Below are 57,671 nucleotides of genomic sequence, written 5' to 3'. Positions count from 1 at the left end.
GGAGCAGTTCGGCCCGCTGGTGCTGGGCCCTGACCACGGCGGGATCAGCGGTCCCTCCCGCCATATTCGCCAGCAGCAGGTCCAAGGACCTGCGCGACACCGCCGCCACGGTCAGGAACGAGGCGTACGAACTCGGCGCGAACGACGACCCGGGACTGGGACTGCTGCTTGCCATGGCCAGCGACGACGCTCACGGCACTGCGCGGTCTGCGAGGCCCGGCTGAGGCCCGGGGGCGAGTCTCAGAGCCCAGTACTGCTCGGCGGCGTGCCGGTACCAGGAGTGGCGTCAGGCCCGTCGGACCGACATCGCCCAGCCCGGCGGAGCCGCACCGACTCCAGGGAAGTCTCAGGGGGCTGGGGGCAACCCTTGAGGCGCCACCCTGAGGCAACCCTGACCACGTCCCGGTGCCTTCCCTGATTTCCGTCTCGCGCGGTTGTGACCCCGGTTGGCTCACTGCCATGTTCGGCTGGAGGCCAAGCCCGTGATCCATTTCGTATGACCCTCAGAAGGGACTTCATGCAACCGCTCTTCAAGGTGCTCACCGGAGTGCTCGCCGCCGGACTACTCGCCGGAGCGTCGACACCGGGCGTGGCGGCGGTGGATGCCGATCCTCCCGGCAGAAGCCCGACGACGCAGGATGCCATCGACTGGAAACCGTGCCCCCAGGACGCCGCTGCGGAATGCGGGACCCTGCGCCTGCCCGTCAACTGGGCACGCCCGTCGGATGAACAGTTTGATCTCGCGGTGGCCCGTCGCAAAGCGACCGATCCAGCTCGCCGGGTCGGCGTGCTGCTGGTCAACCCGGGTGGACCGGGCGCTTCGGGTGTGGACTTCGCCTTGCGCGATGCCCCGGCTCAGTTCAGCGCGGAGGTCCAGGAGAAGTTCGACATCGTCGGGTTCGACCCGCGGGGTGTCGGTGGCAGCGAGCCAGTGAAGTGCTCGAAGGAGCTGCTGGACCAATGGCCGTCCGCATACCCCCGCAACCAGGCCGAGTTCGATCAACTCGCCGAGTTCAACCGCACATTACGCCAGGACTGCCGACGGCACAGCGGTCCCGTCTTCGACCACGCCGACACCTTGAGCGTCGTCCGGGACATGGACGCGCTCCGCGGGGCGCTGGGCGAGAAGAAGATCAATTACTTCGGTCACTCCTACGGCACGCTGATCGGCCAGCAGTACGCGGAGCAGTACGGTGACCGGATCCGGACCATGGCCCTCACCGCGAACATCGACCACAGCCTGGGCGCCCGGGAGTTCCTCGTCTCCTCGGCGGCCACCGCGGAGGACTCGTTCCACCAGTTCGTGAAGTGGTGTGAACGCACCAACTCGTGCGCATTGCACGGCCGGGACGTCACCGCCGTATGGGATGGCCTGCTCGCCAGGGCGGACCGGGGGGAGATACGCGATCCGGAGAGCCCGGACCAAGTTCTCACCGCGCACGCGATCACACTCTTCGCCTTCCTCAAGTTCTACGGCCCGGACTGGGACGAGCTGGCCACCTATGTGGCCGGGCTCGACGCGCAGGAACAGGAACCGAAGGAACGGTGGCAAACTCCGCAACCTCAACCGCGGACGCCGCAGGGAGCGGAACAGCAGACGCGCGCGGAACCGTTCTACGCGGTGTTCTGCCAGGACTGGCGGTTCCGGCCGAAGGACTACCGGGAGTACGCCAGTCTGACCGAAGCCGAACTCCAAGCCGCACCGCACATGCGCGGCACACCACGCGTGCACGCCGCGGTGGCCGGCTGCGTCGGCTGGCCGAACGAGGTGAACAACCCGCAGCACCGGCTGCGCATCACCGAGGCACCCAAGATCCTCATGCTGCATTCGCTGCACGACCCGGCGAACAACTACGCGTGGGCGACCAATGTGCACCGGCAGACCCGCAGGACGACCGTTCTGCTGCCGTACGAGGGCTCGGGACACAGCGTCTACGGCCGCAGCGGCTGCACACGCGGCGCCGTCGACGATTACCTCACGGAGCTGAAGATCCCGAGCGCCGGGAGCCGCTGTACCGCCGCCGCAGACAACTGATCACAATGGGATAACAACACCGGTCGACGACGACCGAAGGCACGCGTCCGTGCGCCAGGTCCCCACGCGCCGGTTCGGTCATTCGTGCGCCCAGCGCGGCAAGAACCGTCCAGATCCCCGGCCTGAATCGGCCCAGCTCCCACATCCAGCTGATTCAGTCGGAAGCTCAGCGGCGAACTCACAGCCATTCGCTGACACCTGTCCATCCACCCAGCAGGCCGCCCCGGTAGCACAACGCCAGGGCGGCCTCTCTATGTCATCGGCCGTCGCCGGAACCAGCGGTCCTCCGCCATCTCCGCTCCTGGAAGCGGAGCGGGTTGCCACGTCTCATGAGACGTGCGGACCGCGAAGAACACCTGCACGTCCACCTTTCCGACGTCGATCCCCGCACAGCGTTCGTGGATCACGTCCATGGCTCGGGGCACGCAGCCCGGAGACCGCACGCCGCCGAGCACCTCCGGGGAGCGCCGCCGACCGACGCGACAGCAGGGACGTTCCGCTCAAGGGATGCACGTCCCCACTCACCATGCCCCAACAGCCGGTAGTGTCCGATGTCCGCGTACCCAGCCGGACAGGACATAGCCGGCGGTGCGGCCGCGGATCTCGGCTCTCACCGGACGCGTGGCGAGCGCGTACGCGAGCGCCGCCGCGGTCGCGACCCCGGTGGTGAGCGTGCCTTCGCCGTGGCCCGGCGCAACATTTCGCTGCGCCGGGCCACGGCGACGCGAAGGCCCTCGCCGAGGCGGTCGTCTTCCTCGCCTCGGACCGGGCCGGGTTCATCACCGGGCAGGCGTTGCGAGTCGACCGCGGCATGCAGCGTCCCCCGCGTCGGTCAGGCTGTCTGGCGGACGGGTGTGGTGTCGGCCGGTTTGCGGGCGGAGGCGCGCAGGGCTTGGCCGCGGCGGGTGAGTCCCCAGGGCTTGAGGATCGAGATCACCGTCATGAAGATGTAGGCGGACAGGGAGACGACCGGTCCGAACAGGACATCGCCGGCGTCGGGCAGTGGTTCGCCCGCGGTGACGGCGGTGACCGCTGAGTTCACCCCGGGGCGCAGTGCGAAGAGGGTGGCGGTGGTCGTGGCCAGGGTCAGCCAGAACTTCGTGTAGACCCATCGGTGCCTGGCCAGTCCCCACGGGGTGCCCAGGGACAGCACCAGACCGGTGAGGAGGGTGAGGAACGCGACAGGCAGCAGGAGCCAGTCGGCGAAGAGCTTCATGGCCCGGACCGAGGCCTCCACGGTCACCGCGGAGGCGGTCGTGGCCGCGGTGGCCCCAAGGGCGAGCAGGCCGAGCGTGAGCCCGAGCCAGCTCGCGGAGGCGGATACATGGACAACGAGAAAGGCCCGGCGTGAACGGCGGCTCAGCTTCATGTTCATGTACAACACCGTGCCGGGCAGGGCGGCGCGGGGCGTCTGACAGCGGGAGTAACCCCGTGTACGAGCCTCGGCGTAGCTGATCGGGGGCACGCTGCTGCTCACCCTTGACCCCGCGTCCGCCGTAAGCCCATCCGCAACGCGAACCTGCGTACGCCTTACTGCCCATAACGGCGCCTCTCGTTATCCTGGAGTGTCACAGCGCACTCACTGTGCGTGCTTGCGGGGGAAACGCGGTGTATGACGTATTCATCTCTTACGCGGCTGATGACGGCGACTGGACCGGTATGCTCGCGGAGCGTCTCAGGGCACATGGTGTGCGCGTCTTCTTCGACAGATGCAGCCTGCGGCCGGGCGACATCGTGGTGCACGAGCTCGAAGAGGCGATCCGCGCGTCCAAGCACGGAATTCAGGTCGTCGGCCCGCGCACCATGACCGAACCGTGGGCGCGGCAGGAATACGCGGCGCTTGTGCAGGCGTCGGCCAGGCGGGGGCTGAGGCTGATCCCGGTGCTCTGCGGCGGTGCCGACATTCCCGACTTCGCCGCGACGCGGGTCTGGGTGGATTTCCGCCAGCTGAGCGGGCCCGCGTTCGATGTCAAGGCCGCCGAGCTGGCCGGCGTCCTGCGCGGCGAGCAACAGGTCCGCAAAGACCGCCCGGACACAGAATTACTCGATCTCATACGCCCGCGGACGCGGCGGCCGCCCACCGAGTCCGCGCAGCCCGCATTCGTCGTCTGCTACGCCCGCGCCGACGCCGACTACGGGGAGCGGCTGGTGGGCCAACTCTCCGGTTCGGGCCTGCCCGTATGGTCTCTGGGACACCTCAAGTGGGGCGACGACTACATCTGGACGATCAGACAGCGGCTCCGGCACGCCCTTGCGGTCGTCGTCCTGATGTCGCCCGAGGCCGAGGAGTCCGAGGACGTCACGCGGGAGATCCTCGAAGGGCAGCGCCACAGCCGCGAGTTCTTCCCCATCCTGTTACGTGGAGAACGCAACTACCTGCTCGCCAGCAGTTGGTACCTCGACGCCAGGAACGGTGATCTGCCCGGACCCGACGCGTTGCGCCTGCTGCGCCGCCTCCACGACTCCCCCCGCTCCCATGGCTCCCACCGCTCCCACCGCTCCGACCGGCAGCCCGCCGCACCGCGAACTCCTGCGGTCCTGCCGCTCCCGGCGGCTCGGCCGCTGGTACCCGCCGTCCGCTCTCCCGCCCGCAGGTCACTGATCACGCTCGAAGCCCTGCTCGCCGAGCACGAAACCGAGCACGCCGATCTGCTGACTACGACACTGCTCCTGGAAGCGGTCGACAGACTCGAAACCGGGTGGCTGCGCCGATCCGACGGGAAGCGCCTGCCCGAAGCCCTGCTCTCCGGGATCGACTCCCTCTGGTCGCGATTCTCGGGCGGGGCCTACGGCTTCGGTGCGCAGGTGCGCCGCGCCCGTGTGAGAGGCGGCCGGCATTCGGACTTCATGGCCCTCTCCGTGGGATACGGCTGGCGTTCCTCGCCGTACGAGACCGTGCCCAAGTACCGGCACTTCACCGGCGGGGCAGGGAACCACGCTTTCTTCCCGACACTGCGCAACCCCCAGAGCGAGCAGTATCGGGACTGGTACGACCAGTGGACCGAGACGGTGCTCGCCGTACATCTGCGGCTTCGCGAGAGGGGATGACTCTCCGTTGATCCTGTTACTGGTGCTGTTGTTGGTTGTGGGGATCGTGGCCTTGAGCAGTCTCATCGGCTACGGGGCGGGCAGATCGAAGCATGAGCGACCATCGCGTTCAGCACGGCAGTCCGGCGCTCTGGCCGGATTCGGAGCAGGCGTGCTGGTCTCCTGGGCGGGTCTCTGCGTGGTGCCCGCGGGCCATGTCGGCATCGTCCACAAAAGGTTCGGGAAGGCCCATCCGGACCAGCGCTTCAAGCGGATCACACCCCACGACGCGCGCGGTGTCCAGGCACGCGCCCTCCTGCCGGGCCGACCGTACTGGCTCACCCCCTTCGTCCACAGCGTCGAGTTCGTACCGCGGATCCATGTTCCGGCGGGACAGATCGGACTCGTCGTCGCCACTGAGGGCGCCAAGCGCGACCCCGGCCGAGTCCTCGGCCGGTACGTGGAGTGCGACAACTTCCAGGACGGACCGGCGTTCCTGCTCGGCGGCGGCGAACAGGGCAGACAACTCGCGTTCCTCCGCGGCGACAGCTCGTACTACATCAACACCGCCCTCTTCCAGGTCGAAGTCGTACCCCGGACCTACGTGGAACCGGGCACGGTCGGACTGGTCATCGCCAAGGACGGCGCCATCCGGCCCCCGGACCGTCCTTTCGGCCGGTACGTGGAGTGCGACAACTTCCAGGACGGACCGGCGTTCCTGCTCGGCGGCGGCGAACAGGGCAGACAACTGGCGATCCTCACCGGTGGCACGCACTACGACATCAATCCCTACCTCTTCGAGGTGATCACCAGCAGCAGCGTGGGGCGTTCGGGTCGGGGCGGCTCGGACGGTCTCGGTACCGGGCAACTGAAGGAGATCGCGATCCCTGTCGGGCATGCCGGAGTAGTGATCACCCTGGACGGCGCCGAGCCCGACCGGGCAGAGCGCAGGGTCGGCCCGATCGTCAAAGGCCACAGCAGCTTCCGTCTGCCCTGGGTGTTCCTGGGGAGCGGAGGGTGGCGGGGCGTACAGGAGGAGACCCTCGGCGAGGGCTCTGTCTACGCGCTCAACCCCTGGTTCGTACGCGTCGTACTCATACCGACCCGCCTGCTCATCCTGGACTGGAGCAACAAGGGCAGTTCCCAGTCGGACAACAACTACGACGCCGCGCTCGACCGGATCAGCGTCAACGTCCAGGGGCACCGGCTCCAGGTGGAGCTCCGGCAGACGCTGAACATCCCCGAGGCCGCCGCTCCCCGGTTGGTCAGCGAGTTCGGCGACTCCTCGACGTCCGGGGTGGGCGGCTTGGTCAACAACCCCGCCCCAGTACAGCGGTTCGTCGAACGGGTGCTCGGCGGCGCCGTGGACACATACTTCAACGGCATCGCCGCCGAGTCCACGGTGGAGGAGTTCCTTACCCAGTACGCCAGCATCCGCACAGACCTGGCGGCGCAGGTACGCAATGCTCTCGCCGGGTGGGGAGTCGAAGCGGCGAGCACCAACCTGGGTGAGTTCGAATCCCTGGACGGTGACCTCGACAAGGCCCGCAAGAGGGTGTTCGAAGCGCAGACACGCACCCAGGAACTGGAGGAGCAGAAGAAGAACGCCCACATCAAGGCGGAGATCCGGCACATAGAGCTCGCGGCCGAGCGGGAACACGTGCTGCTGGACGTCGTGCAGCTGGAGCGCAAGATCGAGCTTCTCGGCCGGGACACCGTCGCCATGCAAATCTTCCTGGCGGAACTCAAGCACATGAACGTGCCGCAGGTCGTCAGCGGGGACGCGGAGTCCTTGCTGAAGTACCTGCCCATGCAGCGTGCCTGGAGATCATTGACGGGGCGAAGCGGCATGCCGAACAGTCCGCCCTGCCGCAGAGCGCCCCGGCCGACGAGGACCTTGGGGTCGGCGACGACGGAACGGAATAGGGCTCACTCCACGTCGGACCGTCCCGTCTGCCCCTCTGCCCCCTCCACCCCGTCTGTTGCCCCCTCCACCCCGTCTGTTTCATCTGTTCGCCGATCCCTCTGTCGATCGATCGGGCCACGTCAGCGGTCACGCAGCGCCCGCGCGATCTCGTCGACCCGTCGCTCATACACACCGTCGTGCCCCGAACCGTCGCCCAGCCCGCGAAAGTCCGCGAAATACCGGGTGGCGGCGAACTCCGGCAACTCCACGTCCCCCACCACGACAGGGATGAACAGCCGGCCGGACTCGATCGACGGCTGCATCAGGGCGGCGTACTCCTGCCTGACCCAACCGCTGCTCATCGACGCCGGGCTGAACACCAGCAGCCCGTGCGCCGCCTCACGGATCGCGTTCTCGACCGTGTGCACGCGGATGCCTCCCGGCCTGCTCACGACCTCGTCGTACGCCACGTTCAGACCCTTCTCGCGGAGCCGTGCCGCGAACGAACGCACCCAGTCGGCATCTTCGCGGCCATACGAGACAAAGACGTCGTAGCGCGCGGAGCCTTGAGCAGACGGCGCCGGTGCGGGCAGTGGTACCGGCGGTACGGGGCGGTGCCGGCGCCTGGACAGCTGGTGGCGAACCGTCACGTAGGCGAAGTAGGCGCTGACGACACCGGCGACCGTGCCGACCGCGCTCAGGAGTAATCCTGTCGTATCCACAAACATCAGGCTAATGTCCTGCGCCGGTAGTCCGTCGTTGGATCTCGTACGGGTTCTTCTGCTGGTGTGCCGGTGCCGCGTCGTGGTCCGAAGGCGAACTCCGCCAGGTGTTGGCGTTACAGGCACGGATCGTGTTGGTGTGTCATCACCTGAGCCGAGCCTTCTGAATTCGCAAGCCGCCCGAGAGATTCATGGTCAGGGCTCAAGGGCCGAGATCGTGAGACGGAATGCCATGGGCCACGAATGAGACAAGGCGACAGAACCCTGCTCGGCGCGCCGGAACAGGACGTTCCGAATGGGAACCCACAAGCGGGCCGTACAAGCTGCGGCGGTGCTGAGGCCGGCCTCCCCACCGGATGCCTCTCTCACCGCAGATGCGGGCGGGTTCGCGGCGCCGGACGGCCAGGACATCCTGCTGGCGGGCGTGGGCGTCGCGCCGGCACAGGCAGGCATGCAGGGCACAGGTCTGCACGGTGCGGTTGGGGTGGTCGGAGCTGGCCAGAGTGAACTGCCCCGATCAAGGCGCACTTCGGGCCGTTGCTGTGGATCGGGGCACCGTCCGAGCGGGTGGACCGGATCGATTTCAACGCCACGAGGGTGTGGTCGGCGCCCTCGCGGCTCCGGTTGACGCCCCACACCCGGTCCCCGCCGACCGAGTAGCAGCCGTGGAGGTACCACGCCCTGGGCGCGATGGCAGGTCGCCGACGGTCGGTCCCTCTCGCCCCGTCGCGCCCAACGGGACCCGGCGACCGGCCCGATGCCCAGCGGCCCGAACGCGTCGAAGGCAAGAGTGCGGTCCGGACACTCGTACAGGACGTACTCGATCCGCTCCAGCCTGCCCCGTACTCGGGTCCGGGAATTCCTTCCAGGTCTTGGTGCCCCAGAAGCCGGAGCTTGCCCGACATGTGATGGCCGTCGCCACGACGAAGTGTCAAGCGGCAAGTTGGGCTGGGAAAGCAGTCTGTTCGTCGAACAGTTCGTGTTTCTGGAGGCAGTGGTAGAGCTGGCCGAGCATGCGGTTGAAGAGGTTGCGCTGGGCGGCCGCGTGCCCGTCTCCGTGTTCGTCACGCCGCCGCCGGTAGTGCGCCTTGGCGCCAGGTGAGGCGGTGATGGCGGAGAACGCCCAGAGGTAGCCGAGGTGGTGAGCCGGTCGTTCTTGGCCCACCGGCGGGTGACGCTCGACTTCTTGCGGGAGGCCCGGGTGATGGGCGAGGAGCCCGCATACGCTGTCAGACCGCGAGCGTCGGCGAACCGTGTGTGGTCGTCCCCCGATTTCGGCGAGGCCCCGGGCGCCGAGCTGGGTGCCGAGCCCGATACGTTGCAGGGCTGCGCCCTGCAACGTATCGAGGACAACACCGGACGGGCCCTCGGCGGGCCGGGAGTTCTTCTTCACACAAGGCCCCAACTTCCGCCGACGGCCTGTACGTTGCGCACCGAATCGGCCCCGCCGCGGCGGCCCCGCGCCTGCTCACCGCGGCAGGTACGGCCCGATCCGGTGCGGTCAGCCAGCCTCGTTCGGACAGCTTCCGCAGCTTTCCGCGCACCGGTTCCACCTCGCCCGGCGTGGTACCCCGGCCCAGGGCGAGGGCCACGTCCTTGGCCATCACCGGCCCGCTGCCACCCTCCACGATCTCCATGATCTTCTGCTAGTCCCGGGGCAGCGCCTCGACGCCCATGCCGTCGGCACGGTGCGGCACCAGGAACCTCCCTCCCGCCCCGGGCGTGACCTGGGCACCGCCGCTGTCCCCGCCGGTGGGCTCCTCCAGTGCCTCGGCCCAGGCCGTCTTGGTCGGGGTGTCCAGCCTGCCAGTCCTCCAGGTACTGGCGGAAGACGACCTCGGCCGCCTCCAGCCCGGCCACCTCCGCCTCCGTCTCGGCCAGCTCCTTGCGCAACTACTCGGCCGCTCGGCCAGCATCACGCGGCGCTCCATCACCCACGCCGGCACGTCCGGCACATGAAGCTCCCCTCCCTGCGCCGCCTCGGCGGTCCTTCCGGAGCGTAGGGGGCGGCTACCGGACCCGTCGGCGATTCCGGGGAATCCGGCAGCCGTCCTGACGGACGAGCACCCCGGCACGATCACGCCGACGAGCGGCACGAGCATCCCACCCACCACTCACGCCAGGCCCGTCGCCAGCGACTTCAGGGTGGAAATCCCCAGTGTTACAAGCGCAACTGCCTGGCGTCTTGGAGAAAAGTTCCCCTCGTGACCAGCGCCACCGGCCTCGCGCCGACCGGGTGCTGACTGCCGTGTCAAGCCTTGGACAGGTATGCGGGAGCGCGGCCCACGCGACGTCGTCCACCGCGAGCCACGGGGCGACCGCAACGGCCGTGGGCGTCACCCCGGCGAAGGCCATGACATCCCGATGGAGGTGGGACTGGTCGACGTAGCCGATCTCCGCCGCCACCAGTGCGGCGCTGTGCCCCATGGCGAGACGGTGGGCCGCGTGGTCGAAACGGACAAGCTGAGCCGCGCGCTTGGGGTTGAGGCCGAGCTGGGATCGGAACCGGGACCACAGACGCTTACGGCTCCATCCGACCTCGGTTGCCAGCCGCTCGACCCGTACCCCTCCCAGGTTCGCCACCATCTGTCCCCAGACGAAGGCGACCTCCGGATCGACCGCTCGGCCTGCCTCGTATCGTCGAGCGAGCATGGCCTCCGCGATCGCGAACCGGTCGTCCCATAACCCGGCAGCGCGCAGTTGCTCCTGGGTTCGCGCGGCGTCGCTGCCCCAGAGGTCATCGAGGGAGACCACCATCCCGCCCGACTCCGAAGAGGCGCCCAGCACCGCGTGCGCGACCACCGGCGACAGCCGCATCTGCAGGCACTCGATGTCACGGCCGCGCCCGCGAACGCCGCCGGGCACGAGTCCGACGACGACACTGCCGTTCTGCTGCCGGCCGCTGATGTCGTCGACGGCGAGCGGCCCCTCGCCAAGGTTGACGGCCACCGTGACAGCCGGGTACGGGACCACGCTCAGGTCGACGAAGTCCGTGGTACGAGCGCGGAATCCGGCCATGCTGACCCCCGGCAGCGGGCCGGGCCGCGACGGGGTGGCGATGTCCCACACCGCCGCAGCGTCATGAGCCGACTCGGCGGATCGCATGTCGTCAAGGTACGGAACATTCGTCCAAGACGCGATATCGCAGACGCGACGACACTGACGGCTTCTGTAAGCACCGCGGACCAGAAAGGACCGCTCGTGATGCGCTCGCCGATTGACCCGTTCACGCCGGCCGTCGAGCTCGCCGCAGCCATACGCCGAAAGGAGGTGAGCCCGGTCGAGGTGGCCGATTGCTGTCTTGAGAGGATGGACGAGTTCGACCCTCGGCTGAACGCCTTCTGCCACCGGGCCGACGACGACGTCCGCAAAGCCGCGTCTGCCGCAGCTGATGCAGTAGCGCGGGCCGCGTCGACCGAAGACCTCCCGCCGTTCCACGGCGTCCCGCTGCCGATCAAGGACCTCCTTGACGTGGCCGGATGGCCCACCACCCATGGGTCCACTGGCGCCGGGCAGGCGCCGGCCGCAGCATCGGACCCGGTCGTGCGACGGTTCGTGGACGCGGGGTTCGTCCTGCTCGGCAAGACCACCACCTCTGAGTTCGGCACCCTGCCCTTCACCGAGAACGAGGCCCTGGGCATCTCGCGCAACCCGTGGGAGCCGGACCGCACGCCAGGCGGGTCGTCGAGCGGAGCGGGCGCTGCCGTCGCCGCCGGGATGGCGCCCATCGCCCATGCCGAAGACGGCGGCGGGTCGATCCGCATCCCCGCGTCGTGCAACGGCCTCGTCGGGCTCAAACCCACCCGCGGCCTGGTCACCAACGCGACCGTCAACGTAGAAGGTTTCGCCACCAGCGGCGTGCTCACCCGCTCGGTGTCAGACACCGCGGCCGCCCTCGATGTGCTGGCACGCCATGATCCGGCCGCGTGGTGGTCACCCCCGACCCCGCACAGGTCCTTTGCCACCGCGATGAAGACGGACGCACCGACCGGGCTGCGGATCGGCGCGCTCACCGACTCTCCGATCGACGGGATAAGCGTGGCCCCGGCGTGCACGGCAGCCGTCGGCGTCGCTCTTCGGACGCTCGAATCCGCCGGTCACCACGTCGTCGACACTCGCCTTCCGCTGCCCCCTGCCGACGAGCTGGTCGCGGCGTTCACGACCATATGGAACATCGGCGGCGCCGGGATCGCGCTCGCGGACCCGGACCGTGTCGAGCCCCACAGTCGTGCCCTGCGTGACGCGGCACGATCGATCGACTCGTGGGCCTACGCGGAAGGGGTGCGGAAGACCCAACAGTTGTCGCGGCGCATCGTCGAAGGTTTCCTCGCCGGCTTCGACCTCCTCGTCACGCCCACGATGGCGTGCCTCCCGCCGCTCGTCGGTGCCTGGCGGGCAGGCACCGACGACGATCCCCTGATGGCACTGCTGAACAGCTACCCGATGGGGGTGTTCACGTCAGTGTTCAACGTGACCGGACAACCGGCGATCTCAGTCCCCATCCACCACGACGACGCCACCGGCCTGCCCGTCGGCATCCAGATCATCGCCGCACCATGGCGGGAAGACCTCCTCCTCCAGGTGTCTCGCACCCTCGAACTCGCACACCCCTGGACCGATCGCCGCCCGTTTGTCAGCTGAGGACGGAGGCTCCTCCCGATGGGGAGCCCGCTTCGCAGCTACTCGACTTCCCGCCCCTTCGTCGAATTCGCGATTCGGTCGACGCGGGAGCGGCTGTCAAAGCCGCAAGCCCTCCGCTTAGCACGGGGAGAAGCCTGGCGCGTCTGACCGGACACTACGGCAGGTGGACATCGAGTGCCCCGAGACGAATCCCCCGTTAAGTCCGGAAGTCTGGGACAGCGTGGGGCCGCCGAGGCGCGCCTCGGCCTCGACGAACCTCAGCAGGCGCTGCGGCAAACCCTTACGCCGAACGCCCGCGAGCGCACGGCGGACGGCGGGTGCGACCGGGGCGCCGGGGCAGGGGCCGCAAGGCGAGGCCCGTATGCCGCTCGGCCAACGCTTCGATACGCGCATCAGCGGGGCGACCCTTCTTCGGCCGCAGGCCCACTTCCCGCTCCTTGGGGCCGCGGCAACAGTGCGTGTTCTGGACGCTGTTGGTGCTCTGCAGCCGCCCGGATCAGTCCGGATCAGTATGAGCAGCACCGGGCGGGGTGTGATCGCCTCTCCGGTCGGTGTGCCGACTACCGGTTGCGGCCTTCGCACACGGACCAGACCTCTTCCAGGAGTGCCGGGTAGTCCTCGCCGTAGGCGGCCACGGCGGCGTAGACCGCGTCGAGGGCCGCTTGGAGCGGGTCGGCTTCGGCGGCGTCGGTCACTGCGGGAACGGCCATGTGAGGCTGCGACATCCGCAGGGACGGGTCCGGAGGACCGGTGGTGATCACCGCTGTGTAACGCGGGGATCCGGTGGGCTGCGGCGCCGAGGGGCCGGGCGGGTGCGGCGATGTCCCGGCGACGGCCGCGGGGCCCACCGTCGGTGGCTGCGGCGCCGGCTGCGGCTTGGGCATGGCCGTGGGTGTGCCGGGGGCGGCGGGCGGCCGGAAAGGCGGCCGCTCGGGTTCGACCGCACAGCCGACGGTCCGGTCGGGGACACGAGGGTCGCGGTCCAGAGTCCGCCACAGGTGTGCGGGATCGTCGAAGGGCGGGGGCAGCGGGCGTCCCTCGGCGAGGGCGGTGAGCGCGTCGGCGACCCAGTCGAGGCCGGCGATCCCTGCCGCGGTGCACGCACGGCGGGCCGCGAGCAGAGCCACCGTGCGCTGGGTCTCGGGGCCCGCGGCGTCGAGGGCGTGGACCAGGGCCGGGTCGAAGCGGAGCAAGCCGCGGACGTTGCCGCCGACCTGGCGCAGGGTCTCGCTCGGCAGCTGCCCGCCCCACTCCCATCTCTCCCGGGCCAACCGCCGCTCCCGGTCGGCCTGTTCCTGTGCGAGGCGGGCCAGACGTTCGGCTTCGGCGCGCTCGGCGGGTGTGGGAGGCGGTGGCTGGCTGCGGGCGTAGTCGTGCCGGTAGGCGGCGGTCTCCGAGGCCTGCCGCAGCACGCGGTCCGGCCCGGGCGGGGCGGGCCAGAACTGCAGGAGGTACCGGTCCACCTGCGGTTCCTCGTCCAGTCTGGTGTCCTGCTGCCTGGCCCGGTCCATGCCCTGGGCGCTGTAGCGCACGCGGTAATCGGTCTCTTCCAGGTCCAGCTCCCAGCTGTCCTCCCCCGCCCACTCCATGAGCACGCTGTGCGCCGACAGCGGGCGGAAGGACACCTCCACGACGTCCTCCCACACCGGGTCCAACGGCGGTGCCTGGTCGTGGACTTCGACAGTGAAACCGACGTTGCCCGTGTGCAGCCCGGTCGTCAGCCACAGCGCGCCGGGTATCGCGGCCCCGCACAGTCCACTTTCCTGGCCGGCGAAGGCCTCCTTGAGATCCGGGCCGAAGCTGTCCGGATCGCTTTCGACGTAGATCTGGCCGTAGTGGACGTGTACCTCGCCATCGATTGGCCTGCGCACCATCACTCCCTCCCCGACATGGGCGTCCGCCGGATGCGGCAACTCGACGACTGCGCCGGCCATGTCACTGACGGTGCCGGCGTCGCTGGTACGGCGCCGGGCCTCGGCCATGGCCTCCTCCAGCGTCGGTCGGGGGCGGATAGTACATGACAGCCGTGGCGTGTGTCCCCCGTCGCGCCCCGGGCTCGCTCGCGCATGCATGCCGCGCGGCCACCCGGCCGCCCCCGTCAGCGCAAGGCGTCAAGCGCCTCCTGAGTGATGACGTGATCGACGAGGTGCAGCGGGGCGGCGCGGATCCCTGCGGCCTCGGCCGCGTCCCAGTGGGCGAGGGCGCGCGGCAGATCGACGAGGCCGTGGATCAGGGGCAGTTGGGTCCCGTGGTGCGACTCGGCGCGGCCGGGGGCGGTGAGACGGGCGTGGAGCAGTGACTCCAGACGGCATGAGGCGAGGGTGCCGGGGAGCCCGGTCCGGGCGGTGGCGGCGCCCGCGCTCGCCGCGGCCGGAAGGTCCCCGGCCGGCCGGGTCCGGACGGGGTCGAGGGCGAGCAGGCCGCCGCCGACCACGAGAACGTCCTGGTGGTTCTTCATGCGGTCCAGGGCCCGTGCGGTGTCGAAGCAGTGCGGGAAGGAGTCGTCGACGACGATCGCGCCGGGCCTCAGTCGGTCGATGCCGAGGAGTGCGGTGGCACCACTGACCGCGGTGACGATCACGTCGGCCTCGTAGACCGCGTCCGGGAGGGCGCCTCCGGACCCGGCGGTCTCGATGACCTCGATGGGCACCGCTGGTCCGTGGGCGGACAGGTCGGCCGCGAGCCGCTGGAGCCGTGCGGTGCTGCCCTCGACGTCGCACAGCAGCAGCCGGGCCGGCGGGCGGTGCGCCGTGGCGAGGAGCAGCCGCAGCGACGACGTGCCGATGGAGCCGCATCCGACCACCGCGAGGGACAGGTCCTCAAGGTGGCGGCCGGTCGCCGCGAGCGCGGCGTGGACGGTCTTGGCGACGGCGACGGTCGTCGCGGCGTGGCCGGTGGTGAGCGCCGCGGTCGTCGTGGTCTCCCGCAGGACGTCGTAGCCGTAGCCGGTCAGGGAGGGGATCATGCCGGCGAGGGAGACGCAGCGCGCGCCGAGGGAGGCGGCGTGCTCGACGGCCCGGGCGGTGCGGGCGGCCAGGCCGCCGCCAGAGGCCAGTTCGTCGGCGAACAAGGGGAGGGCCACAAAACCGGAGCTGCCGAGCGGGGTGATGGCCGTCTCCAGCAGGCGGGCGCGGCCTTCCGGGAACAGCAGGGCGCGTATGTGGTCCCGGTCGAGGGCCTCCTGCGGCAGTCCGGCGAACGTGGCGAGGTCGCGGGGGGCGGGCAGGTATCCCACGAGAGCGGCGTCGAGGCCGTCCCGGCGGGTGCGTCGGGGCGAACGGCCACCCGTGCCGGGGCTTCGCCCTGCGCCCGGGCGGCTGGGATTCTCGTACGGCTGGGAGGGAGCCGTTTGCGCGTCCGCGGCGGCAGGGCCGCGCGGCGCCGGGATCGCCGCACGCCCATCCCCGTCAGCAGGCCCGCGCGGTGACTCCCTCTCAGGGAACCCGTCCCGGCCCTCTTCGCGCAGCGCCTCTCGCAGTTGCTGTCGTATCGTCTCGGCGAAACCGGTGAGCTCGTGGGGTGTGAATGCCGCCGCCGAGGCCCGCACGGTCACACGCAGCGCTTCGCCGGTCGCGGTCGGACCGGCGGCCAGGAACACGTCGGTGCCCGCGGGAGGAAGGGCGAGGGCGGTGCCGGAGTCGTCCGTGTGCAGCGTCAGGGAGCCGTCGGGCAGGGAGTCGTCGGGCAGGGGGCCCAGGGCCTGGAAGTCGAGGTAGGTGAAGAAGAACTGGGCCGTGCGCGGCAGTCCCGCGGGCGTGCGCAGGTCGGTGGGTCCTTCAGCCCTGGCCGCGACCGTCTCCGCGGCGATCCGTGCCAGGTCCTCGCCGAAGGCGGGCGTGCGGTGTTCGCCGGACGGGGCGGCCGGGCGCAGCGCCACCGCTTCGGCGAACGGGCCGAACACCCGGTGCGCGTCGGCCGTGGACTCCTCGCGCCCGCTGACGGCGAGCCCGAGCACCAGGTCGCGCCGGCCGGTGAGTTCGGCGAGGGCGCGGTAGTACGCGGTGAGCAGGGGCGCGTGCAGGGTGCAGCGCGCGGCCAGGGCGAGGCGGCGTAGATCCCGGGTCGTGGCGGTGTCGAGTGTGAAGGCCGTCGTGTGGAACGCCGGTGAGTAGTCGGCGCCCACGGTGGTCTTCGTGGTCTGTGCGTGCAGGGCGGGCGGTGTGTAGGGGGCGTTGTGGCGTGCGCGGTACTCCTCGGCCTGCGGGCCGGGGGGTCGGGTGCGCCCGGTGGCGAGGGCGACATGGTCGCGGAAGGTGCTGTGCAGGGGCGGCAGGCCGTGCGGCAGACCTCGGGCGAGCCGGTCGTACACGGTGAGCAGTTCGCGGGCGAGCAGGGCCGCGCTGTAGCCGTCGCCGATGAGGTGGTGCGCGTGGACGAAGAGTACGTGCTCGTCGGGTGCCAGGGTGAACAGCCGTAGGCGCAGCAGCGGCCAGGCCCAGGGTTCGAGCCGGCGCCGTGCTTCCTCTGCGGTGCGGTGCTCCAGCAGGTCGGGGTGGGTGAGGGTCTCCGTCTCGACGGGCAGGCGCAGTGAGGGCGGCAGCTCCTGCTGTACGGGCGGGCGGGCACCGGCGGGGAACATGGTCCGCAGCATGGGGTGGCGCTCCACCAGTACGTCGACGGCGTGCTGGAGTACGTCGTGATGCAGTCGCCCGCTCAGCCGGAACCGGGCGAGCCAGGCGGAGCCCGCGCCGGGGGTGATGGTCTCGGCGAGGAGGAATCCCCTCTGGGAAGGGGTGAGGGGGTAGGGGGCGAAAGGGGCGTCGGGCTGCGGGGAAGCGGGGGCGGGGGCCGGTTCGGTGGCGGCGAGGGCCGCCGGGGACTCCGCCTGTCGTTCCGCTTGTTCCGCGGCGGCGTCGAGGGCCGCCGCGAGTGCGCCGAGCGTGCGGTGGGTGTAGATGGCTGTCGGGCGGGGGACGGCTGGCAGTTCCTGGCGCAGCCGGGCGAAGAGTTCCAGTACCAGGATGGAGTCGCCGCCGAGTGCGAAGAAGTCGTCCTCCCGGGAGACGTCCGGTACGTCCAGCAGTGCCGACCAGATGCGGGCCAGGGTGTCTTCGGTGGTGGTCGCGGGGGTGGGTTCGGGTCGGGACGGCTCCGGGTTGCGGTGCGCCGGCCGGTCATCGCCGTATGTGTCCTCGGCTTCGACGGCCAGTCGAACGCGGTCGGTCTTGCCGGTGCCGGTCAGTGGGAGCGCCGGGACCGGGCAGATCCGCGCTGGCAGCATGTACGAGGGCAGGGCGCGGGAGAGGCGGGCGCGCACCTCGCGGACGTCGGGCGCGTCCGAGCCGGGCCGGGACTCGACGTAGGCCACGAGACGTCCGTCCTGGAGCAGTACGGCAGCGCGGGAGATGTCCGGATGGTTCGTCAGCGCGGCCTCGACCTCGCCGAGTTCCACCCGGTGGCCGCGGACCTTGACCTGGTCGTCGAGGCGCCCGAGGAACTCCAGTACGCCGTCCGGCCGTTGGCGGACGCGATCGCCGCTGCGGTACCAGCGGCGGCCGTCGCGCTCGATGAAGGCCGCCGCGGTGAGCTGGGGTTCGCCGAGGTAGCCGGGCGTCAGTCCCACCCCGCCGATCAGCAGTTCGCCTGCCTCGCCGGGCCGGCACGGGCTGCCGTCCTCGGCGACGACGGCCAGTTCGCAGCCGGCCACCGGCCGGCCTATCGGCAGCTGCGTCACGTCGTCGGCCGGCCGGGTGTCGATGATGTGGCAGGTGGCGTTGATGGTGGCTTCGGTGGGCCCGTACAGGTTGGAGACGCGGTGATCCGGTCGGCGGCCCCCGCAGGTGTCGAGCAGGTCGAACCAGCGGCGTACGTGTGCGGCGGGCAGTGCCTCGCCGCCGACGTGGACCCAGCGCAGGGCCGACAGGTCCGGGGGTGTCCCGTCCTGCCGCACCCTCGTCTCGGCGGCGGTCAGCAGCCGTTCCCACAGCGTGGGCACCGAGCTCCACACCGTGATCCGGTCCGCCACCACGCGGTCCAGCAGCGCTTCGGGATCGCGCAGCAAGTCCCGGGTGAGGGTGTGGATGGTGGCGCCGGCCAGCAGCGGTGCCAGCAACTGGCGTACGGAGGCGTCGAAGCAGAGGGACGCCGTCTGTATGAGGCGGTCCCCGGGGCCGTAACCGAAGGTGGACAGTGACCAGTCGAGGTAGTTGAGCATGGACCGGTGGGTGATCGGGACGGCCTTGGGGCGGCCGGTGGAACCCGAGGTGAAGATCACGTAGGCGGTCGCGTCGGGGGCAGCGGGTGGCAGCCGGTCCGGGGACGGTGTGGCCGCGACGGGTGCCGGGTCGTCGGCCGCGACCAGGGTTACGGCGCCCAGCGCGGCGGCGGTTTCGCGGGTGGCCGAGTGGCAGACCAGCACACGGGCCCCGGTGCGGTGCACCTGGTCGTTGAGCCGGGCGACGGGGTGGGCGGCGTCCAGGGGCACCCAGCCGGCGCCCGCTCTCAGGATGCCGACCACGCCGACGACGGTGTCCGGGCCGGGTTCGGTGAGCAGTCCGACCAGGTCGCCGGGGCGTACGCCGCTCGCCCGCAGCCGGGCGGCGAGGGCTCGGGAGGCGTCGTCGAGGTCGGCGTAGGTGAGCGTGGTGCCGCCGGTGTCGACGGCGACGGCGCGGGCTGTCGTACGGAACCGGGCGCGCAGGCGGTCCACGATCCCGTCGGACAGCCCGTCGGACGCCGCTGCCGTCCCCGGCGTCGACGCGCGGGCCGGTTCTGCTACCGGTTCCGCAGCAGGCGCCGCCGTGAACTCCTCTGCGGCGGCACGCAGTTCGGTCAGGTACTCGTCGGCGAGACGCGCCACGGTCTCGCGCCGGAAGAGGCGGGCGGGGTGGTTCCAGGAGAAGCGCAGGGTCACGTCGGCTTCCCAGCACAACAGCCCGAGCCGGGTCGCGGCGGAGGCGGTGGCCGCCGCGGTCGGGGTCACGGTGACCGGCCAGTCGCGCCCGTGGTGCACGGGGAAACGGGCGAAGCTGAACCCTGCCGGGGCCACCGTGCGCGGGGCGGGACCGCCGGCGGGCAGCAGCGCGGCGAGGTCGGGGCTGCTGAGGGTCGCGTGGGACTCCGCCTCGCGCCAGATCCGCTCCAGCCGCCGGGCCAGTACGGTCACCGGCTCGCCGCGGTCGACGGCGGCGAACACCGGCAGGGTGTCGGCGAGCGGCCCCACGAGGCGGTCGATGCCAGGCAGGGGTGCCTCGCGGCGGGAACGGGCCACGTTGACGGCGACGGCCCGTTCGCCGCTCCAGCGCGCCAGGCAACGGCAGTACACCGCGAGCAGCAGGTGGAAGAGGGAGACGCCGTGCCGGGCGGCCGTCTCGCGCAGCGCTGCCGTCAACGATGCGTCGATGCCGGTCTGGTGGTGGGTGAGCGGCGGGGCGGGGAGTGCTTCGGGATCGCCGTCGTAGGGCAGGGCCGGGGCCGGGGTCGGGGTCCCGGTCGTGAGCGTGGGTGTGTTCGTCGTGGCCGCTGTGTGCTCGGTGAGCCGCTCCCGCCAGTACTGCTGGTCCCGGGTGAAGGCCGCCGACTGCCGCTCGGCGGTGACGTGGGCGGCGTAGTCGGCGAACTCGGCCCGTGGCGGGGCGAGTTCGGGGGTGCGGCCGTGGACGAGCGCGGTGTAGAGCTCCCAGAGTTCCTCGCCGAGGACCTTGAGGCTGAAGCCGTCCGCGACGCTGTGGTGGACGACAAGGAGCAGGTGCGCGAGGTGTGCGTGCTCGCGTATGAGGACGGCGCGCACGGGGTCTTCGGCGGTCAGGTCGAACGGGCGGTTGCACAGCTCCTGTTCGAGGGCTGCCGGTGGCGTCGTGACGTCGTGCACCTCGTACCAGCGGGGCGCGCGGTCGGTGGGAGCTGCGGGTGTGGCGTACTGGCGCGGCGCCGTGACGTCCCGGGTGGTCCGCAGACGCAGCATGGAGTGGCGCGCGGCGAGGTGGGCGAGCGCTCGGCCGAGGAGATCGGAGTCGAGGGGACCGTTGATGGTCTGGCGTACGTAGCCGTAGGCGGTGACGCCTTCGTGCAGCGCCTCGGTGGTGAGGAAGGCGCGTTGGACGGGGGTGAGGGGGCGGGGGGTGTCTTCCTCCTGGCCGCTGTCCGCGGCAGAGGGAGTGTGGGGCGTCTGTGTGCCCGGGTGAGATGTCCAGGTGCCCAGGTGGGAGACGAGTTCGCCGATCGTCCGGTACTCGAAGAGCAGCGTGGCCGGCAGGGGCAGCCCGAGTTCCGTCTCCAGTCGGCGCGCGAGGTCGACTGCGGTCAGGGAGTCCAGTCCGAGGGTGAGGAACTGCTCGTCGTCGCCGATGTCCTCCGGGGCTCGGTGCAGTGCCTGGGACAGCAGGCGGCGTACCAGGTCAGTGATGTGCGCGGGGTCGGCCGAGGTGCCGTCGCCCGCCGGGACGGGGGGTACGAGGGTTGTGGGTCCGGCCATCGCCGGAGGCGCGTCCGCGGCAAAGCTCCCGCTCGCAGGCGTGGATGTCGCCGGAGGCGTCGTCACCAGCAGGTGCGCCGCGTCGGTGGCGACGGCCGTCCGCAGCCCTGCGAGGGCGGCGTGCGTACCCATGGGAGTCAGGCCGCGGGCGCGCAGCCGGGCACCGGTCTGACCGGTCCGCGTTCCGCGGGCGAGTCCCGTGTCGGCGACGGGTCCGAAGCCGACCGCCTGCCAGGGCCGGCCCGCCGCGCGCTCGGCGGCGGCGAAGGCGTCGAGGAAGGCGTTGGCCGCCGCGTAGTCGCCGAGCCCGCCCGCAAGGCCGGGCAGCACCGAGGAGACCGAGGACAAGGCGACGCACACGGCCGGTTCCCGGCCGTGCCGGCGCAGCGCCTCGGCGAGCAGTACGGTGCCCCGTACCTTCGCGGCGAGGACGCCGCCGATCTCTCCTGCCGTCTTGGCCCGCAAGGTGCCCGGCCGAGCCGTACCGGCGGCGTGGAAGACGCCGTCCAGAGGGGGCAGAGCGGCAACGAGTGCGTCGACGGCGGTCGCGTCGGTCACATCGGCCGCGTGGTAGCGAACCCGGGTACCGCGGGCCCGGAGGTCGGCGAGCAGGTCCTGCGGCGCGGTCGCGGACCGTTCGGTCAGGATCACCTCGCGCGCGCCACGGTCGGCCAGGTCGCGCGCGAGGGCGGAACCGAGCCCCCCGGCGCCCCCGGTGATCAGGTACGTGCCCTCCGGCGGCAGTGCGTCGAGCGCCGCAGGGGCGTTGGTCACGTCGGTCACGTCGACCGGCGTACGGCTGAGCCTGCGGCCGGCACGCCATGCGACGGTACTGTCCGCGCCCGGCGCGTGGCCCGCGGACAGCTCGCGTTCCAGTGCGTCGAGGCGGGTGTCGAGGGTGTCGTGGGAGGACAGGTCCACGGCACGGGAGGCGAGTCCGGGGTGCTCCTCGGGCAGGGCCAGCGCGAAGCCGTGCAGCAGTGCCTGCGCCGGTGCCGGGTGCTCGGGTGCGGCACCGGTGACGTACACGTCCTCGGTGACCACCAGCAGCCGGGAGCAGCCGGTGGCGATCAGGTCCAGCACCCGGGACAGGGACGGCAGCGCGGAACTCTGGGCGGCGGCCACGGACTTGTGGCTTCCGCTTCCGGCGTCCTCCCCGCCCAGCCACACCACCGTGTCGGGCGGGGCCGTGCCGGGTTCGTGGGGATCGTCCTGCCCGAGTACCGTCACCCCGCGACCGGCGAGGCGTTCGGCCAAGGCCGGGCCGAGCGGGTGGTCGGCGCCGGTCAACCGCACCACGCGGGGGCCCGGTGCGGGCGTCAGGGGTGCGTCCCGCCAGTCGATGCGCTGGGCGGCGGGTGCCGCGTCGGGCCCCAGCGGCCAGTGGCGGGAGCGGCGGAACGGGTACGTGGGCACGGGCAACCTCGGCCGCCCGGCCCCAGGTGTCTCCTGGCCTGCCGCGCCGTCGAGTGCCGCCCGGTCCAGTGCCGCCCCACGCGTCCACAGCCGACCCGCCGTCTCCAGCAGCCCCCGTACCCCTGCGGCGGATGGACCCTCGCCACTGCTGGTGGCCGAGGAATCCACAGCCGTCAGCACCGTCACGTCGGAGGTTCCCGAGGCGTGCGCGGCGGCGGCCGAATGGACCGCCCCGCCCAGTGAGTTCCCGGGGCCGAGCTCCACGAAGGTGTCGTAGCCCTCGTCCAGGAGCCTCGCCACCGCCGTGCCGAACCTCACCGGCCGTACCGCGTGTTCCCCCCAGTACTCGGGGGTGAGGCCGGGCCGCCACTCACCGGTGACCGTGCTCAGCATCGGTACGGCCGCCGGTCGTACCGTCAGGGTCTTCGCCGCGTCCCCCAGAGGCGCGAGGACCGGCTCCAGCATCGGCGAGTGGAAGGCATGGGAGACACTGAGCCTCCGCGCGGCCACACCACGCCTCGTCAGTTCCGCGACGGCGCGGTCGACGGCGTCCTCGGCGCCGGACAGCACCACCTGCGCCGGCCCGTTGACGGCGGCCACGCACAGCGCGCCACCGGACGCGGCGACGAGTTCGGCGACGGTGTCCTCGTCGCCCCTGACGGCGGCCATGGCTCCCCGGGCGGCGACCGAGCCCACCAGGCGCCCGCGCTCGGCGGCGAACCCCACTGCTTCGGCGAGGGGCAGCGCACCGGAGACACACGCGGCCGCCACCTCGCCGACGCTGTGGCCGACGACCGCGTCGGCCGTCACGCCCCACTCGGCCAGCTGCCGGGCCAGCCCCACCCCGAACGCCACGAGCAGCGGCTGTGCCACCTCCGTCCTGGCCAGCTCGGCCGGGTCCACGCCGGGATCGAGGCACCACTGCGCGAGCGAGCGCCCGAGGACCGGGCCCGTCAGCGAGGAGGCCTCGTCCAGGACGTCGCGGAACACCGGGGCCGTCCGGTACAGGGCACGGCCCTGACCGGGACGCTGTGCCCCCTGGCCGGGCAGCAGGAACACCGTCCGCGGGCGGGACCGGGTGACGGTACCCGCCCCTGCGGCAGTGTCGAGACGGTCGGCGAGGTCACCCTCGGCGACGAGCGCGAGGCGGTGCGGACCGTCGTCGCGTGCGGTGTTGACGGCGGCGCAGACCTCGGCCTCGTCCAGTTCCGGGTGTGTCCGCAGGTACGAGGCCAGGTCGGAGGCGGCGGCCCGCAGGGCGTCGGCGCTCCGGGCCGACAGCGTCAGCAGGTGCGGCCCGTACGGCTCGTCGGCGTCGGCACGCGAGGGAGTGTCCCTCCGGTCCCTGCCGTTCTCCCGTTCCCTCCGGGGCGCCTCCTCAAGAACGGCGTGCGCGTTGGTGCCGCCGAAACCGAACGCGTTGACGCCCGCGACCAGCGGGCCGGGGACGCCGGGGACGCTCCAGTCCCGGTGCTCGGTGACGAGTTCGAAGCCGGGCGCGACACGTGCCAGGTACGACGCGGGCGCGGTGCCGTGCGGGAACGGCGGCAGTTGCCGGTGCTGAAGCGCCAGAACCACCTTGACCAGGCCGGGCATGCCCGCCGCGTTGAGCAGGTGGCCGAGGTTCGCCTTGACCGAACCGAGCAGTCGCGCACGGCCGTCCGCGCGCGGCGGGAAGGCGTGGCCGAGCGACTGTGCCTCGACAGGGTCGCCGACCGGGGTGCCGGTGCCGTGCGCCTCCACGTAGGACACGGCGTCCGGGTCGATGCCGCTCTCGCGGTAGGCCTGGGTGATGACCTCGCGCTGGGTGCGCGGGTTGGGGGCGAGCAGGCTGAGCGACCGGCCGTCGTTGTTCACCGCCGTGCCGCGCACGAGGGCGAGCACCGGGTCGTCGTCCCGCCGCGCGTGGTCCAGGCGTGCGAGGACGATGGCAGCTCCGCCCTCCCCCGGCACGATTCCGTCGGCGGCGGCATCGAAGGGGCGGCTGCCGCCGGTCGGGGACAGCGCGCCCGCGCGCTCCAGCAGCCGGTGGCCGGTGGAGGTGAGGGCCAGCTGGACGCCGCCCACCACGGCGAGATCGCATTCGCCGGACTCCAGGCTGCGCCGCGCCAGATGGAGCGCCACGAGCGCCGACGAGCAGGCGGTGTCCACCGCGAGGGCGGGGCCGTCGAGGTCGAGGGCCTGAGAGACGCGGGCGGCGATCAGGTTCGGCAGGTTGCCGGTGAGCGCGGCCGGGTGGCGGGCGAGGTCTCCGTCCGCCGCGTCGGTCAGGATCTCCCGGTATCCGCTGTCGCCTACGGCGGCGAACACTCCGACCCTGCGGCCGGTGCGTCGCGGCCCCGCGTATCCGGCACGCTCCAGGGCTTCGTGGGCCAGTTCCAGGAAGATCCGGGCCTGCGGGTCGGTGGCGCGTGCCTCCTCGTCGTCCATGCCGAAGAAGGCGGCGTCGAAGGCCGCGGGGTCGGCGAGGAAGGAACCGAAGCGGGCGGGGGCGTCAGTGGCACTGCCCCAGCGGCCCTCAGGTATCGCGGTGACGGTGTCGCGGCCGGCCGCGAGCAGTTCCCAGAAGGCCTCGGGCGTCTCGGCCCCGGGAAAGCGGCAAGCCGTGGCGAGGACTGCCAGCGGCTGCTGCCCCGGGCCCTCGGAGGAGGGCTCCAGCGCCGTCGAGGAGATCGCGCCCGGAGCTGCCGCGAGCTGTGTCAGCACATGCCCGGCGAGCGCGGCCACGGTGTCGTGGTCCCGCAGGACGCGGGGCTCCACGGTGACGGAGAAGGCGTCCTCGATCCCGGCGAGTACCGCCATCGCCTTCAGTGACGACCCGCCCAGGTCGAAGAACCGGTCGTCGAGGCCTATGCGCGTCGGAGCGAGGTCCAGCGTGCGTGCCCAGATGCCCAGGAGAACGTCCTCCACTTCCCGGCGCGCACGCGGCACGCCCGCCTCCCCATGCGCGTGCCGCGTCTTCGTCTCCCCCGCCGTCTCCCCCACCGGCCCGTCCTCCCGAACCGAGGCAGCCGTCACAGCCCCCGAGAAGACGCCCTCCCCGGTACCGCTCGGCGTCCCCCGGGCCGGTACGGCCTCGGCCCGCGCCCCCGACAACCGCGCCTCGACCGCACCGTAGGCACCGGACTCGAAGCGCGTGCGCATCAGCCCCCGCCGCAACTTGCCGCTGGTCGTACGGGGAAACGCGCCGGGCGGCAGGGGCAGCACCCGTACGTCGTCGTGCCCCAGCGCCTCCCGGACGCGGGCCGCCGCCGCACGGAGAACCCGAAGGGCGGTCGTCATCGGTGGGCGCGCCCACTGCACGAAGACCACGACCCGTTCGGCGCCGGTGTCCGGGTCGGTGGACCCGATCGCCGCCGTGGTGCCCGCAGGCAGTCCCGGGGTGGCGGCGACGGTCTCCTCGATGTCGGACGCGTGGAAGGTGCGGCCGCCGACGAAGACGACGTCCTTGTGCCGGCCGGTGACGCACAGGCGGCCCTCGTTCAGGAAGCCGAGGTCCCCGGTGCGCAGCCAGCCGTCGCGGAACGCGGTCTCGCTCGCTTCGAGGGAACGGTGGTAGCCGCGCGCCACTTGAGGGCCACGTACCTCGATGTGGCCGACGCGCCGGTCGCCGAGTTGCCCGCCGGAGTCGTCCGTGACGCGGACCTCACAGTCCGGGACGGGACGGCCGACGTCCATCAGTTCGACGGCGTGCGGGCCGGGTTCGGCGGGGACGGCCCGGCCGCGGCTCAGCGCCCCACGGTCCAGTACCAACGGCTCGGCGGCCTCCCCGAGCGGGGGCACGGTCACGGCGAGCGTGGCCTCGGCCAGCCCGTACACGGGAAGCGGGGCCGTGGCGTCCAGCCCGGCCGGTCGCGCCGCGGCGGTGAACTCCCGCCAGACGCGCGGTGCGATGGGCTCCGCCCCCACGAGCAGCAGCCGTACCGAACTCAGATCCAGTGCGGACCAGGTGCTCTCCGGCACCCGCCGCACGGCCAGGGACAGGGCGAAGTTCGCCGCGGACAGCAGGGTCGCCCGGTGCCGTGCCGCCGCCTCCAGCCACCGGGCCGGACGCTTGGCGAAGGACAGCGGTTCCAGTCGTACTTGCTTCAGGCCCGCCGCCATGGGGACGAGGTGGGTGCCGATCAGGCCCATGTCGTGGAAGTACGGCATCCAGCTCGCCAGCACGTCGGCGGAGGTGATGGCCATCGCGGTACGGATCTGCCGGAGGTTGGCCAGTACGGCGCCGTGGGTGAGCTCCACGCCCTTCGGGGCGCCGGTGCTGCCGGAGGAGAACTGCAGGAACGCGATGTCCCCCGGGCCGGCCTCGGGCAGCCGACGCGGAGGGCGGCCCTCACGCAACTCGCCCAGCCGCAAATGGCGCACCGGGCCCGGGAGTTCGGCGAACAGGGCTTCGGTGGTGTCGTCCACCATGACGGCGGGCCTGCCCAGCAGTTCCCACACCGGTCCGACGCGGCGCGCGTCCGCGGCGAGCGGTACGGGCACGAGCCCCGCGGCCAGCGCACCCCAGAACATCGGCTGGAAGTTCTCACCGGGGCCGGCGACGATCGGGACGGGGGTGCCGGGCCGAAGTCCCGCGGCCTGCAGGCCGCCTGCGACGCGCAACGCCTCCTCGCGCAGGCGCGCGAAGGTCACGGTGTGCTCGCTGCCGTCCGCGCGGACGTGGACGATGACCTGACGCGGAGCCTCCTCGGCAGCATGCAGCAGGATGTCCAGGAGCGTGACAGCCGTCCTCGCGGCGCCGTTCGAGTCGCTCACCGGCGCACCCCGGCACTACCGACACCCACGGCGGTCCACCGCGCCACGCCGTACCAACAGCGGTACCGGGAAGTCGCCATGCGCCCCTTTACCTCATCTCGCGAGAACCGCGGCCCACCATGCGCCCCTGCCGGCGCCGACGGCCGGACAGGAGCACCGATGACCCACCCCTACTACGACCAGACCCGACCAGCGGTTCACCAACCGCGTATCCCCGCCGAGCTGTTCAAGATCATGCTCGCACAACGGCAGCGTCGCCCTTCGTCTGCCCGGGTTCGGCGGCCCGGTGCCGGAGGGTTCGGCGCGGGCAAGGACGGAGTCGGCCTCGCGGTGTTCAGCGGTTGACCGCGAAGACGGTGCCGCTGTCGTTGCCCACGTACACCGCGTCGCCGGTCGCCGAGGGGGAGGAGCGGATGTCCTCGCCGGTCGGGTACGTCCACAACTGCTTGCCCGTGTCCGTGCGGACGGCGTAGAGGGTGCCGTTCTTGCTGCCGACGTATACGGCGCCGCCGAAGACGGTCGGCGAGGAGTAGACGATATGACCGACGGGGAACTTCCACTTCTGTTGCCCGGTGCCGGCGTCCACGGCGTACAGATTGCCGTCGTCGCTGCCCACGTAGACGACGCCGCCGGCCACCACCGGTGAGGAGCCCACGCCGTCATCGGTGGCGAAGGTCCACAGCGATTCCCCGGTGTCGCAGTTGACGGCGTAGAGATTGCCGTCGTAGCTGCCCGCGTAGACGACGCGGCCGGAGACGGCCGGTGAGGACTTGACGTCGCCGTCCGTGTCGAAGGCCCAGCGGCGCTGTCCGGTCGTCACGTCGACGGCGTAGAGCCGGGAATCCTCGCTGCCCACGTAGACCTTGTTCCAGGCGACCACGGGGGAGGAACGGATACGGCCCTCGGCGACGAACTCCCACTTCTGCTTCCCGGAGCGGGCGTCCACGGCGTACAGGCGGCGGTCGTCGCTGCCGACGTAGACCACTCCCCCGGCGACCACCGGCGAGGAGTTGATCTCTCCCTCGGCGCTGAACTGCCAGCGCTCGTTGCCGGTCGTCACGTCGACGGCGTAGAGGTGGTAGTCGGCGCTGCCGAAGTAGGCCATGCCCCCGGCCACCGCGGGGCGGGTGTAGACACCGTTGCCGGTACGGACCTGCCAGCGCGAATCGCCCGTGTCGGCGTCCAGGGCGTACAGGTTCCCGTCCTTGCTGCCGGCGTACACCAGCCCGCCCGCGGCGAGAACGGCACCGGCCACCGGGCCTCCGGTGCTGTAGGTCCATCTCTGGCTTCCCGGGGTCTGGCCGGTGCCCGGGTCCTTCAGGGTGTCGTTGCCCGAGCCCGTGCCGTGGTCCTTTTCGCCGCGTCCCAGCAGATAGGTGCTCGCGCCGACGGCGGCGACGGTGCCCGCTCCGGCGAGCGCGATCAGCACCCGGCGGCGGGTGGGCGTATCGGCGCCGTGGTCTGCCGTGTCGCCCGGGGCGGGAGGCGTTCCGCTGTCGGCGGGCCCGGGTGACGGCTGTGGCCGCAGCCGCGCGTCGGTGCGGGTGAGTGGACCGCCTGGTGGCCCGGGAACGTCGGAGTAGTGCGGGCCCTCGGGTGCGGCCGGGATCGGCGACCGTCGCGCCTCGGGCGATCCCGCGGTCCGCCCGAGGCGCTCCGGACCCTCCGGGTCCTTGGGCAGACGGGGGTCCACCGTGCTCCCGGCCGGCGCGGTCCGCTGAGCCGACTCCGGTGCCGGGGCCGCGCCGGCCGCCTCGGCGCGGCGCACGGAGGCGGCCACCGGCGCGGGCAGCCAGGCCCCGCCGTGGAAGGCGAGGGTGGTCGTGTCCGCGCCGTGCGCCGCTCCGGGCTGCGGCAGGACGCGGCCGGCGAACTCGGCGAGCAGTTCCGCGACCGCGGGCCGACGTGCGGGGTCCTTGGCCAGGCAGCGGGCCAGGAGCGGGCGCAGCCCCTGGGGGACGGTGGACAGGTCAGGCTCGTCGTGGACCACGCGATAGCCGATGCCGACCGCCGAACCGGAACCGAAGGGGCCCTCGCCGGTGGCCGCGAAGACGAGGACCCCGCCGAGGGTGAACACGTCGGCGGGCACACCGGCACGACCGCCCGTCAGCTGCTCGGGCGCCATGAACGCGGGCGTGCCGACGACGACTCCGCTGCGGGTCAGCGAGCTCGAACCGGCGCTGATCGCGATCCCGAAGTCGATCACCTTGGGCCCGTCGGGGGCCAGCAGCACATTGGAGGGCTTGAGGTCCCGGTGGACGAGGCCCGCGGCATGGATGGCCTGGAGCGCCTCGCTGAGGCCGGCGCCCAGGGCGAGCACCGAGGACTCGGGCAGGGGTCCGTGCCGGGCGACGGTGTCGTCCAGCGAGATGCCCGCGACATGGACGGTGGCGAGCCATGGCGGGTCCCCGTACGGATCCGCGTCGACGACCGCTGCCGTGAACGCCCCGCTCACGGCACGGGCGGCCGCCGCCTCGCGGGCGAACCGCTGCCGGAAGGAAGGATCGTCGGTCAGCTCGGGCCGGATGATCTTCACCGCGATCGCACGGCCGCCCGGTGACCACCCCAGATAGACACGTCCCATCCCGCCCGCTCCGAGGCGGCCCACGATGCGATACGGCCCCACCTGGCGCGGGTCGCTGTTTTCCAACGGTTGTGCCATGTGCTCCCCTGCCCCCCGCCGGAGGGCGCACCGCTCCCCGGTTGTCTGTCCTCGTCCATGATGTCCGGCCGGCACAAGATCTGCACCTCACCATGCGGTCGGACGCAGACCGCGGGCGCCGGGGTTCCCGCTGTCGGCGCCGGATCGCGGCGGCCGGACGAACACCTACCAGGTATCGGACCGTTGACGGCAGCGCCGACAGACTCGCGTCCGGGGCCCCGCGCCCGGGCGCTGACTCACATGAGTGGCCTTCGCGGAGCGGGGCGAGCGACCGGCGGAGGTGCCGGTTCGGCGGGGGCCTTCCACCAGACGACGGCTTCGGTGCTCGGCAGGCGCTCGGAGACCGGCCCGACGGGGAGGCATCCCGCAGGAGTCGACGCAGGTCTGCCTCGAAGTCGTCGCGGCGTGTGCCGAACAGATGCGGAGCCGAGTACGACATGGAGAACACCCCCGCCGACGATGTCGTCGCACGTGCGTTCCAGTGCCTGTCCGCCGGGAATGACATGGCGGTCGGGGCCGGCGAATCCCGCCCGGGTGAAGACCGCTGCCTCACCACCGGGTGTCCCGTGCGGCAGCACGCCCCGGCCGGCTCGTCGGACCGGTCCCAGGTAGTGCCTGACCAGGTCCTCCATGGCCGCGGAGGGCGCGGCCGGATGCGGAAGTCCGTCGACGGTTCGGACCTCCGTCTTCAGGTCGGAGACGTGCACCAGCGCGCCGCCGGGCCGGAGCATGTCCCGGACGGTTGCCGCCACCCGGTCGCGGTCCATCCAGTGGAAGGACTGGCCGAAGGTCGCGACGGTGAAGGTTCCCAGAGCCGCGGGCAGGTCCTCGGCCCGGGCCCGCACCCACTGTGCTTTCCCGGTCACCGCACGCTCGGCGGCCTCGCGAGTGGCTTCGCCGATCATTCCGCTGTCCGGGTCCACGCCCACGATCTCGCCGAACAAGTGCGCCAGGCTCAGTGCAAGGGTGCCCGGTCCGCATCCCACGTCGATGAGGCGTCCTCGCCCGTCCAACTGCAGAGCCCTGGCGAGCGCGTCCGCCAGCCCGGGGGCGTAAGGGAGCCTTCCGCGCCGGTAGTAGGGGGCCGTACCGGAGAACAGCGTGTCGTCCCATTCCCAGTCGGCGGCCATGTCCACCCACCACCCCTCACGGAGATCACATGCCGTTCCGGCGGGCCGATGGTTCCACGGCTTGGTCGGGGTCGAGGCACACGGCCATGGCAGAGGCCCTCTGCCGGAGGGCTGCTCGTACGGTCACGGCGGCGCACGGGGTTCAGGACGGCGCGACGGCCAGCACGCGGTTGAGCGCGCTGTCGGGGCGGGCCGTGAGGTCGTCCCAGGTTCCCTCCTCCGCGACGCGGCCGGATTCGAGGACGGCGATGCGGTGGGCGCGGCGGATGGTGGCGGGGCGGTGGGCGATGACGATGGTGGTGCGGTTGCCGTCGGCGAGCGCGGCGGCGAGTTGGGCGTCACCGGCGTTGTCCAGGTGGGCGGTTGTCTCGTCCAGCACGAGGACGCCGGGCTCGGCCAGCAGGGCGCGGGCGAGGGCGATCCGGGCGCGCTGGCCGCCGGAGAGGGTGGAGCCGCGCTCTCCGACGAGGGAGTCCAGGGGGGCGATCCCGTCGACGCCGCACAACCGGGCCGTTTCGGCGAGGAGGTCGTCGTCCGCGTCCGGTGCGGCGAGGCGCAGGTTCTCGGTGAGGGTGCCGTGGAAGAGGGGGGTGTCCTGGCCCACGACGGCGACGGCACGGCGCAGTTCGGGGTCGGCCAGGTCACGGAGGTCGACGGGGACGCCGTCGCCGGGTACCAGGCGGATCGCTCCCTCGGAGGGGTCCCAGAAGCGGGCCAGCAGATGGGCGCAGGTCGACTTGCCGGCCCCCGAGACGCCGACCAGGGCGAGCGTCTGCCCGGCGGGAACCGTCAGGTCGACCCCGTCCAGCACGGGCCGGCCACCGTAGTGGAAGCTCACCTGGTGCAGCCGGACGCCCAGCGGGCCCGGTGGGAGGAGGCGGGGCGAGGCGGGCGGCGGGGCGAGAGCGGGGGCTTTCAGGGCGGCGTCGACGCGGGCGGCCGCGGCCCGCAGGCCCATGGCCTGGCTCAGCGCCCTGGCCGACTCGGCGACCGGGCCCAGCACCGACAGGGCGAGCGCCATCGCCGCCGGGGCCCATGCGCCGTGCAGTCGCCCGGAGGTCACGGACTGCGCGGCGGCGGCGACCACGCCGAGGACCGCGAGCACGATGAGGGTGTCGCGGACGGCGGCGGCCATGGCTTCCCAGGTGGCCTCGGCTCGCTGGGCCGCTCCCACCCTTCGGCCCTGTTCGGCGAGACGGCCCCGGCGGTCGGCCAGCGCGCCGAAGGCGAGCAGTTCACGCAGTCCGTCGACGGTTTCCACGGTGTCCGCCGAGAGCTTGGCGGAGGCCGCCCGGGTACGGGCACCCCGAGCCGCGCGTCCGCGGGCGTCGGCGAAGGGTGCCACCGCGAGCAGCCCGGCGACTGGGAGCACCGCCGCCAGCAGCCAGGGCTCCACCGTGGCCAGTGCCGCGGCTCCGCCGGTGAACACCACGCCGGATGCGAGGAGTTGGGCCGTGGTGTGGGCGTAGAAGAACTCCAGCGCTTCCACGTCGGCCATCGCGGTGGCGGCCAGGTCCCCGCTGCGCCTGCCTGCCACCCGGGCGGGTGCGCTGCGGGCGAGCCCGTCGAACACCCGCACCCGAAGCGCGGCCAGCACCCGGTAGGCCAGGTCGTGCGAGAGGTCCATCTCGCGCCAGGTCATCAGAGCGCGTACGAGGACGAGGGCGATCAGAGCGGTGACCGTACCGGCGGAGGGGGCGCGGTCGTCGATGACGGCGGTGCCGACGGTGTGCGCGGCCAGCGTCAACAGCGCGACCAGCGAGCCCTGTTCGGCGAGTGCGGCGGCGCAGGTGCGGGCCATCATGATCCGGTGCCCGGCGAGGGCGGGCAGCAGGGCGCGCAGTGAGCCGCGCGGGGGCATGGACTCGTCGGTGGCTCTGCTGTGCGTGGTGTCGGTGTCGGTGGCGCTGCTGTGCGTGATGTCGGCGTCGGTGGTGCTGCTGCTCATGCGGCGAGCCCTCCTTCGTAGGCGTGGCCCGCCTTGACGAGGTCGGCGTAGACGCCCCCGGCCTCGACGAGGGCGGCGTGCTCGCCGACGGCGTCCACGTGTCCGCCGTCGAGCACCACGATGCGGTCGGCGTGCCGGGCGGCGGCGAGCCGGTGGGCGACCACCAGGACGGTCCTCTCGCCCGCGGCGTTCAGCAGTTCACGGACGATGTCCGCCTCGCGGCGTTCGTCGACCGCGCTCGTCGCCTCGTCGAGGACGAGCACCGGAGCGTCGGCGAGCAGGGCGCGGGCGAGGGCGAGGCGCTGGCGCTGCCCGCCGGAGAGGGTGGCGCCGCGTTCGCCGAGGACGGTGGCGTAGCCGTCGGGGAGGGCGGCGATCTCGTCGTGGATGCCGGCGGTCCGTGCCGCGCGTATCAGGTCGTCGTCGGTGGCGGCGGGACGGGCCAGGCGCAGGTTGTCGGCGATGGTGGCGTGGAAGAGGTAGGTCTCCTGGGAGACGACGGCGATGCCCTGGCGCAGCGAGTCGAGCCCGTACTCGGTCACCTCGCGGCCGTCGAGGGTGATCCGGCCCTGTTGCGGGTCGCGGTGGCGCAGGAGCAGGGCGAGCAGGGTGGACTTGCCGGCGCCCGAAGGGCCGACGATCGCGGTGGTCTTCCCTGCCTCGGCGGTGAAGGTGACGCGGCGGAGCGCGGGCGCCTCGGCGGCGTCGTAGGTGAACTGCACTTCCTCGAAACGTACTTGGGGTGGCCCCTGCCAGTGCGCCGGTGCCGTTCCCGTGTCGGGGACCGCGGGTTCGGCGGTGCGCAGTGCCCGGAGCCCGTCCGCGGCCGACACGCCCAGGTACCCGGCGTGCCACTCGCGGGACAGGTCGCGCACGGGCCGGAAGCACTCGGCGGCCAGGAGCAGCACCAGATAGGTACCCGTCGCCGTGGTGGATCCGGTGACGGCCGACCAGCAGGCGAGCAGCGCGGCGGCCGCGGTACCGCCCTGGATGGCCAGGTCGGTGAGTCCGGTGTCGACGAGCGACACCCGGAGCTTGGCGACGGTGGCCCGGTGCAGCGCCGCCGACCGTTCCTCCAGCCGTTGCCGGGTGCGTCCGACGGCGCCCGCGGCCCGTAGCGCGGGCATGCCCTGCAGTGCTTCGAGGTAGTCGGCGCCCAGGCCCTCGTACGTGTCCCAGTGCTCCTTGCCGCGCCGGGCGAGGAGCCGGTCCCAGGCTCGCGGGCCGAACAGGGCGAGCAGCAGGGCGGGGACGAGGCCGAGGAGGGCGGCCGGTTCGACGGCGGCCAGGGCGGCGAGCAGCAGGGGTGGCACGGTGAGGGTGATGAGGAGCTGGGGCAGATAGCGGGAGACGTAGGCGTCGACGCCCTCGACTCCGTCGACGAGGGTGGTGCGGACGGCTCCGGCGCGTGCGGTCGTGAGGTGCGCGGAACCCAGCCGTCCGAAGTGGGCGAGGAGTTCGTCCCGCAGGTGCACCCTGACGTCCGCTCCGGCGCGGGTGGCGGTGCGCCGCTGCCCGTAACCGAGTCCGGCTCGGACGGCGACGACGCCGAGCACCGCCGCGAGGAGCGGTGCGAGCCGGTCCGTGTCGCCTCGGGCGACGTCGGCGAGGGCGAGGGCGAGCAGTACGGCCTGCGCGAGGTGGGTGAGGGTGACGGCCCCCTGCAGGAGGGTGGCCGCGAGCAGGGGGCGCCGGGCGTGGCGTGCGGCGCGGCGCAGCTCGGGGTGGACGATCACGAGGTCCCCTCGTCGGAGTGGGTGGTGCCGAGGGCCAGGCCGTGGACGATCCAGTCCCGGCCCGGCGGGGCGCCGAGTGCGGCCCCCAGGTCTGCCTGTTGCCAGCTGCCGACGGGGCGGCCGACCAGGCCGTGTCGGCCCGCGGTCACGTGGGCCAGGTGGACGGCGAAGCCGGCGCGCAGGTGGGTGCGGCGGATCCGCGGGGCTTCGGCGTCGGCCGGGCAGCCGTGGCCGAGCAGGACGGCGCCCGCGTCGGCGATCCATGCCTGGCCCGCGGCCCAGGCGGCGAGCGTCGGCCGGGCCTCCCCCGCGGCGAGGCGCCGCAGTGTGCCGTCCGGCGCCGGCTCGACGAGTTCGGGCCGCGGTTCACCGACGGCCACGCACCAGGCGAGCTCACCGGCACCCGCTTCGGTGGCGGCGGTGAGAGCGCCGCACGTCACTCTAATGAATATGATTTTCATATTCCATATCTGGGAGGGGGTGATCCGGGTAACACACCGGCCAGCCTCCCTCGGGGTCCCGCCCGACCCGGCCCGCCACTTTGAGGACGTCCGCGAGCAGCCCTGGTGTGACGACCTCCTTCGGCGTCCCGTCCGCCACCACGCGGCCGTCCCGCAGCGCGACGATCCGCTCGGCGAACCGGGCGGCGTGGGCCAGGTCGTGCAGCACCATCACCACGGTGAGGCCGCGCTCCTCGCGCAGCCGCACGACGGTCCGCAGCACATCGAGCTGGTGGTGCAGGTCCAGGTAGGTGGTCGGCTCGTCGAGCAGCAGGACACGGGTGTCCTGCGCGAGCGCCATCGCCAGCCGGACCCGCTGCCGCTCGCCCCCGGACAGCGCGTCGACGTCACGCTCGGCCCACTGCTCCACGCCGATGTCGCGCAGGGCACGCCGTACGACGTGGTCATCGCCCTCGCGGAGCATGCCGAGGGGGCCGCGCGCCGCGTACCGCCCCTGCCGGACGAGATGACGCACCGTCATGCCGGGCACGGCCGGGGCCGACTGGTGCAGGAGCGCGACCCTGCGGGCGGTGGCACGCCGGGAGAGCCGGGCGAGGTCGTCACCGCCGAGCAGTACGCGCCCCTCGTCCGGCCTCAGCAGCCCGGCGGCCAGCCGCAACAGGGTCGACTTGCCGCAGCCGTTGAGGCCGATGAGGGCGGTCAGCTCCCCCGGTTCGACGGTCACGTCGACACCGCGCAGCACGGGTCGGCCGGGGAAGCCGAAGTGAAGTCCCTCGACGTGGATCCCCACGGGTTCGGTCATGCTCTGTCCTTCGTCGACATCAGAACGTTCGGCTCGGCGCGCGGCGTACGACGACCAGCAGCAGCGCGGCTCCCAGACACGTGGTGAGCGCCCCGACCGGCAGCGTGAGCCGTCCGGAGTCCAGCGCGACCGCCAGCAGCCGCGACCCCAGCTGCGCCGCCGCGTCCGCGCCGCACACCACGGCCGCGCCCACGAGAGCGGCACCCGGCAGCGTCACCCGCAGGTCCGCGCCGAACAGGGCGACGGCGACGTGCGGCACGAGCAGCCCCACGAAACCCAGCGCTCCCACGGCGGCCACCGCACCCGCCGTCAGCGCGACCGCGCACAACAGGGCGAGGGTCCGGGCCCGTGCGGCGGACAGTCCGGCGGCATGTGCGAGTTCGTCACCGCAGCGCAGCAGCGTCAGCGGCCCGGTCATCAGCCACGCCGCGGCGCCCCAGGCCAGTGCCCACGGCCACAGCAGGTGCCAGTGCTGCCACACACGGCCGTCCGTCGTGCCGACGAGCCACTGGACGACGCTGCCGAGCTCACCCGGCGCGACCAGCAGCACCATGGCGGTGAGCCCGCCGAGCACCGCCGAGACGAGCACGCCGTGCACGGCGATCTGCGCGGGGTCGCCCCGGCCCCGCCCGGCGAGCAGCCACAGCAGCGCGGCTCCGGTACACCCGCCCACGCAGGCGGCCACGACGACGGCGAGGGGCGATTCCCATCCCGCGAGCCCGAGACCGGTCGCGGTGACGGCCCCGAGCACCGCACCCGGCGTCACGCCGGTGACCTCGGGCCCGGCCAGGGGGTTGCGCAGGGCGGACTGCAGGACCAGGCCCGCCACACCGAGGCACGCCCCCGCGCCGAGGGCCACCAGCATCCGGGGCAGGCGGAGTTGGAGCAGGATGTGCCGCTCGGTCGCGTCACCGCCCCCGCCGAGGACGTCCCAGACCGCCGCCGGGGACATGCCCCTCCCGGCCAGCACATCCGCACCGGCACACAGGACGACAAGGACGGCGAGCATCGCGAGACGCCGTCTCACCGGACCTCCTCCGCCCCGGTCGGCGCGGCTTCGGGACCGGTCGCCCGCGGCTCCACGCGCACGGCACCGGAGCCCGCCGCTCGTCGCGGAACCCTCGGCGTCCGCTTCCCCGACCGCAGCAGGGCGACACCGGCGGGCACACCGAGGAGGGCCGTCCAGGCGCCGGCCGGGGTCTCCACGGGGGCCAGCGCCAGCCGGGCCGGGATGTCGGCGACGGCCACCACGACGGCGCCCCACGCCGCCGACCAGGGCAGCCAGCGCACCGCGCCGGCACCGGGGTTGAATCGCCGGGCCAGGTGCGGGGCGAGGAACCCGACCCACGCCACCGGCCCGCACACGGCCGTCACGGGCGCGATCAGTACGACGGCGATGGCCAGCGCGGCGAACCGGGCCCTCTGTGCGCGGACCCCCAGCGCCTCGGCGTCCTCGTCCCCCAGCCGCAGTACCGAGAGCACCGGCGCGCACAGCACGAGCGCGGGCACCGCGACGAGCAGCCAGGGCCACAGCCCGGTGACGTCGTCCCAGGTACGGGCGGACAGCGAGCCGAGCAGGTACCGGTAGATCAGCTGGAGGTCGAGCTGGTCGGCCATCACCATGAGCACGAGCAGCGCGGCCTGCAAGGCGGCGGCGACCGCGGCACCGGTGAGCAGGACGGCGGACGGGCTGCGCCCCAGCCCGGCGGCGAGCAGCGTGAGTCCACCGCCGAGCGCGGCCCCGCCGATGGCCAGCAGGGGCTGGACGACGGCGGGGAAGGACACCGCCAGCACCAACGGCGCTGCGACCCCGAGCGCGGCCCCGGACGACAGGCCCAGCATTTCGGGAACGGCCAGTGGGTTGCGCAGCGCCTCCTGGAGCACGAGCCCTGCCGCGCCCAGGCAGGCCCCGGCGATCAGCGCCAGTACGAGCCGGGGCACGCGGAGTTCGGTGACGACGATGCCGGCGAGCGTGGTGTCCGCGTCCAGCAGCGCCGCGGGCAGCCGGTGGAGCGGGACGTAGGGCGTGCCCAGGCTCAGCGCGCAGCCTGACGCCGCGGCCAGCAGCACGACCAGCACGGCGAGTTGCCGCTTCCCACCGGACGGCGGGAACCGCACGGACCGCCGTCCGCCCGGGGTCGGGTCGCCTGCCGCGGTGTCGGTCGCGGTGGGTGTGCTCACCGTAGTGCGGCCGTGGCCTCGTCGAGGACGATGCCCAGCGAGCGGGTGCCGCGTCCCTTGGCCCACACCTCGGAGTCGACCTCGTGGACGTCCCCGTTCTTCACGGCCGGGATCTTCCCCCACAGCGGGTTCTTCGCCAGCTTCTCCGACAGCTTGCCGTCGCTCTCGCCGAAGCTGATCGTCTCGACGAACAGCACGTCCACGTCGGCGGCGAGTATCTCCTCCAGGCTGTAACTCCCCTCCACGCCACGGGACTTCCAGGGATATTCGGCAAGCTTCGGGAACAGGCTGGCCGCCACGTCCCCCTCCGGGGTGGCGACGCCGAAGTTCTCGTCACTGCCGTAGATGACGAGCGCGGTCTTGTCGCTCCTGCTCTTCTCGGCCTCTGCGAGCTTGGTCCGGAAGGTCTTCTCGGCCTTCTCGCCTTCGGCGGTGCGGCCGGTGAGCGCGGCGGCATCGCGCAGGTATCCCACGCTGTCCTGCCATGTTTCGGGCTGCATGGGCCAGAACGTGGTGGCACCCTTCAGGGCCGGGGCGAGCTTGCCGTGCGTGTCCTCAAGGCCGATCACGAGATCGGGCTTGTGGGAGAGGATCGCCTCCACTTCGGGGGCAATGAACCCGCCGGGGATGATGTCGACCTCCTTCACCCTCTCCTCCCCCAGGAAGTCGGGGTGGGCGAGGAGCGCGTTGTTCGTGGCCGTGGGGACGATGCCCAGCTCGGTCAGGATGTCGTCGCAGAGCGCGAACAGGCAGACGATGCGCCGTGGTTCCTCCTTCAGGGAGACCTTGACGCCGTTCGCGTCGGTCAACTCCCGCGTCGCCTCAATGGGTTCCACCGTGACATCGGTCTTCGCACCGGCCGCGGCGGCCTCTTCGCCCGCCGGTTCGGTGGACGCGCCGCATCCGACCAGGACGGACCCCACTACCGCTGCGGTGATCCAACTACGGACGAATCTCGACGGTGAGCGCAGCATCGATGCCCTCGCTTCTTCTCATGGACCCGGAACGCACCGAAGATACATGATAATCGTTTTCATCAAATGCCCTTTCTGGAGGACCTCGATGAACACCGGCCCGCTGCTGCTCGTCTCCGACCACGTAGAGGGTTCCGTCCACGTACTGACCGTGCCGGACGGCATCGAGGCGTACCGTCTCACCGGCCGTCACCTCTCCGAGCACGCCGGCTTCCTGGCACTGCCGGGCGTGCGGACGGCCTGCGTCGACGACCGCAGGGGCGAACTGCTCGTGCTCGACCCGTTCGGCCACGAGCTGATCGAGGCCGCCGTTCCGGTCGCCGTGCCCGCCGAGCACCTCGCCTGCGACCCGTCCGGCCGGTGGGTGGCCGTCACGACCGGCCTGGGCAAGAACGGCAGCCCGTGGTCGGATCTGCTGACGGTCGTCGACCTGACCACGGGAGACACGGCCCGGGTGCGCACGCGCGTGGGCGAGCCGGGGGTGACGGTCCTGGGCAACGGCGACCCCCTCGTCGTCCTGCGCCACCGGGAACCCGGTGCGCTGGCCGTCCACCGGTTCGCCGACCTGCTCGGCTCACCCCCCGGCTGCCCGCCGGTCACGCCCCACGCGCACCTCCCCCTGCCGGACGACGGGCACGGCGACGCCCGAGCCCCGCGCGACGGCCTCGTGTTCGCGGCCACCGGCGAGGGGGTTCACCGGGCGCGCCACGAGGGCGACGCGCTCGTGCCGGAGCCAGTGATCCCGTGGGGCGCACCCGCCCGGGGCTGGTACCTGCGCCTCGCCCCGAGGCGGCGGACGCTGTGGTCGACCCTGCGGGGCGGCCCTGCGGACCCGCTGCGATGGCCGCAGTGGACCAACCAGGCGTGGCGCCACGACCTGGCGACGGACCGCACGACACTGACGGACCTCGGCCCCGGGCTGGTCTTCCGGCTGGCCCTCGCCAAGGACCACACCGCGTTCACCCGCATCCACCCGGACGGCGACGAGCTGATCCTTCTGGGCGCCGACGAGACCGTACGCCGCCTCCCTCTCCCCGCCATGGCCGGCGCCCCCCCCCGTCGCGGAGGCACCCCCTGGGAGGGCGTCCAACGCCGTGCGGTGGCTGCCTCGCCGGGAACCGACTGGGTCGCCGTCACCCGCGGCGGCCACGGAGCAGCCCACGTCTTCGACGCCCGGACGGCTTGCGAAGCAGCCCCCTTGAAGCTGGGCACGCCCCTGCATCACGGCGGCCACGCGATGCTGCGCACGCAGGGCGACGGCGCCGAAGGCGATCCGGTGGGCCGGTGACAGCCATCGCGCATGCGCCCGTCGCTCGTTCGCCGCAGGGGGCCTGTGACGTGTGCGGGCGCAGCCGGTCCGGTCACACCGCCATCCGGTGTCGCCGCCGTCCGGTGACGACGGCACGAACTCGACGTAGGACCGGGGGCTTACGGCACCGCTGGAACGGCTGACCGGTGTGGTGCGGCCACCGCCTCCCTCACGTACGCCACCGCCTCCCTCACGTACGTCAGCTCACCGGGCCGTCGGCTCACCCGCAGGCCGTCCGCCACGACAGGCCGTTGTCCGTGGCCCGTGCCGACCGCACTCCCCTCCCGGTCACCCGCTCCCGAGGCGGACATCGCGCCGCCTGCCGGTCCGGCGTCGGGATCTGCCGCCTCCCGACGCCGAACCGGACAGGGCGAGAACGGAGAGCAGCACGAGCGCGCAGGCGGGGCCGAGTACCGTCCAGGGGGCCAGCTCCACGTAAGGCTGGTTCTCCGACAGCAGGCGGCCCCACTCCGGAGTGGGCGGCTGTTCGCCCAGGCCGAGGAAGCCGAGAGAGGCGAGTACGAGGACCGTGGTGGGCAGCCGCAGCAGGGCGTTGCGCAGGACGGCGGGCAGTACCGCGGGCAGCAGGTGGTGGCGCAGCAGGTACGAGGGGCCGGCGCCGAAGGAGATCGACGCGAGCAGGTGGCCGCTCGCCCGTTCCTGTTCGAGGAGCGCCGCGGCCTGGGCGGCGTAGGGGCTCCAGCCGACCAGGCACACCGCCAGCGCGGCGCCCCACACCGACGGCCCGGTCACCGCCGTGGTCAGCAGTCCGGCGAGGACGGCCGGCAGCGTCGACACCACTTCCGTCAGGCCCGCGCCCACCTGTGTCGCCATGCCGAGCAGCAGCCCGGTGACGATGGTGACCACCGTGACCGCGAGGGCCACGCCCGCCGTACGCAGGGCCCCGTGGCCCAGCCGGGCCAGCAGATCACGGCCGAGGGCGTCCGTGCCCAGGGGGTGCGCGGCCGAGGGCGGCAGCAGTCGGGCCGCCGTGTCCACCTGCAGGGGATCGCGCAGCAGTCCGGCCACGACCAGGGTGAGCAGGGTGATGGCGCAGAATCCGATGATCCAGGGCAGTGAGCGCGGCCGTGGGAGGAACGGCGCGTGCAGGGCGGGCAGGGCGCCGTCCCGCAGGGCGGGGCCGAGGAGGGCGCGGCGCAGGGCCCGGATGAGCAGGCCGGCGACGACGCCGAGCAGGACGAGGACCAGCGTCGCGGCCTGCAGCGGCGGCAGGTCCTGGGCGATGGCGGCGTCCAGGGCGAGTCGGCCGAGTCCGGGGATGTTGAAGATCTTCTCCACCGCGACCGCGCCGCCGACCAGGGCCACGACGGTCGGCAGGAGTTGTGGGAGCACACCGGCCAGCGTGCGGCGCAGTGCGTGCCGGGCGATGTGGTGGGGCGAGAACCCGTAGGCGTGCCAGGTCCGCGCCCAGGGCTCGTGGAAGGCGGCGGGCAGCGACTGGTCGAGCAGACCACCGATCACCGCCCCGGACGGCACGCCGAGGGCGAGCGCGGGCAGCACCATCGACGCCGGTCCCTCCCAGCCGCTGGAGGGGAACCAGCCCAGCCATACCCCGCACACGGTGGCGAGCAGGGAGGCGAGCAGGAACTTGGGCAGCGCGGCGAGGACGGCGGCCCCGGTGCCCGCCCGGCCCTGCCGCAGGCGCCGCCGGGATCCGAGGTGCAGGGTGCGGGCACAGACGAGCGCGGCCACCGCGATCGTGACCACGAGTGCGCCGAGCATCATCGTGAGGGAGACCGAGAAGGCGGTCGTCACCTGGGGCAGGACCGGTTCGCCCGACACCCAAGAGGTGCCCGCGTCGCCGCGCGGCAGTCCGCCCAGCCAGTGCGCGAGATGTGCGAAGGGCCCCTGGTCCAGGTCCAGCTGTTCGCGTACGGCGGCCAGTTGGGCGGGGGTCGGCGCCTGTTCGCCGGAGCGGGCGCGCAGGACCGTCCGCGCGGGGTCGGTCCCGGACAGCCAGGGCAGCAGGGCGACGGCCGTGAGCAGCGCGGTCCCGGCGACGACACGGCCGGCCCCCGCGCGCCACTGGGCCGGGCGGACACCGGCACCCATACCGGCACCGGTGCCCGCCGACGTGACGCTCATCCGCTGCTACTTCAGGTGGGTGTCGGTGTTGACCAGGGAGCGCTCGCGAGGATCGAGGAGTACGTCCTCGACCTCGGTGCTGATGCCCTGCACGACCTTCTCGTGGACCAGCGGTACGACGGCGTCGGTGCGAAGGATCTCCGCCTCGGCCCGCATGATCTTCTGCTGCCGCCGCTGCGTGTCGCTCTCCTCGGCCGCGGCCTCGATGGCCCGGTCGACGCCGGAGTCCTTCAGTCCCGCGATGTTGTAGACGCCGTCGCTGGTGTAGTCGCTCGCGAGGTATGCGACCGCGTCCCCCGTGTCGAGGAGCGTCACCCGGGAGAACACCAGCGCGTCGTACCTGCCCGCGAGGAGGTCGGCCTCCATCTGCGTGTACTCGCGTACGTCCTGCTTCACGGTGAACCCTGCCTTCTCCAACTGCTGTTGCAGGACCGTCGCGGCCTCGGGGAGTTCGGCGCGGTTGGTGTAGGTGGCCAGGCGCAGCACCTTGCCCTTGGTCTTCGACGTGACCTGTGCGGGGGTCGCGGCCCCGGCGCGGCCGGTCACGTCGACACGGGTGTCGGCCGCCCAGGGGACGGCGGGCCCGAACAGGCCCTGCGCGGGGTCGGCGTACCCGCCGAAGACGGAGTCGACGAGGGCGCTGCCGTCGACGGCCTCGCGGACGGCGGCGCGCAGCGTGGCGTCGGTGAGGATGCCGCTGCCGGTGTTGAGGATCAGGCTGTCGGTCCGCACGGAGGGCACTTCGTGGCGGGTGTCCTGGTCGAGGAGGGCCGCCTGGGCGGTGGGGATCCACTCGGCGATGTCGACGTCGCCGCCGCGCAGGGCGTTGGCGCGGGCGGTGCCGTCGGCTATCCAGGTCACGTCGATGCCGGACGCCTTGGCCTTGCCGCCCCAGTAGCCGTCGTAACGGTCGAGCGTGGCCTTGCTCTTCCCGGTGAGCTTGGTGATCTCGAAGGGGCCGGTTCCGGTGCCGACCGGGCTGGCGGTGCCGTCCTTCGCGTACGCCTTCGGGGAGAGGATGCCCAGCGCCGGGCTGGCCAGCCGCAGCGGGAGCACCGGGTCGGCGGTCTTGGTGCTGATGGTGACGGTGTCGGCGTCCTCGGCCTTGGCGGTGAGCGTCACGTCGCTGAGGACGCGGGGCTTGGTCTCGGCCTCGTTCGCATGGTCGAGGGCGTTGACGACGGACTCGGCGGTGACCTCGGTGCCGTCCTGGAACGTGGCCTCGCGCAGCTCGAAGGTCCAGGTGGTGGCGCTCTCCTGGGACCAGGACTTCGCCAGCGCGGGCGCGACGATCCCGTCCTCGCCCAGCGCCGTGAGCCCCTCGGCCACGGAGAGCTTGCTCAGCACGGTGGCGTCGTTGCTGTACGGCGACAGGGCCTGCACCGGCGGCACCGCGAGGGCGACCCGCAGCCGACCGCCCGACTCCGCCTCGGCATCCGCACCGGAGCCGTCCGCTCCTGCCACGAAACAGCCGGCCAGCAACGGGCCGAGAGCGAGCACGGCGAAGAGGCCGCGGGAGGTCGTGCGCATGGTGGGTCCTGTCGTACGGGGGTGGGTCACGCCCCGGCGCACGGAGTACGGCGACAGGGCCACGTCAGCATATAAGGCAAGCCTTACCATCCCTTCAGGCGGGTGGGCGCGCACCGTCCAGAACTCCCGCCCCTCGTTCAGCAGGGCTTGCGCCACACACCGAGTTGCGGCTGTTTCACCATCGACGACAGGTCCAGCCGGCGGGACTCGGGGCAGAAGCTGCTCCTGGGTTCCGTGTACTCCAGAACACCGCCTTGCCGGCCTCGGTGAACGGAGCGAGTTCCGCGCACTCGTCGTACTGTGCGCACTCCTCGTCGACCGCGAAGTCGAAGTGGCCAGGAGCTGGGGGGAGCTGCGGAGGGTCGTGGACGGGCCGACCTGACGCCGGCCGGGCTCGCGGGAGTTGTCCGAGCCGATCCAGGTGATGTCGTTGTCGTCGAAGGCGGGCGCCAGGTCGGGGTTGTCCTCGGGCTGCTGCGGCAGCACCTGGCTGCAAGACCATGTGAGACGGAATCGGGTCGTAGTCTCAGGTGACATTGCCTCGCCGGATGCGCGTCCTGGCGTCAGTGGAGTCCGTAGGCTCGGGCGAGTACGCCCACGGTGGCCGTCATGGCCTGGCGCAACTCGGCCGGTGCGACGACCTCTACGTCGATACCGAGTCGCAGCAGCTCGCCGCAGGCGTGGTCGGTGCTCTCGGTCGGGATGACGGCCTCGACCCATCCGTCGCCGCCGACGGCGGTCGCGGTGGAGTCGACTGCCCGCACCACCTCCGGGGGGACGTTGTCGGGCAAGCGTCGTCGTCCCCGCGGGGACAGGCGGATGGTGGCTGTGCCGGTGTAGCGGCGTGTCTGGAAATCGTCGAGGTAGGAGGTCCAGTACACGCCCAGGTCGAAGCCCTGCGGCCGGTCGAACCGCTCCTCGCTCAGCACCGCGTCGAGGACTTGGGCAGCCCGGTAGGTCGCGATCCGGCTCTCCGCGGCGGCCACGAGGTACCAGATACCGGATTTGAGCACCAGGCCGTATGGGCGAAGGCGGCGATGCACCTCCTGCGGCGCGCGCCAGCGGCGATAGCGCACGTCCACCGCCCGCCGGGTGAGCACCGCGTCGACGAACAGGGGCAGATGCGGCGTCTGTTCGGGTTCCCGGTACCAGCCGGGAGCGTCCAGGTGGAACACCGCCGCGGTCCGCGCCGCCTCGTCACGCAGTCTCGTCGGCAGCGCGGTCAGCAGCTTCAGCCGTGCCGCGGTGACCTCCGCCGCCAGGCCCAGGTCGGCGGCGGGCCCGGGCAGTCCGGCGAAGACCAGTGCCCGTGCCTCGCCCTCGCTCATCCCGGTCAGGCGGGTGCGATAGCCGTCGATCAGCTGATAGCCGCCCCCGCGGCCCGGCTCCGCGTAGACCGGGACCCCGGCGGCCTGCAGGCGCGCCAGGTCGCGGTAGGCGGTCCGCACGGACACCCCCAGCTCGTCGGCGATTCCTCGCGCGGACATGCGGCCACGGGATTGCAGCAACAGCAGAAGTGACAGCAGGCGACCGGCAGGCATGGGCGCAATTCTCCTCCGGAAACCCTGACAGCATCTGACACACGGCTCCCCTAGCGTCGATCCGCGTCCGGCTCCCACCGAACGAGCCGACATTCATGCCCGGACAAGAGCACCGAACAGGAGTCCGCTGTGCCCCGAACCGATCCCGTCGGCCGCCCCGCTGTGATCGAGCTCCGCCAGTACACGCTGCGTCCCGGCCGGCGCGACGAGCTCATCACGCTGTTCGACCGGGAGCTGGTAGAGACTCAGGAAGAGGCCGGGATGGCCGTGCTCGGTCAGTTCCGGGACCTCGACGATCCGGACCGCTTCGTCTGGCTGCGCGGGTTCGGGGACATGGAGGTACGGCACCGCGCGCTGACGGCCTTCTACGACGGACCCGTCTGGGCCGAGCACGGTCCCCAGGCCAACGCCACCATGATCGACTCCGACGATGTCCTGCTGCTGCGGCCCCTGTCGGCCGGGAGCGACTTCGTCGGCCGCCCGTCCGAGCGCCCCCAGGCCGGTGCTCCGGAACCGGACCGATTCGTGTCCGCCACCATCTGGTCCTTCCCTCCCGGACGGCACGACGGCATCACGCTGATCCAAGACGGTCTCCTCCCCGTGCTCCACAACACGGGACCCGCGCCGCTTGCCGTCCTGACCACCGAGACAGCGCACAACACCTTCCCAAGGCTGCCGGTCCGCACCGGAGAGAACGTCGCCGCGGTCTTCACCTCCTACCCCGACGAGAGTGCGCAACGCCGGCACCTTGCCGAGGTGCAGGCCCACCCCCTCACACGGGACGAGATCCTGCCGGGCATCGAGCGGGAACAGACCGCAGCCCCCCGGACACTTCGACTGGCGCCCACAAGCCGCTCGCTCATCTCCTGACTCCTGAGCTGACAACTCAAGAGAGACAAGGGGACGGATGGGACTCCACTGACTTCACCGCCCCGCAGAAGTGGCAACCTCGGTGCTGCGGGGGAACATGGCCTGCTCGTACTCGGTGAGCGCGGCCTCGACGTCGTCGGGGTGCGCGGCGGCATCGGTGAAATCGATGGCGGCGAACCAGTCCTGCGGCTGGGCAGCGCCACGTAGGTGTGAAGGGTGTCGCCGCTTTCCCGGTGAGCGAAGATCTCCTTGCCCGGCGCGGGCGCGATCATCGACCCGCTGCCGACCGCTTTCGCGGCGGCTGGGTGCCGGGTGGCGGCGTCGAACAGGTAGGTCTCGACGAACGACGTGCCGGCGTACTCGGGGGTGGCGGTGGAGAGCAGCGGCCGGACCCGTGACCACGCGCCGTCCGCGCCGGGCAGCAGGCTGGTGACGACGGTGCTGCCGTCGGCGAACGTCACCGCGTGGCGACCCTCGCCGAGGGCGCGGGTGCTGCTGACCTTGTGCCCCTACCGGACGGTGCCGGCCGGGAGTGAGTCGAGCAGGATCTGTCGCAGCTCGCCGCGCTGCACCTCGGGGCGTCCGCCCGTGCCGTCGTCGGCTTTGTCGAGCAGGACGGTCCCGTCCCGGTCGAGGACCCGCATCGTCTGGCGGCCCTCCAGGACGATGGCGTGGAACTCGTCCATCAGGCCGGCCGCCTTGAGGGCGAGTTGCCCGTTGTAGTCGTGGATGTCGAGCATCCCGCCTTGCGTGCGCGCCGACGGGGAGGACTCGGCTTCGTAGACCGTGACCGGGATTCCGTGGACGTGCAGGACGCGGGCCAGCGTGAGTCCGCCGAGTCCTGCGCCGATGATCGTGACGGGCGGGTGCATGGTGGCTCCTTCGGAATCGGGCCGCCCGGTGAGCTCCGGCCGGCCGTCTCCGGAAAGGTGCCAGGCCCCGCCGACGAGCCGCCGACATCGGACCGACAGCCCCCGGCAGATGACCGACTCCGCGGCTCCGCCGCCCGATCCACCCGGGTCAAAGCGCCGATCAGCCATGAGGAGGCTCAGCGCACGATCTGACGCGGATGTTCCTCAGGCCCCGAGTCGGCCGAAGGCGGCATGACGGCGCGGCAGCGCGGACGGACGGCCTCAAGCCGGCCACCGACGCCCCCGTCCGGAAGATGAGCTTCTTCCGGGACCGCTTCCTGACGGCCTACGGCTCCACTCCGCATCCGTCGGAGGGCTGACGCATGCGGTCGACGAGTGTCTCGCGGAGCGCGGCGGGGCGCTCGCCGACCGCCCATATGCATCACTCGCACGGCTCGTGCATCAGCGGTGCCCCATTGCGCCGTACGGCAGTTGCGTCGGCCGGCAGTACGGTGTAGAGGGAGCAGCCGATGCACGGGACTTCGTGATCACCGGAGGGAAACGGCTTCGCCCCGTGCCGGGTGTGCCGTCCTGCTGCTGTCCCTCCTGCGCAAGACACCACACCCATCCTTGCCGAACCCCGAGCGGACCTTGCCGTACACCTGGCAGGCGTGCTGCTCCCGAATGTGATGGATCCGATGACATCCATGACTTCGATCCCCACTGCCCCTGGCCGATTGCCGCTGCTCGGCCACATCACTCCGCTGATGCGCGATCCGCTGACGTTCCTGACCTCCCTGCCCGCACATGGTGACCTTGTCCGTATCGGCCTGGGCCCCTTCACCGCGGTGGTGGTGTGCGACCCCGAACTGGCTCAGCACGTGTTCCTCCATGACCGCGTCTTCGAAAAGGGCGGACAGTTCCTCGATCGCGCCCGGGAGGCGATCGGCGACGGCGTGTCCGTCTGCCCGTACTCGGTGCACCGCCGCTTACGACGGCTGATGCAACCCGCGTTCCACCCCGACCGGCTCCGTGGCTACGCGGCCTCGATGACCGAGCAGGCCGCCGCGGTCGCCGATTCCTGGCGGCCTGGACGGACCGTCGACCTGATCGCCGAGATGCCGGTTCTCACCGCGACCACGACCGCCGCGACCCTGTTCTCCACCACCGTGCCCGAGTCCACGTTGCGCGAGATGCTCGACGACGTCACGGACATCTTCTACGGCGTCTTCCGCCGCACCATGATGCCGCCACTGCTGGATCGGCTGCCCACTCCGGGCAACCGCGCCTTCGAACGCGCCATCAGCCGTATGCGCGCGGCGCTCAATGTCATCATCGCCGAGCGCCGCGCCGAAGACATCGACCACGGAGACCTGCTCTCGGCGGTCCTGTTCGCTCGCGACACCAGCGGCAACGGCCTCGACGACGACGAGGTCTGTGCCCAGATCGTCAACTTCTTCCTGGCCGGCACCGAGACCACCGCCGCCGCGCTGGAGTGGGCGCTGTACCTGCTCGACCAGCACCCGGACATCGCCGACCGCCTGCACGCCGAGGTCGACACCGTGCTCGCCGGCCGCCCCGCCCGCTACGACGATCTGCCCCGGCTCGAACTGACCCGTCGTATCGTCCTCGAAACCCTGCGGATCCGGCCACCGATCTTCTTCACCACCCGCACGCTCCCCGAGGCCGCCGAACTCGCCGGGCATCCCTTGCCCGCGGGCACCACGATCGTCGTCAGTGCCTACCTGATCCACCACCGCCCCGACCTCTACCCCGACCCCGACACATTCGCCCCCGATCGGTGGCCCACCACCGCAGGCCGCACGCCCCGCAGCACGTTCATCCCTTTCAGCGGCGGCGCCCGCAAATGCATCGGAGACGACTACGCCATCACCCAGGCCACCATCACCCTGGCCACCATCGCCGCCCGGTGGCAGCTGCACACCCTCCCCGGTCAGGATCTCCGCATCGCGTTGTCGGCCGCCCTGCGGCCACGCGAACTCCGTATGCGCGCCACCCCCAGGACGCCGTAGACGGCGCCCGATCCCTGTCATCACCTCACTGCTCGGAGACAAGGCAGGTACGTCATGACGCGATCCCTACCGACCCCGGACGATGTCGGTGACATGTACGACCAGTCCACCGCCATGCTCGCGCAAGCCCTGGGGGGCAGCATCCATCTCGGCTACTGGGAGGACGAGCACGACCGCGCCCCGATCGCCGAGGCGTCCGAGCGGCTGACCGGGCTCGTCGCCCAGCGGCTGGACCCGCACCCCGCGGACCGTCTTCTCGACATCGGCTGCGGCACGGGCCGTCCCGCACTCCAGATCGCCCGCGACCACGAGACCCGCGTCACCGGCATCACGGTCAGCTGTCACCAACTCTCGCTGGCCAGGGCCGCCGCCGAAGAAGCCGGACTCGCGGACCGGGTCGGCTTCCAGCTTGCCGACGCCATGAAACTGCCCTTCCCCGACGCGTCCTTCGAGGGGGCCTGGGCCATCGAGTCACTGCTGCACATGTCCGACCCGGGCGCGGCCCTGGCGCAGGCCGCCCGTGTGGTGAAGCCGGGAGGGCGGCTGGTGGTGGCGGACCTCTGCCTGCGGGGGCCGGTCGGCGGCGAGCGGCGGACCGTGGTGGAGGGGATCGCCGACACGTTCCAGGTCTCCCGTTTCGCCACCCCTGACGAATACCACGACTACTTCGCCGACAGCGGCTGGGAACTGAGCGAGTTCACCGACGTCGGCGAGCACGTGAGGGCCGCCTACGGATACGTGGCGGCCTTCATGAGGGAACTGGCGTCCACGACACCGGGCCCGCAGGGCGAACAGATGAGTGCGGGTGCCGACTTGGTCGACGCCTTTGCCGTACTTCCCGAGATGGGTTACGTACTCGTCACCGCGCTCCGGCTCTGAGTGGGCGGGGTGCTCGGGCCGGTCGGCGACCTGATCGCTTCGAGTCAAACACGGCCAGAGGCGCGGCCCTCGCCTGAGCCCCGCCCGTCCCGTCACGAGGTGATGCGGGCGGATACGGCCGTCCAGGCCGGTGGTGGTGGCGAGTGCGCCGTCGGGGTGGAAGGCGAGTCCTCTGACGGCACCGGTATGCCGTGTGGCGGCGCCCTTTCGTACCGGTCGTCCGGGACGTGAGACGTCCCACGTGGTGATCGCCCCGGCTTCGTCACCGACGAGCAAGGTGCGGCTGTGTGGGCTGAAGGCCAGCGCGGTGGGCTTTCCCCCTGCCACGGGGATGTCTCCTGCGGACCTGGGCCGACTGTTCTGCGCGACCTGCCAGAGCCGTACGACGCCCTTTTCGGTCGGTGCTGCCAGCAGCGCGCCGTCCGGGCTGAAGGTGAGGGCCTGGGGTTCGGACCTGGCGCCGCCGAGTGTGCCGGGCAGGGTGGGCTGTGTCCTCTTGCCGATGTCCCAGAGTTGCACCGCCCCGCCGTGTCGGGCCGCTGATCGGGCGCCAAGCCATCCGTCGCGGGACCTTCCGGTCCGTCCACGACCTCAACGCCAAGATCCGCGCGTTCATCGACGGCTGGGACGACCGCGCACCCCCCGTACGTCCGGACCAAAACTGCCGACCAGATCCTCAAGAACGCCCACCGTGAAGAACACTTCGAACGCAGGGCACTGGCGAACTTTGGCCCTCACGGACGATCATGGGACGCATGAGTGACCAACCCGCACGATGGAGCCAGGCAACGGTCTACCCCGACATGTGGGCTGACCCGGACGACGACCCCCGCAACAGCGAAGGTGTCAGTCCGGACGGCGAGCTTGCGACGCTGCAGGACTTCCTGACGGGCTACCGCCTGACCCTGCGGATGAAGTGCGAGGGCCTGGATGCGGAGCAACTGGCCCGTCGGTCGGTTCCGCCGTCGACGATGTCGCTGCTCGGCCTGCTTCGGCACCTCGTCGAGGTGGAACGGGACTGGCGCAACTGGATCAGCGACGGTGATCCGCTGCCGAAGCTGTACGGCGAGGATGACGCGGACTTCGACGGAGCTGTCGCCGAGCAGGCCGAGGTCGACGCTGCGTACTCCGCTCTGGAGCGCGAGCAGGCCGCGACCGACGCCGCGCTGGCCGAGCACCCGGATCTGAGCGAGCGTCTGGGGAAGGACGGGATCGCAGTTCGAGAGCTGATGGTGCACAGGATCGAGGAGTATGCCCGTCACTGCGGGCACGCCGACCTGTTGCGCGAGTGCGTCGACGGAAGGGTAGGCCAGTGACGAGGGCCGGGGGTTGCATCCGCCGCCGGAGGCGCATGCAGGATTGTGGTGAACGACAATTCGGCCCGGACACTCCTCACGATCCAGCCGGACTCCCGCAGTAGTTGAAGCGCGAGCACAGTTCGTCCACGCTCAGCGGAAGCGGCTGCCCGCGCCGTCCTCGGCGAGGAGGCGACCGTCGTACCCAAATGTGGAGACGGCCCAGTCGAGGCCATCAACCGGCTCGGGGCCGTGTTGGCCAGCGCGCAACCCGCCGTGCGTGAGCCCCTGGAGAAGCCGGCGCCCCAGGCTCGTCGCGCACTGCGCGATGATCGGTGAGCCCGTCGTCGCCGAGGCGCGCTGGCTGTCGGTGTCGGCCGCGGCGAGGTCGTCGAGGAGCTGTGCGGCGGACAGCAGGCTGGACTGGCCGTAGTGCTCGGCACCGTTGATCGTGTTCGGGACGTGGACGATCGGGATGAAGTCCAGCTGGAGATCGAGGCGGTTGAGGATCTCGCCGTCGGCGTCGGTCCGGAAGCGGGCGCGGGCCAGGGTGAGCGCGTGACCGTCCAGCTTCTGCTCGACGCACTCGATGTCCAGCAGGACGCCGGCCGGGCCCTGACCGACGACCTCCGCACACAAATCGAGGAAGTGCAGAGCCGGTTGCGGGCAGGGCCGAGACCCATCTCGAACACGCCGTCTTCAACAAGGTGTAACCGGCCCCCTGCGGCCCCGTAACGTCTGCGAAGCCCCGCCCACGAACCGCTGCCGAAGAACATCGAAGGCACCCGCGCCAAGCGGAAACACCTCGTCAGGCTCGACGCCTCACCAAGGTCGACACGGGCAGCTTCACCCGGAGCCAGTAACCGAGCGGACGGCCCGCGAACCCCGACCGACGCAGGCGTGGTTCGCGGGCCGTTGGAGCTCCCGGAGCAGAAGTGTGCCGCCGCGCGACCGGCGCTCTTCTCGTACTGTTCCGCCGGTGCGGGCGAGTTCCCTCAGGACGGCGCAGTTCAGCCGCCGACGAGAACCGTCGCGTACCCACGGGCCGACGTCCGCGTGTGAGTCAGCAGGCTGACCACCAGGATCACGCTCGGGGCGAGAGGGGTTCCGCCATGATCGTGCGGCTACTTGAGCTCGGCGGCGGTGTAGTAGCCGCCCGCGACCAGAACATGCTCGTAGTTGGTCTTGTCGACGCTCTTTGGCTGCAGCAAATAGGCGGGCACGGCCTTGGCGCCGTTGTTGTAGGACCTTCTGTTGTTTATCCTCGGCGTCTTGCCGTCGAGTATGTCGTCGGCCATGCCTGAGGCGACCTCGGCGAGCTGGCGGAGGTCCTTGTAGACGGTCTGCGACTGCTCTCCCGCGATGATTGACCTCACCGACGCCAGTTCGGCGTCCTGACCGGTGATGACCGGGAGGGGCTTGCTGCCGGAACCGTAGCCGTCCGACTTCAGCGCGGACAGGATGCCGAGGGAGATGCCGTCGTACGGCGACAGGACCGCGTCGACGTTGACGCTCCGGTACGACGCGGAGAGGATGCCGTTCATGCGCTTCTGCGCGGTGGGCCCGTCCCAGCGCAGGGTGGTGATCTGGTTGAGTTTGGTCTGGCCGGACTGGACGACCAACTGCTTGCTGTCCAGGAATGGCCGCAGGAGATCCATCGCGCCGTCGAAGAAGTATTTGGTGTTGTTGTCGTCGGGAGAGCCGGCGAACAGCTCGATGTTGAACGGCCCCTTGCCGTCCTCCAGGCCGAGCTTGTCGATGATGTAGTGGGCCTGGAGCCGGCCGACCTGCTCGTTGTCGAAGGAGACGTAGTAGTCGACGTTCTTGGTGCCGAGGATGAGCCGGTCGTAGGAGATCACCGGGATGTCCGCGTCGGCGGCCTGTTGGAGCACGCCGTTCAGCGACTTGTTGTCGATGGCCGCGATGATCAGTGCATCGACGCCCTGGTTGATCAGGTTCTCGATCTGTGAGACTTGGGTCTCCGGGTCGTCCTCGCCGTAGACCAGCTTGGTTTCGTACCCCTTGGCCTGCAGGTCCTCGACGACGCTCTTGCCGTCGGTGAGCCAGCGCTCGGAAGCCTGAGTCGGCATGGCGATACCGATGGTGCCGCCCTGGGAGCTGCCCTGGGAGCTGCCCCCGCCGTTCTGACCGCAGGCGGACAAGGTGAGGGCGAGCGAGGCGGCTCCGGCGATGGCGGCGAGGACGGCTCTTCGGTTGCGCATGGTGATCTTTCCTTGTTCTTCTCGTCGTTGAGAGGACGACGGCGTATCAGACGTCGGCGGGGAAGCGGTGGAGCGGGCCGGGCCGCCGGCGAGCAGGCCGAGAGGGAATGAAAGCGCCGTACCCGCTCGCGGGCGTTCGTCCAGGGTCAGGTCCCGCAGATGGGCGCCGTACGGATAGATCCCGGGCGCCCTGGACAGACCGAACTTCAGGTGGAGCGGTGCGCCGCGGCGGATCAGTTCGGCGACCTCGTGGATCCGCACGTAGCCGCCGAGGTCGTCGGGGGTCTTGGTGCACATGGTTCAAGGGGAGTGAACAGCCCAGCGGATCTCGCTGAAATGATTGAGGGTCAGGTCGCCCGGCACGTTGCTTGAGTCGGTGCCCAGGCGCCTCGGTGCCCCGCAGATCGCCGATCAGTACGTCGGTGCGGCCCGGCATCCAGGGCTCGCCGACTCTCGTGATCCCTCTGCCGGTGTGCACCTGTACGTACGTCAGGCTGCGCCACGGCGTTCCGGCCACGTGTGTGCTGATTCCGGTGATGCGCAGGGCACTTGCCTTTCAACCGTTCGAAATGTCGTCACATGGTCGAAATATTGGCGTGACCTTAAGAGGGGGTGCACGGGGAGTCAACGGGGCGAACAGGAATGATTCCAGAAAGTTACTGGAGATCACCTTCGGTCTCCGACAGAACCGTTGTGGCGACGCCTGGTACTCCAGCTGGACTTCTGCATTTCCAGAGCGTTCCGTTTCCCGCTCGGCGGGCTTGCGTGGGCGGGGGTTGTCCAGTAGCGCGGGCAGCATCACAGGGCCAGGGCGGCGGCCGCTCCACCCGGAAGCCGGAACACAACCACAGACCCGGGCGGCACCGAAACCGAACCGGCGCGATGCCGTCCCGGCCGCGTCACGTGGACCTACATCCGACGGTTCATGGCCAGATCGGCGATGGTTACCAGCATCCGCTCCCCGTCCGGCTCAGGGGACACCGAGGCCAGTCGGTCGAGAGCGAGAGCGAGAGCATGCTGACGTACGGTCTCCCGCTGCGTCCGCCACAGTCCCCCTGCGGCCTCTATCAGGACGGCCGCCTGTCGTGTCTCGGTGTCCGACAGAGGTTGCGGACGGCCGTACAGCTCGGCCAGCCGCCGTCCGGCATGTGTGCCGCTGGACAGCGCCGCCACCACCGGGAACGACTTCTTGCGCCGATGCAGGTCCGTACCGACGGACCTCCCCGAGATCCCGCTGTCGCCCCAGGTGCCCAGGAGGTCGTCGGTGAGCTGAAAAGCCAGGCCGACGTGGTGTCCGAACGCGCGCATTCCACTGATCCGGCCCGGCCTGGCGTTCACCGCCATCGCGCCCAGTGCGCACGCGCCGGCGAGCAGGGATGCCGTTTTGCCGGAGGCCATCCGCAGGCAGTCCTCCAGCCGGAGATCGGTGCGCGTCTCGAAGGCCAGGTCGTCACCCTGGCCTTCGAGCAGACCGACCAGAGCGTCGGTCAGCTCCCGGACAACGGCTGGGGTGAGCTCGGAATCGTGGTCGGTGATCAGCGCGCTGAGCCGTGGCCAACAGCGCGTCTCCCGCAAGGATCGCCTGGGCGTCGCCGAAGAGTGACCAGGCTGTGGGACGGCCCCTGCGAATGTGGTCGTTGTCCATCAGATCGTCATGCAGCAGCGAGAAATTGTGTACGCGTTCCACAGCAACCGCCGCACGCACCGCCAGTGCGGCGGGCCGGCCGCACACCTGCGCGCTCGCCAGCGCCAGGGCGCCACGTATCCCCTTGCCCCAGTCGCCCTGCGCCGGATCACCGACCGCGTCCCGCCAGCCGAAGTGGTAGCACGCCACCGTCCGGACCGGCTCGGGCAGCCGGGCGACCGTCTTCCGGAGCACGGGGCCGGTCACCTCGCGGGCGCGGCGCAGGAGTTCCCAGGCGTCAACGGTGCCCGGACGGGGGGCCATGGTCATCGTTCGGCCTCCATGAGCTGTGCTTCGAGGTATTCCTCCGGTCGCTCCACGCCGCCGTCCGCGGTGGAGTGATAGCGCTTCGTACGGGTGATTGACCATCACCATCGGCACCCCGAACGGACGGCAACGGAATATGTCGCCGTACCGCTCCCGGCTGCGCGACAGGAAGGCCAGCGGGTCACGTTTGAAGGCCAGCGATCCGCCGAATCCGTCACTGAACCTCACGGACGGGAGGTCTTCGAGCTTCTGCATGCGATGCCTCACTGCGTATGCGCGAGCGCTGTTGTCGGGAACCGCCACGGATCCGAGTGCCATGGGTATGACAAAACGCGATCCGAGCTGTACGGGCCTTGGGGCAGGTGGTGGGCAACCCGGGCAGCGCAGACCGCGCTCGCGGCAACGGGAGGCCTCTGACCCCACCCGTCGCCCCGGGTGCGCAATGGGATGCAACCGCTCCGACGTGATGCGTCAAAGTCGGTAGGACCGAGTCTCGCCGAGGGGATGCGATGGCGGGAACCGCCCCCGTGGCCCTCCGCGGAAATGGCAACCTTGATGCCATTTCCATGTACTGGCCAGTCCGGTCGTTCGCGGCCCTGTTTGCTGCTCCATAACAGTATGACAGGTTCCGTGGCCCTGAGAAGTCGAAAAGTACGTCCGGGATTGGCCAGCGCGTGAACAGACGGTCTCATCATTCTCTGACGTTGACTCAAATTTCTTGAACAGGGAATGAGTTACCTGGAATTTACAGAGCGCAAGATAATACGGCGAGGTTCGCCTTAACCTCGATCCTGCATGAGGGTCCGTCAGCTTGCTGACGGACCCTTTCTGCTTGTTCGGGGTGGGGATTTCTGCGGGTGGGCATGCTGGTGGCCCGGCCTGTCGCGCCGGGTGGGCGCCGGGTTCCACGCTCCGGGCGGTGGTGCTGCTCGTAGGGACGGGAAGTCGCTGGTCAGCCTGGGTTCGGCAGGGCTTCAAGCCGTGACAGGGCATCGGTGATCACACCGGTCCATGGCCAGTGCCGGGCGAGTCGGAGGATGCGGCGTCATCCGGTGGTGACGAACTGGGCACGGCGGCGGAGAACAGCCGCAGCGCAGGCGGCGGGGCTCCCACTGGCGGGACTTGCCCGTCAGGGCGAGCATGGGATTCCAGGCGAGCAGGTCGAGGGCGGTCTGGATGATCTCCAGCCAGATCTGGTTCTGTGCGGCGTCGTGCAGGGGGAGGTTGCGCAGGCCGGTGGTGCGGGCGGCGCGGATACGGTCCTCGGCCCCCGCGCGCTGGCGGTGACGCAGCTCCAACGCGGCGATCGGGTTGTGCTTGGTGTTGGTGGCGAAGCACGTCAGGCGCATCCCGTCGGCGTCGGTGAAGCGCAACTGGGCACCGGGGTACGGCCGTTCCTTGCGGACGATCAACCGTATCCCCTTGGGCCGGCCTTTCAGGCAGTCTCCGTCGAGTTCGGCCGCCCAGGTGCCGTCGCGGATCCCGCCACCGGGTTCGATGGCCACCGTCCACGCGGCAGCGGGGATCTTCAGGACGGCCTGGTGGATGGCGTCGGTGATGGTCATCCCGACCGAGTACGACGCCACCGGCCCCTGGCGGACAGCCAGTTGACGAACTCGTGCGTGCCGCCGCCGGACTCGGAGCGGATCAGCTTCCGGCGCCCGCGGCGGTAGGTCTTGGGCAACTGGGCCAGGGCCGGCTTCGCGGCCTTGATGTGTTCGGCGGCAGTGTTGGAGCCGGCGTTGCCGGGCCGCAGCAGGGCCACGACCGGTTCTCCGGACCCGCTGCGGCCATGGTCGACAAACCCCGTCAGCGGGTGGTGCCCGAACGTCTTCTTCCAGGTCGCGACGGCGTCCTGTTTCTCGGAGTGCGCGATCACGAGGACGCCGTCGAGGTCCACGGTGACCTGCCCGCCCGCGTCGGGCGCCCGCTGGCCTGGCCAACTGCCAGACATGCGCGCGTACTTCGGCGCGGGCTTGCTGGAGCGCGGCCAGGGCCTGCTTCCCACCCCGCCGAGCGTGTCGATCAGCCGGGCGTCTGCCATCTCCGTGTTCGCGGAGAACGGGCGGCGGTCTCGACCATGACCATGCCCTAGACCTGGCGTTCGGTGCTGATCGTGATCTCCAGCCAGCGGATCACCTCCGAGGGGCTGAGGCGCGAGGGGTCGAGCTGCTGCAGCTGGGCGGCGGGGGGGGCGGCGGCGGGGGGGGGTGGCGGGTCGGGGGGTTGTGGGGGGGGGTGGGGGGTGCGGGTGGTTTTGGGTTGCTCGCGC

At 71.5% G+C, this 57,671-nt stretch carries 31 protein-coding genes and 11 pseudogenes (1 of these 42 running past the window's edge); 13 read left to right on the top strand and 29 right to left on the bottom strand.

The features are described from left to right. Together ACWD3C_RS33515 and ACWD3C_RS33510 are read left to right on the top strand one after the other, a co-directional pair. Window positions 1-224, top strand: partial view of a hypothetical protein gene (locus ACWD3C_RS33515; RefSeq protein ID WP_451149923.1) — the end only. 466 nt of this gene lie to the left of the window's left edge; the window shows 224 of its 690 coding nt (coding positions 467-690); the start codon falls outside the window, past its left edge; the stop codon is at window positions 222-224. A gap of 272 nt (window positions 225-496) precedes the next feature. Then, window positions 497-2,035 (top strand): alpha/beta fold hydrolase, encoded by a 1,539-nt coding sequence (locus ACWD3C_RS33510; protein WP_451149922.1) that lies wholly within the window; start codon window positions 497-499, stop codon window positions 2,033-2,035. Window positions 2,036-2,556: 521 nt separating this feature from the next. On the opposite strand, the pseudogene ACWD3C_RS33505 reads toward ACWD3C_RS33510, so the two are convergent. After that, window positions 2,557-2,658: pseudogene (locus ACWD3C_RS33505) on the bottom strand (hypothetical protein); the annotation flags it as partial. 209 nt (window positions 2,659-2,867) lie between these two features. Continuing rightward, complete coding sequence (locus ACWD3C_RS33500) at window positions 2,868-3,404, bottom strand: DUF2269 domain-containing protein (protein ID WP_451149931.1); 537 nt, start codon at window positions 3,402-3,404, stop codon at window positions 2,868-2,870. 239 nt (window positions 3,405-3,643) lie between these two features. Between ACWD3C_RS33500 and ACWD3C_RS33495 the strand changes: the two genes are divergently transcribed. Both ACWD3C_RS33495 and ACWD3C_RS33490 read left to right on the top strand, forming a co-directional pair. Further along, window positions 3,644-5,083, top strand: coding sequence for a TIR domain-containing protein (locus ACWD3C_RS33495; RefSeq protein WP_451149921.1), 1,440 nt, complete (start codon window positions 3,644-3,646; stop codon window positions 5,081-5,083). A gap of 22 nt (window positions 5,084-5,105) precedes the next feature. Further along, window positions 5,106-6,605 (top strand): annotated as a pseudogene (locus tag ACWD3C_RS33490) (SPFH domain-containing protein); the annotation flags it as partial. A 503-nt stretch (window positions 6,606-7,108) separates the two neighbouring features. On the opposite strand, the gene ACWD3C_RS33485 reads toward ACWD3C_RS33490, so the two are convergent. Next, window positions 7,109-7,696, bottom strand: coding sequence for a toll/interleukin-1 receptor domain-containing protein (locus tag ACWD3C_RS33485; protein WP_451149930.1), 588 nt, complete (start codon window positions 7,694-7,696; stop codon window positions 7,109-7,111). Between the two features lie 925 nt (window positions 7,697-8,621). After that, window positions 8,622-9,002: pseudogene (locus ACWD3C_RS33480) on the bottom strand (transposase); the annotation flags it as partial. 410 nt (window positions 9,003-9,412) lie between these two features. On the opposite strand from ACWD3C_RS33480, the gene ACWD3C_RS33475 reads away from it, so the two are divergent. Next, window positions 9,413-9,649 carry a hypothetical protein gene (locus tag ACWD3C_RS33475; RefSeq protein ID WP_451149920.1) on the top strand — a complete coding sequence of 79 codons (237 nt, stop codon included), beginning with the start codon at window positions 9,413-9,415 and terminating at the stop codon, window positions 9,647-9,649. Between the two features lie 51 nt (window positions 9,650-9,700). On the opposite strand, the gene ACWD3C_RS33470 is transcribed toward ACWD3C_RS33475, so the two are convergent. Further along, window positions 9,701-10,795, bottom strand: a complete 1,095-nt coding sequence (locus ACWD3C_RS33470; RefSeq protein ID WP_451149919.1) for a helix-turn-helix domain-containing protein — start codon at window positions 10,793-10,795, stop codon at window positions 9,701-9,703. Between the two features lie 99 nt (window positions 10,796-10,894). Here ACWD3C_RS33470 and ACWD3C_RS33465 point away from each other — a divergent pair, with 99 nt between their 5' ends. Next, the gene (locus tag ACWD3C_RS33465) at window positions 10,895-12,331 is read left to right on the top strand and encodes an amidase (protein ID WP_451149918.1); all 1,437 of its coding nucleotides are present in this window, start codon (window positions 10,895-10,897) and stop codon (window positions 12,329-12,331) included. Window positions 12,332-12,891: 560 nt separating this feature from the next. Here ACWD3C_RS33465 and ACWD3C_RS33460 read toward each other — a convergent pair. After that, complete coding sequence (locus ACWD3C_RS33460) at window positions 12,892-14,205, bottom strand: hypothetical protein (protein WP_451149929.1); 1,314 nt, start codon at window positions 14,203-14,205, stop codon at window positions 12,892-12,894. A 224-nt stretch (window positions 14,206-14,429) separates the two neighbouring features. After that, window positions 14,430-26,918, bottom strand: coding sequence for an amino acid adenylation domain-containing protein (locus ACWD3C_RS33455; protein WP_451149917.1), 12,489 nt, complete (start codon window positions 26,916-26,918; stop codon window positions 14,430-14,432). Between the two features lie 159 nt (window positions 26,919-27,077). Here ACWD3C_RS33455 and ACWD3C_RS33450 point away from each other — a divergent pair, with 159 nt between their 5' ends. Beyond that, the gene (locus ACWD3C_RS33450; RefSeq protein WP_451149916.1) at window positions 27,078-27,263 is read left to right on the top strand and encodes a hypothetical protein; all 186 of its coding nucleotides are present in this window, start codon (window positions 27,078-27,080) and stop codon (window positions 27,261-27,263) included. On the opposite strand, the gene ACWD3C_RS33445 is transcribed toward ACWD3C_RS33450, so the two are convergent. From ACWD3C_RS33445 to ACWD3C_RS33405, 9 genes and pseudogenes are all read right to left on the bottom strand, one after another. Then, window positions 27,253-29,580: a beta-alanine-activating enzyme beta-propeller domain-containing protein gene (locus tag ACWD3C_RS33445; protein WP_451149915.1), complete on the bottom strand. Its 2,328-nt coding sequence runs from the start codon at window positions 29,578-29,580 to the stop codon at window positions 27,253-27,255. The genes ACWD3C_RS33450 and ACWD3C_RS33445 overlap by 11 nt on opposite strands. A 236-nt stretch (window positions 29,581-29,816) precedes the next feature. Next, window positions 29,817-30,710: pseudogene (locus tag ACWD3C_RS33440) on the bottom strand (class I SAM-dependent methyltransferase). Window positions 30,711-30,852: 142 nt separating this feature from the next. Further along, a complete protein-coding gene (locus ACWD3C_RS33435; protein ID WP_451149914.1) occupies window positions 30,853-32,658 on the bottom strand; it encodes an ABC transporter ATP-binding protein in 1,806 nt (601 codons plus the stop codon). After that, the gene (locus ACWD3C_RS33430; protein WP_451149913.1) at window positions 32,655-34,394 is read right to left on the bottom strand and encodes an ABC transporter ATP-binding protein/permease; all 1,740 of its coding nucleotides are present in this window, start codon (window positions 34,392-34,394) and stop codon (window positions 32,655-32,657) included. The genes ACWD3C_RS33435 and ACWD3C_RS33430 overlap by 4 nt, the downstream gene beginning before the upstream one ends. Then, window positions 34,391-34,834: a hypothetical protein gene (locus ACWD3C_RS33425; RefSeq protein WP_451149912.1), complete on the bottom strand. Its 444-nt coding sequence runs from the start codon at window positions 34,832-34,834 to the stop codon at window positions 34,391-34,393. The genes ACWD3C_RS33430 and ACWD3C_RS33425 overlap by 4 nt, the downstream gene beginning before the upstream one ends. A gap of 1 nt (window position 34,835) precedes the next feature. Further along, complete coding sequence (locus tag ACWD3C_RS33420; protein ID WP_451149911.1) at window positions 34,836-35,657, bottom strand: ABC transporter ATP-binding protein; 822 nt, start codon at window positions 35,655-35,657, stop codon at window positions 34,836-34,838. A gap of 19 nt (window positions 35,658-35,676) precedes the next feature. Beyond that, window positions 35,677-36,666, bottom strand: a complete 990-nt coding sequence (locus ACWD3C_RS33415; RefSeq protein ID WP_451149928.1) for a FecCD family ABC transporter permease — start codon at window positions 36,664-36,666, stop codon at window positions 35,677-35,679. 14 nt (window positions 36,667-36,680) lie between these two features. Then, complete coding sequence (locus ACWD3C_RS33410) at window positions 36,681-37,721, bottom strand: FecCD family ABC transporter permease (protein WP_451149927.1); 1,041 nt, start codon at window positions 37,719-37,721, stop codon at window positions 36,681-36,683. Between the two features lie 113 nt (window positions 37,722-37,834). Beyond that, on the bottom strand, window positions 37,835-38,812 hold the full coding sequence (locus ACWD3C_RS33405; RefSeq protein WP_451149910.1) for an ABC transporter substrate-binding protein: 978 nt from the start codon (window positions 38,810-38,812) through the stop codon (window positions 37,835-37,837). An 88-nt stretch (window positions 38,813-38,900) separates the two neighbouring features. On the opposite strand from ACWD3C_RS33405, the gene ACWD3C_RS33400 reads away from it, so the two are divergent. Beyond that, the gene (locus ACWD3C_RS33400) at window positions 38,901-40,100 is read left to right on the top strand and encodes a hypothetical protein (protein ID WP_451149909.1); all 1,200 of its coding nucleotides are present in this window, start codon (window positions 38,901-38,903) and stop codon (window positions 40,098-40,100) included. 309 nt (window positions 40,101-40,409) lie between these two features. On the opposite strand, the gene ACWD3C_RS33395 is transcribed toward ACWD3C_RS33400, so the two are convergent. The 4 genes and pseudogenes from ACWD3C_RS33395 to ACWD3C_RS33380 all read right to left on the bottom strand — a co-directional run bounded on the left by ACWD3C_RS33395 (window position 40,410) and on the right by ACWD3C_RS33380 (window position 45,298). Continuing rightward, a complete protein-coding gene (locus tag ACWD3C_RS33395; RefSeq protein WP_451149908.1) occupies window positions 40,410-42,227 on the bottom strand; it encodes an ABC transporter permease subunit in 1,818 nt (605 codons plus the stop codon). Window positions 42,228-42,233: 6 nt separating this feature from the next. Further along, window positions 42,234-43,757 (bottom strand): ABC transporter substrate-binding protein, encoded by a 1,524-nt coding sequence (locus tag ACWD3C_RS33390; RefSeq protein WP_451149907.1) that lies wholly within the window; start codon window positions 43,755-43,757, stop codon window positions 42,234-42,236. A 137-nt stretch (window positions 43,758-43,894) separates the two neighbouring features. After that, window positions 43,895-44,124 (bottom strand): annotated as a pseudogene (locus tag ACWD3C_RS33385) (endo alpha-1,4 polygalactosaminidase); the annotation flags it as partial. 196 nt (window positions 44,125-44,320) lie between these two features. Then, complete coding sequence (locus tag ACWD3C_RS33380) at window positions 44,321-45,298, bottom strand: helix-turn-helix transcriptional regulator (RefSeq protein WP_451149906.1); 978 nt, start codon at window positions 45,296-45,298, stop codon at window positions 44,321-44,323. 129 nt (window positions 45,299-45,427) lie between these two features. Here ACWD3C_RS33380 and ACWD3C_RS33375 point away from each other — a divergent pair, with 129 nt between their 5' ends. Further along, on the top strand, window positions 45,428-46,168 hold the full coding sequence (locus ACWD3C_RS33375; protein WP_451149905.1) for an NIPSNAP family protein: 741 nt from the start codon (window positions 45,428-45,430) through the stop codon (window positions 46,166-46,168). A 54-nt stretch (window positions 46,169-46,222) separates the two neighbouring features. On the opposite strand, the pseudogene ACWD3C_RS33370 reads toward ACWD3C_RS33375, so the two are convergent. Further along, a pseudogene (locus ACWD3C_RS33370) lies at window positions 46,223-47,040 on the bottom strand (FAD-dependent oxidoreductase). A gap of 197 nt (window positions 47,041-47,237) precedes the next feature. Between ACWD3C_RS33370 and ACWD3C_RS33365 the strand changes: the two are divergent. From ACWD3C_RS33365 to ACWD3C_RS33355, 3 genes are all read left to right on the top strand, one after another. Further along, complete coding sequence (locus tag ACWD3C_RS33365; RefSeq protein WP_451149932.1) at window positions 47,238-47,399, top strand: hypothetical protein; 162 nt, start codon at window positions 47,238-47,240, stop codon at window positions 47,397-47,399. A gap of 327 nt (window positions 47,400-47,726) precedes the next feature. Continuing rightward, window positions 47,727-49,052, top strand: coding sequence for a cytochrome P450 (locus ACWD3C_RS33360; RefSeq protein ID WP_451149904.1), 1,326 nt, complete (start codon window positions 47,727-47,729; stop codon window positions 49,050-49,052). A 54-nt stretch (window positions 49,053-49,106) separates the two neighbouring features. Continuing rightward, window positions 49,107-49,931, top strand: coding sequence for a methyltransferase domain-containing protein (locus ACWD3C_RS33355; RefSeq protein ID WP_451149903.1), 825 nt, complete (start codon window positions 49,107-49,109; stop codon window positions 49,929-49,931). 120 nt (window positions 49,932-50,051) lie between these two features. Here ACWD3C_RS33355 and ACWD3C_RS33350 read toward each other — a convergent pair. Next, window positions 50,052-50,258, bottom strand: a pseudogene (locus ACWD3C_RS33350) (hypothetical protein); the annotation flags it as partial. Window positions 50,259-50,677: 419 nt separating this feature from the next. On the opposite strand from ACWD3C_RS33350, the gene ACWD3C_RS33345 reads away from it, so the two are divergent. Continuing rightward, window positions 50,678-51,247 (top strand): DinB family protein, encoded by a 570-nt coding sequence (locus ACWD3C_RS33345; RefSeq protein WP_451149902.1) that lies wholly within the window; start codon window positions 50,678-50,680, stop codon window positions 51,245-51,247. A 132-nt stretch (window positions 51,248-51,379) separates the two neighbouring features. On the opposite strand, the gene ACWD3C_RS33340 is transcribed toward ACWD3C_RS33345, so the two are convergent. From ACWD3C_RS33340 to ACWD3C_RS33310, 7 genes and pseudogenes are all read right to left on the bottom strand, one after another. After that, window positions 51,380-51,865 carry a hypothetical protein gene (locus ACWD3C_RS33340; RefSeq protein ID WP_451149901.1) on the bottom strand — a complete coding sequence of 162 codons (486 nt, stop codon included), beginning with the start codon at window positions 51,863-51,865 and terminating at the stop codon, window positions 51,380-51,382. Window positions 51,866-52,350: 485 nt separating this feature from the next. Next, window positions 52,351-53,448 (bottom strand): multiple monosaccharide ABC transporter substrate-binding protein, encoded by a 1,098-nt coding sequence (gene chvE / locus ACWD3C_RS33335; RefSeq protein WP_451149926.1) that lies wholly within the window; start codon window positions 53,446-53,448, stop codon window positions 52,351-52,353. Window positions 53,449-53,833: 385 nt separating this feature from the next. Further along, a pseudogene (locus ACWD3C_RS33330) lies at window positions 53,834-53,992 on the bottom strand (mandelate racemase/muconate lactonizing enzyme family protein); the annotation flags it as partial. Window positions 53,993-54,357: 365 nt separating this feature from the next. Then, complete coding sequence (locus ACWD3C_RS33325) at window positions 54,358-55,023, bottom strand: polyprenyl synthetase family protein (RefSeq protein WP_451149900.1); 666 nt, start codon at window positions 55,021-55,023, stop codon at window positions 54,358-54,360. Window positions 55,024-55,051: 28 nt separating this feature from the next. Further along, a pseudogene (locus tag ACWD3C_RS33320) lies at window positions 55,052-55,396 on the bottom strand (polyprenyl synthetase family protein); the annotation flags it as partial. A gap of 955 nt (window positions 55,397-56,351) precedes the next feature. After that, a pseudogene (locus ACWD3C_RS33315) lies at window positions 56,352-57,434 on the bottom strand (IS1380 family transposase); the annotation flags it as partial. Window positions 57,435-57,490: 56 nt separating this feature from the next. Further along, window positions 57,491-57,671, bottom strand: a pseudogene (locus ACWD3C_RS33310) (hypothetical protein); the annotation flags it as partial.

The organism is Streptomyces sp. NPDC002845 (assembly GCF_053591955.1).
Note: the sequence above shows the minus strand (reverse complement) of the source record. Positions and strands in the feature narration are given on the sequence as shown.

Coding starts and splice junctions, on each gene's coding strand:
- ACWD3C_RS33345 (WP_451149902.1), top strand. CDS start 50,678: ATGGGACGCATGAGTGACCAACCCGCACGATGGAGCCAGGCAACGGTC.
- ACWD3C_RS33465 (WP_451149918.1), top strand. CDS start 10,895: ATGCGCTCGCCGATTGACCCGTTCACGCCGGCCGTCGAGCTCGCCGCA.
- ACWD3C_RS33470 (WP_451149919.1), bottom strand. CDS start 10,795: ATGCGATCCGCCGAGTCGGCTCATGACGCTGCGGCGGTGTGGGACATC.
- chvE (WP_451149926.1), bottom strand. CDS start 53,448: ATGCGCAACCGAAGAGCCGTCCTCGCCGCCATCGCCGGAGCCGCCTCG.
- ACWD3C_RS33500 (WP_451149931.1), bottom strand. CDS start 3,404: ATGAAGCTGAGCCGCCGTTCACGCCGGGCCTTTCTCGTTGTCCATGTA.
- ACWD3C_RS33405 (WP_451149910.1), bottom strand. CDS start 38,812: ATGCTGCGCTCACCGTCGAGATTCGTCCGTAGTTGGATCACCGCAGCG.
- ACWD3C_RS33395 (WP_451149908.1), bottom strand. CDS start 42,227: ATGAGCGTCACGTCGGCGGGCACCGGTGCCGGTATGGGTGCCGGTGTC.
- ACWD3C_RS33435 (WP_451149914.1), bottom strand. CDS start 32,658: ATGAGCAGCAGCACCACCGACGCCGACATCACGCACAGCAGCGCCACC.
- ACWD3C_RS33445 (WP_451149915.1), bottom strand. CDS start 29,580: ATGGCACAACCGTTGGAAAACAGCGACCCGCGCCAGGTGGGGCCGTAT.
- ACWD3C_RS33380 (WP_451149906.1), bottom strand. CDS start 45,298: ATGCCTGCCGGTCGCCTGCTGTCACTTCTGCTGTTGCTGCAATCCCGT.
- ACWD3C_RS33450 (WP_451149916.1), top strand. CDS start 27,078: ATGACCCACCCCTACTACGACCAGACCCGACCAGCGGTTCACCAACCG.
- ACWD3C_RS33360 (WP_451149904.1), top strand. CDS start 47,727: ATGACTTCGATCCCCACTGCCCCTGGCCGATTGCCGCTGCTCGGCCAC.
- ACWD3C_RS33400 (WP_451149909.1), top strand. CDS start 38,901: ATGAACACCGGCCCGCTGCTGCTCGTCTCCGACCACGTAGAGGGTTCC.
- ACWD3C_RS33355 (WP_451149903.1), top strand. CDS start 49,107: ATGACGCGATCCCTACCGACCCCGGACGATGTCGGTGACATGTACGAC.
- ACWD3C_RS33365 (WP_451149932.1), top strand. CDS start 47,238: ATGTTCCTCAGGCCCCGAGTCGGCCGAAGGCGGCATGACGGCGCGGCA.
- ACWD3C_RS33485 (WP_451149930.1), bottom strand. CDS start 7,696: ATGTTTGTGGATACGACAGGATTACTCCTGAGCGCGGTCGGCACGGTC.
- ACWD3C_RS33510 (WP_451149922.1), top strand. CDS start 497: ATGACCCTCAGAAGGGACTTCATGCAACCGCTCTTCAAGGTGCTCACC.
- ACWD3C_RS33415 (WP_451149928.1), bottom strand. CDS start 36,666: ATGCTCGCCGTCCTTGTCGTCCTGTGTGCCGGTGCGGATGTGCTGGCC.
- ACWD3C_RS33390 (WP_451149907.1), bottom strand. CDS start 43,757: ATGCGCACGACCTCCCGCGGCCTCTTCGCCGTGCTCGCTCTCGGCCCG.
- ACWD3C_RS33460 (WP_451149929.1), bottom strand. CDS start 14,205: ATGGTGCGCAGGCCAATCGATGGCGAGGTACACGTCCACTACGGCCAG.
- ACWD3C_RS33420 (WP_451149911.1), bottom strand. CDS start 35,657: ATGACCGAACCCGTGGGGATCCACGTCGAGGGACTTCACTTCGGCTTC.